At 68.8% G+C, this 57,242-nt stretch carries 50 protein-coding genes (1 of these 50 only partly in view); 22 read left to right on the plus strand and 28 right to left on the minus strand.

Annotated elements, in window-relative coordinates:
- Together ABEB03_RS21870 and cynR are read right to left on the minus strand one after the other, a co-directional pair.
- A protein-coding gene (locus ABEB03_RS21870; protein ID WP_345651790.1) for a cupin domain-containing protein crosses the window boundary here: on the minus strand, window positions 1-199 show its 5' end (the start). 242 nt of this gene lie to the left of the window's left edge; only the first 199 of its 441 coding nucleotides appear in the window; its start codon is at window positions 197-199; its stop codon lies off the left edge, out of view.
- Between the two features lie 266 nt (window positions 200-465).
- Entirely contained in the window at window positions 466-1,386 is a 921-nt protein-coding gene (gene cynR / locus ABEB03_RS21875) for a transcriptional regulator CynR (RefSeq protein ID WP_345651793.1), read from the minus strand.
- Between the two features lie 135 nt (window positions 1,387-1,521).
- Here cynR and ABEB03_RS21880 point away from each other — a divergent pair, with 135 nt between their 5' ends.
- Together ABEB03_RS21880 and cynS are read left to right on the plus strand one after the other, a co-directional pair.
- Entirely contained in the window at window positions 1,522-2,112 is a 591-nt protein-coding gene (locus tag ABEB03_RS21880) for a carbonic anhydrase (protein ID WP_345651796.1), read from the plus strand.
- A gap of 97 nt (window positions 2,113-2,209) precedes the next feature.
- Entirely contained in the window at window positions 2,210-2,680 is a 471-nt protein-coding gene (gene cynS, locus ABEB03_RS21885; RefSeq protein WP_345651800.1) for a cyanase, read from the plus strand.
- 103 nt (window positions 2,681-2,783) lie between these two features.
- On the opposite strand, the gene ABEB03_RS21890 is transcribed toward cynS, so the two are convergent.
- Complete coding sequence (locus ABEB03_RS21890) at window positions 2,784-3,800, minus strand: hypothetical protein (protein ID WP_345651802.1); 1,017 nt, start codon at window positions 3,798-3,800, stop codon at window positions 2,784-2,786.
- Window positions 3,801-4,037: 237 nt separating this feature from the next.
- Entirely contained in the window at window positions 4,038-4,574 is a 537-nt protein-coding gene (locus ABEB03_RS21895; RefSeq protein ID WP_345651804.1) for a hypothetical protein, read from the minus strand.
- Window positions 4,575-4,712: 138 nt separating this feature from the next.
- Here ABEB03_RS21895 and ABEB03_RS21900 point away from each other — a divergent pair, with 138 nt between their 5' ends.
- Window positions 4,713-5,312 carry a hypothetical protein gene (locus ABEB03_RS21900; protein ID WP_345651806.1) on the plus strand — a complete coding sequence of 200 codons (600 nt, stop codon included), beginning with the start codon at window positions 4,713-4,715 and terminating at the stop codon, window positions 5,310-5,312.
- 110 nt (window positions 5,313-5,422) lie between these two features.
- Here the strand turns inward: ABEB03_RS21900 and ABEB03_RS21905 are convergent, their stop codons facing one another.
- The 3 genes from ABEB03_RS21905 to ABEB03_RS21915 form a co-directional block, all read right to left on the minus strand.
- Entirely contained in the window at window positions 5,423-6,253 is an 831-nt protein-coding gene (locus ABEB03_RS21905) for a transferase (protein ID WP_345651808.1), read from the minus strand.
- On the minus strand, window positions 6,250-7,515 hold the full coding sequence (locus ABEB03_RS21910; protein WP_345651811.1) for a glycosyltransferase family 4 protein: 1,266 nt from the start codon (window positions 7,513-7,515) through the stop codon (window positions 6,250-6,252). The genes ABEB03_RS21905 and ABEB03_RS21910 overlap by 4 nt, the downstream gene beginning before the upstream one ends.
- A 216-nt stretch (window positions 7,516-7,731) precedes the next feature.
- Window positions 7,732-8,838: a hypothetical protein gene (locus tag ABEB03_RS21915; protein ID WP_345651815.1), complete on the minus strand. Its 1,107-nt coding sequence runs from the start codon at window positions 8,836-8,838 to the stop codon at window positions 7,732-7,734.
- A 1,502-nt stretch (window positions 8,839-10,340) separates the two neighbouring features.
- Between ABEB03_RS21915 and ABEB03_RS21920 the strand changes: the two genes are divergently transcribed.
- Together ABEB03_RS21920 and ABEB03_RS21930 are read left to right on the plus strand one after the other, a co-directional pair.
- Window positions 10,341-10,754: a hypothetical protein gene (locus tag ABEB03_RS21920; protein WP_345651817.1), complete on the plus strand. Its 414-nt coding sequence runs from the start codon at window positions 10,341-10,343 to the stop codon at window positions 10,752-10,754.
- 383 nt (window positions 10,755-11,137) lie between these two features.
- Window positions 11,138-11,896 (plus strand): DUF6928 family protein, encoded by a 759-nt coding sequence (locus ABEB03_RS21930; protein ID WP_345651819.1) that lies wholly within the window; start codon window positions 11,138-11,140, stop codon window positions 11,894-11,896.
- Window positions 11,897-12,052: 156 nt separating this feature from the next.
- Here ABEB03_RS21930 and ABEB03_RS21935 read toward each other — a convergent pair whose 3' ends face one another.
- Window positions 12,053-12,952, minus strand: coding sequence for a phosphotransferase family protein (locus ABEB03_RS21935; RefSeq protein WP_345651821.1), 900 nt, complete (start codon window positions 12,950-12,952; stop codon window positions 12,053-12,055).
- A gap of 358 nt (window positions 12,953-13,310) precedes the next feature.
- Between ABEB03_RS21935 and ABEB03_RS21940 the strand changes: the two genes are divergently transcribed.
- The gene (locus ABEB03_RS21940) at window positions 13,311-14,711 is read left to right on the plus strand and encodes a vanadium-dependent haloperoxidase (RefSeq protein WP_345651823.1); all 1,401 of its coding nucleotides are present in this window, start codon (window positions 13,311-13,313) and stop codon (window positions 14,709-14,711) included.
- A 122-nt stretch (window positions 14,712-14,833) separates the two neighbouring features.
- On the opposite strand, the gene tatB is transcribed toward ABEB03_RS21940, so the two are convergent.
- The 4 genes from tatB to ABEB03_RS21960 form a co-directional block, all read right to left on the minus strand.
- A complete protein-coding gene (tatB, locus tag ABEB03_RS21945) occupies window positions 14,834-15,220 on the minus strand; it encodes a Sec-independent protein translocase protein TatB (RefSeq protein WP_345651826.1) in 387 nt (128 codons plus the stop codon).
- 47 nt (window positions 15,221-15,267) lie between these two features.
- Window positions 15,268-16,104: a twin-arginine translocase subunit TatC gene (tatC, locus tag ABEB03_RS21950; RefSeq protein WP_345651830.1), complete on the minus strand. Its 837-nt coding sequence runs from the start codon at window positions 16,102-16,104 to the stop codon at window positions 15,268-15,270.
- Between the two features lie 38 nt (window positions 16,105-16,142).
- Window positions 16,143-16,406 carry a Sec-independent protein translocase subunit TatA gene (gene tatA, locus ABEB03_RS21955; protein WP_345651832.1) on the minus strand — a complete coding sequence of 88 codons (264 nt, stop codon included), beginning with the start codon at window positions 16,404-16,406 and terminating at the stop codon, window positions 16,143-16,145.
- 167 nt (window positions 16,407-16,573) lie between these two features.
- Window positions 16,574-17,671 carry an alpha/beta fold hydrolase gene (locus ABEB03_RS21960; protein ID WP_345651833.1) on the minus strand — a complete coding sequence of 366 codons (1,098 nt, stop codon included), beginning with the start codon at window positions 17,669-17,671 and terminating at the stop codon, window positions 16,574-16,576.
- 571 nt (window positions 17,672-18,242) lie between these two features.
- On the opposite strand from ABEB03_RS21960, the gene ABEB03_RS21965 reads away from it, so the two are divergent.
- Entirely contained in the window at window positions 18,243-19,646 is a 1,404-nt protein-coding gene (locus tag ABEB03_RS21965) for an MFS transporter (protein ID WP_345651836.1), read from the plus strand.
- A 1-nt stretch (window position 19,647) separates the two neighbouring features.
- Here ABEB03_RS21965 and ABEB03_RS21970 read toward each other — a convergent pair whose 3' ends face one another.
- Together ABEB03_RS21970 and ABEB03_RS21975 are read right to left on the minus strand one after the other, a co-directional pair.
- The gene (locus ABEB03_RS21970) at window positions 19,648-20,835 is read right to left on the minus strand and encodes a cytochrome P450 (protein WP_345651838.1); all 1,188 of its coding nucleotides are present in this window, start codon (window positions 20,833-20,835) and stop codon (window positions 19,648-19,650) included.
- Window positions 20,832-23,894, minus strand: a complete 3,063-nt coding sequence (locus ABEB03_RS21975; RefSeq protein WP_345651841.1) for an amino acid adenylation domain-containing protein — start codon at window positions 23,892-23,894, stop codon at window positions 20,832-20,834. The genes ABEB03_RS21970 and ABEB03_RS21975 overlap by 4 nt, the downstream gene beginning before the upstream one ends.
- Window positions 23,895-24,180: 286 nt before the next feature.
- On the opposite strand from ABEB03_RS21975, the gene ABEB03_RS21980 reads away from it, so the two are divergent.
- From ABEB03_RS21980 to ABEB03_RS22000, 5 genes are all read left to right on the plus strand, one after another.
- Window positions 24,181-27,141: a type I polyketide synthase gene (locus tag ABEB03_RS21980; protein ID WP_345652687.1), complete on the plus strand. Its 2,961-nt coding sequence runs from the start codon at window positions 24,181-24,183 to the stop codon at window positions 27,139-27,141.
- Window positions 27,142-27,536: 395 nt separating this feature from the next.
- Window positions 27,537-29,492 (plus strand): non-ribosomal peptide synthetase, encoded by a 1,956-nt coding sequence (locus ABEB03_RS21985; protein ID WP_345651844.1) that lies wholly within the window; start codon window positions 27,537-27,539, stop codon window positions 29,490-29,492.
- Window positions 29,489-30,220, plus strand: coding sequence for a thioesterase II family protein (locus tag ABEB03_RS21990; RefSeq protein WP_345651849.1), 732 nt, complete (start codon window positions 29,489-29,491; stop codon window positions 30,218-30,220). Before ABEB03_RS21985 ends, ABEB03_RS21990 begins: the two co-directional genes overlap by 4 nt.
- An 89-nt stretch (window positions 30,221-30,309) precedes the next feature.
- The gene (locus ABEB03_RS21995; RefSeq protein ID WP_345651852.1) at window positions 30,310-31,209 is read left to right on the plus strand and encodes a hypothetical protein; all 900 of its coding nucleotides are present in this window, start codon (window positions 30,310-30,312) and stop codon (window positions 31,207-31,209) included.
- 61 nt (window positions 31,210-31,270) lie between these two features.
- Window positions 31,271-31,726 (plus strand): VOC family protein, encoded by a 456-nt coding sequence (locus ABEB03_RS22000; RefSeq protein WP_345651855.1) that lies wholly within the window; start codon window positions 31,271-31,273, stop codon window positions 31,724-31,726.
- A gap of 173 nt (window positions 31,727-31,899) precedes the next feature.
- Here the strand turns inward: ABEB03_RS22000 and ABEB03_RS22005 are convergent, their stop codons facing one another.
- The 4 genes from ABEB03_RS22005 to ABEB03_RS22020 all read right to left on the minus strand — a co-directional run bounded on the left by ABEB03_RS22005 (window position 31,900) and on the right by ABEB03_RS22020 (window position 35,893).
- Window positions 31,900-33,546 (minus strand): thiamine pyrophosphate-binding protein, encoded by a 1,647-nt coding sequence (locus tag ABEB03_RS22005; RefSeq protein WP_345651860.1) that lies wholly within the window; start codon window positions 33,544-33,546, stop codon window positions 31,900-31,902.
- The gene (locus ABEB03_RS22010) at window positions 33,546-34,328 is read right to left on the minus strand and encodes a cyclase family protein (RefSeq protein ID WP_345651863.1); all 783 of its coding nucleotides are present in this window, start codon (window positions 34,326-34,328) and stop codon (window positions 33,546-33,548) included. Before ABEB03_RS22010 ends, ABEB03_RS22005 begins: the two co-directional genes overlap by 1 nt.
- A 217-nt stretch (window positions 34,329-34,545) precedes the next feature.
- Window positions 34,546-35,358: an enoyl-CoA hydratase-related protein gene (locus ABEB03_RS22015; RefSeq protein ID WP_345651866.1), complete on the minus strand. Its 813-nt coding sequence runs from the start codon at window positions 35,356-35,358 to the stop codon at window positions 34,546-34,548.
- 40 nt (window positions 35,359-35,398) lie between these two features.
- Window positions 35,399-35,893 carry a PaaI family thioesterase gene (locus ABEB03_RS22020; RefSeq protein WP_345651869.1) on the minus strand — a complete coding sequence of 165 codons (495 nt, stop codon included), beginning with the start codon at window positions 35,891-35,893 and terminating at the stop codon, window positions 35,399-35,401.
- Window positions 35,894-35,991: 98 nt separating this feature from the next.
- Here ABEB03_RS22020 and ABEB03_RS22025 point away from each other — a divergent pair, with 98 nt between their 5' ends.
- Window positions 35,992-36,459, plus strand: coding sequence for a winged helix-turn-helix transcriptional regulator (locus tag ABEB03_RS22025; protein ID WP_345651872.1), 468 nt, complete (start codon window positions 35,992-35,994; stop codon window positions 36,457-36,459).
- 287 nt (window positions 36,460-36,746) lie between these two features.
- On the opposite strand, the gene ABEB03_RS22030 is transcribed toward ABEB03_RS22025, so the two are convergent.
- Window positions 36,747-37,271, minus strand: a complete 525-nt coding sequence (locus ABEB03_RS22030) for a winged helix-turn-helix transcriptional regulator (RefSeq protein WP_345651874.1) — start codon at window positions 37,269-37,271, stop codon at window positions 36,747-36,749.
- A gap of 188 nt (window positions 37,272-37,459) precedes the next feature.
- On the opposite strand from ABEB03_RS22030, the gene ABEB03_RS22035 reads away from it, so the two are divergent.
- Window positions 37,460-37,840: a nuclear transport factor 2 family protein gene (locus ABEB03_RS22035; protein WP_345651876.1), complete on the plus strand. Its 381-nt coding sequence runs from the start codon at window positions 37,460-37,462 to the stop codon at window positions 37,838-37,840.
- A 618-nt stretch (window positions 37,841-38,458) separates the two neighbouring features.
- Here the strand turns inward: ABEB03_RS22035 and ABEB03_RS22040 are convergent.
- The 3 genes from ABEB03_RS22040 to ABEB03_RS22050 all read right to left on the minus strand — a co-directional run bounded on the left by ABEB03_RS22040 (window position 38,459) and on the right by ABEB03_RS22050 (window position 41,515).
- On the minus strand, window positions 38,459-38,926 hold the full coding sequence (locus tag ABEB03_RS22040; RefSeq protein WP_345651879.1) for a hypothetical protein: 468 nt from the start codon (window positions 38,924-38,926) through the stop codon (window positions 38,459-38,461).
- 384 nt (window positions 38,927-39,310) lie between these two features.
- A complete protein-coding gene (locus ABEB03_RS22045; RefSeq protein ID WP_345651882.1) occupies window positions 39,311-40,297 on the minus strand; it encodes a zinc-dependent alcohol dehydrogenase family protein in 987 nt (328 codons plus the stop codon).
- Between the two features lie 633 nt (window positions 40,298-40,930).
- The gene (locus ABEB03_RS22050; RefSeq protein WP_345651888.1) at window positions 40,931-41,515 is read right to left on the minus strand and encodes a TetR/AcrR family transcriptional regulator; all 585 of its coding nucleotides are present in this window, start codon (window positions 41,513-41,515) and stop codon (window positions 40,931-40,933) included.
- A gap of 1,186 nt (window positions 41,516-42,701) precedes the next feature.
- Here ABEB03_RS22050 and ABEB03_RS22055 point away from each other — a divergent pair.
- Entirely contained in the window at window positions 42,702-43,625 is a 924-nt protein-coding gene (locus ABEB03_RS22055) for an AraC family transcriptional regulator (RefSeq protein ID WP_345651891.1), read from the plus strand.
- A 147-nt stretch (window positions 43,626-43,772) separates the two neighbouring features.
- Here the strand turns inward: ABEB03_RS22055 and ABEB03_RS22060 are convergent, their stop codons facing one another.
- Window positions 43,773-44,879 (minus strand): Gfo/Idh/MocA family protein, encoded by a 1,107-nt coding sequence (locus ABEB03_RS22060; RefSeq protein WP_345651894.1) that lies wholly within the window; start codon window positions 44,877-44,879, stop codon window positions 43,773-43,775.
- Window positions 44,880-45,160: 281 nt separating this feature from the next.
- On the opposite strand from ABEB03_RS22060, the gene ABEB03_RS22065 reads away from it, so the two are divergent.
- The 3 genes from ABEB03_RS22065 (at window position 45,161) to ABEB03_RS22075 (ending at window position 47,917) form a co-directional block, all read left to right on the plus strand.
- Complete coding sequence (locus ABEB03_RS22065) at window positions 45,161-45,466, plus strand: winged helix-turn-helix transcriptional regulator (RefSeq protein WP_345652689.1); 306 nt, start codon at window positions 45,161-45,163, stop codon at window positions 45,464-45,466.
- A 345-nt stretch (window positions 45,467-45,811) separates the two neighbouring features.
- Window positions 45,812-46,870, plus strand: coding sequence for an NADPH:quinone oxidoreductase family protein (locus ABEB03_RS22070; protein WP_345651897.1), 1,059 nt, complete (start codon window positions 45,812-45,814; stop codon window positions 46,868-46,870).
- 354 nt (window positions 46,871-47,224) lie between these two features.
- A complete protein-coding gene (locus tag ABEB03_RS22075) occupies window positions 47,225-47,917 on the plus strand; it encodes an alpha/beta fold hydrolase (protein WP_345651900.1) in 693 nt (230 codons plus the stop codon).
- A 223-nt stretch (window positions 47,918-48,140) separates the two neighbouring features.
- On the opposite strand, the gene ABEB03_RS22080 is transcribed toward ABEB03_RS22075, so the two are convergent.
- Together ABEB03_RS22080 and ABEB03_RS22085 are read right to left on the minus strand one after the other, a co-directional pair.
- A complete protein-coding gene (locus tag ABEB03_RS22080; RefSeq protein ID WP_345651903.1) occupies window positions 48,141-48,422 on the minus strand; it encodes a hypothetical protein in 282 nt (93 codons plus the stop codon).
- A gap of 161 nt (window positions 48,423-48,583) precedes the next feature.
- A complete protein-coding gene (locus ABEB03_RS22085) occupies window positions 48,584-49,087 on the minus strand; it encodes an RICIN domain-containing protein (protein ID WP_345651906.1) in 504 nt (167 codons plus the stop codon).
- A 389-nt stretch (window positions 49,088-49,476) separates the two neighbouring features.
- Here ABEB03_RS22085 and ABEB03_RS22090 point away from each other — a divergent pair, with 389 nt between their 5' ends.
- Window positions 49,477-49,911 (plus strand): hypothetical protein, encoded by a 435-nt coding sequence (locus ABEB03_RS22090; protein WP_345651909.1) that lies wholly within the window; start codon window positions 49,477-49,479, stop codon window positions 49,909-49,911.
- Window positions 49,912-50,276: 365 nt separating this feature from the next.
- Here the strand turns inward: ABEB03_RS22090 and ABEB03_RS22095 are convergent, their stop codons facing one another.
- Window positions 50,277-51,707 carry a selenium-binding protein SBP56-related protein gene (locus ABEB03_RS22095; protein ID WP_345651912.1) on the minus strand — a complete coding sequence of 477 codons (1,431 nt, stop codon included), beginning with the start codon at window positions 51,705-51,707 and terminating at the stop codon, window positions 50,277-50,279.
- Between the two features lie 159 nt (window positions 51,708-51,866).
- Between ABEB03_RS22095 and ABEB03_RS22100 the strand changes: the two genes are divergently transcribed.
- Window positions 51,867-53,075: an RNA-guided endonuclease InsQ/TnpB family protein gene (locus ABEB03_RS22100; RefSeq protein WP_345651915.1), complete on the plus strand. Its 1,209-nt coding sequence runs from the start codon at window positions 51,867-51,869 to the stop codon at window positions 53,073-53,075.
- Between the two features lie 406 nt (window positions 53,076-53,481).
- On the opposite strand, the gene ABEB03_RS22105 is transcribed toward ABEB03_RS22100, so the two are convergent.
- Together ABEB03_RS22105 and ABEB03_RS22110 are read right to left on the minus strand one after the other, a co-directional pair.
- Window positions 53,482-54,384 carry a LysR family transcriptional regulator gene (locus ABEB03_RS22105; RefSeq protein ID WP_345651918.1) on the minus strand — a complete coding sequence of 301 codons (903 nt, stop codon included), beginning with the start codon at window positions 54,382-54,384 and terminating at the stop codon, window positions 53,482-53,484.
- A 173-nt stretch (window positions 54,385-54,557) separates the two neighbouring features.
- Window positions 54,558-55,415, minus strand: a complete 858-nt coding sequence (locus ABEB03_RS22110) for an NAD-dependent epimerase/dehydratase family protein (RefSeq protein WP_345651922.1) — start codon at window positions 55,413-55,415, stop codon at window positions 54,558-54,560.
- 382 nt (window positions 55,416-55,797) lie between these two features.
- Between ABEB03_RS22110 and ABEB03_RS22115 the strand changes: the two genes are divergently transcribed.
- Complete coding sequence (locus ABEB03_RS22115) at window positions 55,798-55,983, plus strand: hypothetical protein (protein WP_345651927.1); 186 nt, start codon at window positions 55,798-55,800, stop codon at window positions 55,981-55,983.
- Window positions 55,984-56,331: 348 nt separating this feature from the next.
- Window positions 56,332-57,006, plus strand: coding sequence for a hypothetical protein (locus ABEB03_RS22120; RefSeq protein WP_345651931.1), 675 nt, complete (start codon window positions 56,332-56,334; stop codon window positions 57,004-57,006).
- The last annotated feature ends 236 nt before the right edge of the window (window positions 57,007-57,242 follow it).

Consider the following 57,242-nt stretch of genomic DNA (forward strand, 5'->3'; position numbering starts at 1 on the left):
CCATCACGTAGCCGAAAGCGGGACCCGAGTGGCGATGCGGAGCAGCCCCGGGGTGACCGGGAGGCCACTCAACGAGGATGGTCATACCCGAGCCGCCTTCGGGAAAGAAGGGCGGAGTCACCTCCTGCAGTACCGTGATTTCGGGCGGCAAGCCCTGGTGCCCCTCGTGGGCGGTCTCGTGCACTGGGTTGTCTGACATGTGCCACACCTCCTAAGCCTGCATGGAACGGACGATCATGCGGCCACCGCCTTCCGAGCGGTGTTAACGGCCACCCGTTCGACAGCGATCGAGTTCGTCGGTTCCTGGCTCGCACAACGTGTCTCACGATGAAGACCGGACACAGCCCACATCTGTGACACGCCGAGCGTCTTCTGCCTCACGCACAGCCCCGACACCACCCTGCCCCCTGTGGGCGGCCGTCACAATCCGGGAGCCGGCCGGCATCGGGAGCGCGTCGCACCATGTCATGTGGTCCCCGGCGCCGGTGAGGCGTAGCCGCGGGCCTCGACAAGATGGTGCATGAGGTCGGCGAAAGCGTGGGCTGCGGCGCTCTGGTAGCCGCCCTGGCGTTGGAGAAGCACCACGGTGCGCTCGGGCAGGGGTGGGGTCAGGGTGACCGTGTCGAGCTGAGGGTGGTCGTCGGTGACAGCGTCGGGTAGCACGGTGGCCAGTGTCGTGCGTTGGACGATCTCGACGAGCGCCTGGATGGAGTTCGCCTCGATCGCGATGCGTGGGCTGACGCGGTGCCGTCCGAAGTAGGCGTCGATGTGGCTACGGGTGGCGAAGTCGGGGCTGAGGAGAGCCAGCTCCAGCGTGGCCAGATCTTGCACGGCCAGCGCCTCGGGTTCCCGGTCCCGGGCGTAGTCGGGGCCCACCACCAGGCTCAAGCTCTCGGTGAAGATGCGACGGGCGTTGATTCCCTGCTGATGGGGTGCGTCGAAGGCGATACCGAGGTCGATGTCGTCGGCGAGCAGCGCGGCTTCCATACGGTCCTGGGTCATCTCCTTGAGGGACAAGGAAATGCCCGGATGGCGGGTATGGAATTCGGCAGCCATCGGTCCGACGAGATAGCCGATGAACGTGGGCGTGACCGCCAGACGCAGTTCGCCGCGGGAAAGGTCCTGAACGTCGTGCACGGCACGCTGGGCAGCCGTCAGTGAACGCATGGCCTGCCGGGCATAGCGCTGGTACACCTCCCCGACGTCGGTCAGCCGCACCGTCCGACCGGAACGGTCCAGCAACTGAACCCCCAGACTGCGCTCCAGCTGCTTGATCTGCTGGGACAGCGTGGGCTGGGAGATATGCAGATCGTCGGCCGCCCGAGTGAAACTGCCGTGCTCCGCCACAGCCAGCAGGTAGCGCAGATGGCGCAGTTCCAGAGTCATGGACACACTATAGATGGCATCAATAGGTTTTATGGTTGATAGGTATTGGACGCTATAGGGGCAGGCAGGGCAAGGTGGCTTTCGGGCGGCCGAAGGGCCGACAGATTCGGTAGGACCAGTCGAAAGGCCCAGGCCATGCACGACCTCACCGGCGGAGTCACCCGATTCCAGCGAGACGTCTTCCCCGGAAAGGCGGACTTGTTTGCCCGCCTGACACATGTCCACGCCCCTCACACCCTGTTCATCGGCTGCTCCGACGCGCGCGTCGTGCCCGAGCTGATCACAGGCAGCGAGCCGGGGGAACTGTTCGTCATCCGCACCGCAGGCAACCTCGTGCCGGCGCACGGCCTCAGCGCCGACGGGGTCGCGGCGAGCATCGAGTACGCGGTGGACGTCCTCGGCGTCTCGGACGTCGTGGTGTGCGGACACTCGGGATGCGGCGCCATGACTGCCCTGGCCGAAGGGCAGGACCTGAGCACCACGCCGGCGATAGCCGCCTGGCTACGGCACGCCGACGCCGCCCGGGCCCGCTGCACCACTTCTGATGTCGCAGCGTTGGTGCACAGCAACGTGATCGCCCAGTTGGCGAACCTCTCCACCCACCCCTCGATCGCCCGCGCACTCACCCACGGCGAAGTGGCCCTGCACGGCTGGGTCTTCGACATCGCGACCGGACGCATTGATCAGCTCGACGCACCCGACACCCCCGCCGCACGGGCAGCCTGACAGGCCCGACCTGCCGCCTTCCGCGCACACAGCGCAATCCCCGACCCACCCCTGCCCGTTCTCGCGCAGGGCGATTCACCCGAAAGGAATGTCCGCCATGACATACGTTCAGTTCGACCCCGCCGCCCGTCAGACTCTGGCCAACGCTGCGGTCGAAGCCAAGGACCGCAAGAACGTCACCTGGCAGCAGATCGCCGACGCCGCCGGCCTGTCGGTGGCCTACGTCACCGCTGCCGTGCTCGGCCAGCACGCTCTGCCCAAGCAGTCCGCCGAAGCCGTCGCAGAGCTGCTGGACCTGGGCCAGGACGCGGCACGGCAGCTGCAGGCGATTCCAACACGCGGTTCCATTCCCGGAGGCATTCCCACCGACCCGACCATCTACCGCTTCTACGAGATGATCCAGGTGTACGGCACCACGCTGAAGGCCCTCGTCCACGAGCAGTTCGGCGACGGCATCATCAGCGCCATCAACTTCAAGCTGGACGTCAAGAAGGTCGCCGACCCCGAGGGCGGCGAGCGTGCCGTGATCACGCTGGACGGCAAGTACCTGCCGACCAAGCCCTTCTGACCCCGCCGCTCAGCGGGCGGGGCGCACCTCTGCCCCGCCCGCTCCTCTCCGCCGTGTCCTCTCTCCGCCGTGTCCTCGTGACGGGCTCATCCTGCAGACGCCGTCATCCCTCGGCCCAGTAGGCGGCTCGCACCTCGCCCTCCGCGAAGTCCTCGCGCGGCAGCCTCAGGCCGAGGGACTGTTCCAGGGCGTGGAAGTACAGTTCGAAGGTGTTGGTCACCTCGGGGTGGTCCAACTCGGCCCGGCGCACAGCACGGTTGAGGAAGTCCAGCTCGCCACCCCGTAGGTAGGGGGCATGGCCGCGCTCGTACCAGATCAGCTCCAGCACACCCCAGTCGTCGTCGACGCGGCGGCCGTCGCGCATGTAGTCGAAGGTGTAGATGGCCTTCGCGGAGGTGGCGGTCAGCCGGACGCTCTCCTTGATCCCGAGCGCCGCGTACGCCTCCTTGTCGGCAAAGGAGCCCGGCGGCGTGTCGTGGTACAGGAGATACGCCCACCCGCCCGCCTGCCCGAAACAGCAGCTCTCCCACTGGCGGTCCCAGTGGGCACGGCTGTCTGCCTGCAGGTCCTTCAGGCGGGTATCGGCCGCGACTTGCCCGGGATCGGCCCCGTAGAGCAGGGCGAGTCGCTCGGCGTCGACGGTTCGTCCGGGTGCCGCGCGGAAGAAGGCGAGCGTCGTGTACGGCTCCTGTTCACGCCAGGACCCGGCTATCCAGGCGAGCCCCTCCAACGGGTCGCGCCCGCACGTCTCGACGGTCCCCGTGTCGTCAAGGCCACCACTGCGGAACCGTCTGCCCCACGCCGGATCGACGCGGTCCAGTGCGTCGGCCACTTCCTCGACGCTGCCACCGTGGCGGCGTATCGCGGACTCGGCGATCAGGTACAGCGCCTGGTCGAGGTCGCGGGTGGCGAAGACCTCCCGGTAGGGACCGTGACGGCCGCGCAGCGTGCCGTCGTCGTCCAGGAGCAGGCACAGGCTGCCGTCCTCCGACCGCTCGGCCCTCTCCCTGATCTCGTCGTCCGAGAGCGCCACTGGTGGCAGTGCGACATCGTCGAGCAGAGGGAGTCGCGCGACCGTTCGCTGCCAGCCCTCGGCAAGTGTCTGCTTGGTGATCTCCATGGGGATCAGTATGGAAGGGGGCACTGACAACCGGGCGACCTCGCCTGTCGGTTGAGTATCGGGCTGTTCCGGACCTGTGGGCCGTTCCCGGACGACTTCCGTCCACCAGCGGGCAGCCGCTGGTCACGCAGGTCGCTGTCTGCAGGACGGCAGCTCCGTCCTGGCGTCGTACGCCTGCGTCCGGTGGGGCTGCTGTCCGGGCGGGCGCCGGGTGGCTCCGCGCACGGCGGGTCCGGTTCAATCGGTGATGTACCAGTCGTCCTTGAGGTACTCCAAGGTGTAACTGCCGAGGTCGTTCTCGGAGAAGGTCGCGGAGGACTTGACCGCGTCCACCGGCATCTCGATCTCGGCGGGTGTCCGCACGGAGACGCGCTGCGGGTCGACCGTCGCGGTCTTGAGGGCCGTCTTCTGCGCGGGCGAGATCATCTGGAACACGGCGGCGTACGTCGACGTGCACGGGCCGAGCCCCTGGCCCTGTGCCTTCTTGGCGGCGGGCCCGGCCACTTCGCAGACCGTGACGATGTCCTCACGGCCCAGCGCGTGGAGATACTTCTCGTACCGCTGGATCGCGCGCTGCTTCGTCCTGGGCGCGGGCTGGTCGCCGGTCGGTACGGCCGACGGCTTCTCGGTCGAAGCGGACACGGACGGCGTGGCCGACGGCTCTTCGGCCTCTGTGGACGCGGACGGCTGCGAGGGCTTCGCGTCCGTGTCGTCCTTCGATTTCTCAGGACCGCATGCGCAGGCCACGAGCACCACACAGGCCGACACTGTCACGCTCACCATCGTCCGCGCTCTCATCGGTTCCCCTCATCACCAGCTGACAACACGTCAAGAGGTCACGCAGCATCGGGAGGAACGGTTCCCGAACCGGCCCAGGAACACGTCGTCACGCGCGTAGGCGATGATCAGGGCATGTCGAATCGCCGCATGCTGTCCATCGTCGTGTTCGCGTCGGCCGTGCTCATGACGGCCTGTGGGGTGCGGACCGAACCTTCGGCGGACGACGACGGGTCGGGGTCGGCTGCCGCCGAGCCCTCGCCGTCGCTCGCACGTAGGCCCGAATGCGCCAAGGGAGTCGTCGACACTGCGCCCTCGGCATCACCGTCGCAGGCCGGGGCGACGAGTCCGGGCAGCAGCGCACTCCCGGAGAATCCGCACTACGACGAGAACCACGCGTACCGCATGTCCGGCGAGCTCGCCCCTGAGAACCGCGCGGCCGGGGAGGCCAGCGTTCGTCTGATCCGTCCTGCTCTTGAGGCGATGCGCAAGAACAAGCGGTTTGCCGAGAAGGACGTACGGGCCGTCATGGCCAAGTGGGGTTGCGGCGCCGACAACGGGCTCGCGATCAGTTCCGGGTGGCCTCAGTACGAGCGGGTGTGGTTCTCCTTCCACACCGGCAAGGCCTGCGTTTCTGCCGAGATCACGCCGAAGGGTGTGGCGACCGAGGTGTACGGGGCTTTCGCCGAACCCGACCCGGCCGGGCCCTGCGTGGAGAACCGCGGCGGGCACTGAGCAGGCCTCGGGTGCACCCGGCCCGAACCCGCTGCCTGTTCCCCGCACGTGCGGCGACGGGCCGTTGAGCACAGCCCCCGCTCAACGCGCCAGGGAGGAGCTCGATCGGCTCACGTACCACGTGCCGGGTCCGGTTGTGTCACCTCCAGGGACAAGTCGTTGTCCACCGTGTAGTAGGGGCGGACGAGCGCTGTGCCCACTGGGACGGCCGGGTAGACGAAGATTTCCTTGCGGTCCGCCACGTCATCGAGGAGGCGGCCGATCCGTGTGAGTGGGGCCCCGGCTGCCGGTCGGACGAAGACGTCCCAGACACCGCCGCCGTCACCTGCCTGGTCGGCGAGTTCTGCCCAGCCGGTCGTGAAGGAAAAGGTTCGCCGGTCGTTCTCGACCTGGGGATCGAGATCCCGGACGGTGCTGGTGCCACGAAGGCGCAGTCGTACAACTGGGCTGTCGCCGAAGGACGTTCCGTGCAGGCGGGCGGTGACGGTCACGGACCGGTTCGTCGTCTTGATGCGGTCGGCCTCGGCGTGGACCGTCCGCAGCCAGGCCCGTATGGCGAGGTGCCCGTCCTTGGTGACGTACGGAACCCTGACGGCGACCGGCGACGACCAGTCGCGGGCGTGTCCGTCCACGAGAGCCCGCAGGTCCCGGGGGCCGGGGCGCAGCTTGTGGCGTTCGCCGCCGGGCTCCTGGAGCAGAAACACGTCCCACCGTCCTTCGGTGAGAACCGGACGGGTGTGCAGGACGGCCGATCGACGGTCGTCGCCCGCGGGTTCCAGGTCGAGGAGGTGGCAAGTCGTCTCCGGCTGCCCCTTCTTAGGCCTCAGGCGCAGCAGCAGTTGGGGGCGTGCTGCCGGGGGCAGCCGTGCGAGGAACGTGATCCGGCCGTCCGCGGCTATTGTGCAGTCGGTCCACGGTTCAGAGCTGTTGATCGCGTTCATCGCTGCCCCCTCGGTATGACACGTACGGCTCTGCCGCCTGCCGCGTGGACGGCGTCGCGGACGGCGAAACCCCTGCCGACCAGGCTCCGGCGCACGCCGTTGCGGCCGGGCGCCACAGGCCGCCCGGCCTGTCGGGCAGCGTGCGCCTCGGTGAAGAGTCGCTCCGCTTGGTCCACCACGGGGCCGGGGGCGAAGCGACGCGCGTTGTCGATGGCTGAACGGCCCATGCGGCGCCGTCGCTCGTCGTCACGTACGAGTTCCAGCAGGGCAGCGCCCAGCTTGTCGCGGTCGCCGACCGGCACGAGCCGGCCGTCGACTCCGTTCTCGATGATCTCCCCGGGACCGTACGCGCAGTCCGTGCTCACCACGGGCAGCCCGCATCGCATGGCCTCGACGATGGTCATGCCGAACGGTTCGAAATTGGATGCCGCGGCGCCGATCGAGCCCTTCACCCATTCGGCTTCCATGCGCGCCGTCGCCCCCATCAGGTACACGTTGTCGCACAGGTCGAGGTCCGAGATGATCCGCCTCAGCCGGGCGTGCTCTTCCCCCTTGCCGTATATGCGCAGCTGCCAGTCGGGGCGCTCGGCGACCACCAGGGCGAACGCCTCGATGAGCAGGTCGTAGCGTTTCACCGGGACCAGCCTGCCTGCCGCGACCACCACCTTCGCGGTGCCGTCAGCGGCCGGGAGGTCAGGATCGGGGACACTGTTGGGCAGCGCCTCCACCCGGACTCCGGGCAACAGCATCTTGCGCCGGTAGGCCGCCGCGTCCGCCTGTGTGACCGTGGTGAGCGCGTCGAGCCGACGGTAGGCGCGACGGAGTGCGGTGCGCAGCCGCGGTGAGTGATTGTCGAGGGTGAGGTGCTCCTGGCCGATGCGGACGACCTGATCCGGCGCCTGGCGCGCCAAGTGCACGTTCAGCCCGGGCCGTGTGCCGACGACCACGTCGGCGTCGATGGTTGCCAGACACTCGCCGATGCGCCGGTCGGTCAGCTCGCTGTACTGCTGGTAGCGGTACTCGGCGGCAGGGAACACCCGCGCCGGCACGCGATGCAGGGGGTGCTCCTCCTCCTGCCTCAGGTCCACCAGCGGACGCAGGGACACGCGGGGGTCCAACACGAGATTCGGGCGCTCCCGGTGCCGGAACACCGAAATGATCTCCACGGTGTGCCGCTCGGCCAGCGCCTGGGCGAGGTTGAAGGTGGTGGTGATCGTGCCTCCGATTCCGTAGGCATTGTGAATCAGGAAAGAAATCTTCATGGCGTTGAAGACAACGCCGTTTCCCGCAAGGTTGTCCCGGGTTACGAGTTCGTGACCGAGGCGGCCATCCCCTCGCGGTCAGGTGGAGGTCCGTGTGACGGCATCGTCGTCACGTGAACGCACAGCGGATGCAGGCCACTTCAGAAGGCGTCGCTGCCCGGCGCTGTTCGATCGCGATGGTGGGTGAGATGGGGTGTGCCGTCTTCTGCCGGTGCGCTAGACGAGGCGGATGTGCATGTGGTGCGTGACGCTGTGGAGGGCTTCGCGGATCCACGGGCTGCGGACGGCGGGCAACCGGGCCAGGGTGTGTCTGAAGACTTGCATGTCGCCCTGGAACGCGTGGCGGGGACGCGGAGGGGGCGGGTCGTCCCGCAGCACGCCGTCGGCCATGGGACCTGACGTGGGAACGGGCAGGTGCGGCTCGGGGAAGACCAGCCGGAACCACACCCCGAACGGGAGCGGCACCGGATAGGCCGAGGTGGTCGGGTGGGCCGGGGCCCAGGTCTGCCCGGTCTGCGGATGGGACGGCACGAGGAGGATGTCTGCGTCCATGTCGGGCGCGGGCAGTCCCGGTCCGGCCAGGACGGCGCGCCGCGTCGGCGGGCCGGTCGGCAGCAGGCCGTCGAGAGTGGGTTGGAACACCTCCTGTGCCAGGCCGTTAGGGACGGTCACCGGCCGGCCCTCGGAGGCCACGACCAGGTGGGCGAGCGCGCTGCCTGCTGCCGCCACCCACTGGGGGCTCCAAGACCACGAAAGGTCCGACCCCGGTGGCGACCCCCACCTGGTGATCGGCTCGAACGGAGGCGTGCCCTTCGCCTGCGTCATCAGCTCCGCCCAGGTGAGCGGAACGGCGTCGCGGCCCGCGGCGGGCAGGCGGCACACGGCGTCCGGGGCGAGCCACATCGCCTGCCAGGACGAGCAGTCGTCGATCCGGCTGGCCACCGGAAGGCCGCACGCCTCGCACGCCATGTTGGGGCCGTCCGCCCCGGCGAGGCCGCAACAGGCACCGCCCCGCTTGTCCGGGATCAGGACGGTGCCACGGATGTCGCCGGGCGCGATGACGACCGCGCCGGGCGCGCCGTCGGACAGGACCTCTACCGGTGCGTAGATGCCACGGGCCGCCGCTTCGTCCGGATGGATCTCGTTCCACCTGCGCCACGGGGGTCCCCACGGCTCCGGCTCCACGGCGAACGTGCCCGACTCCATGAGCACCGGGAGCTGAAGCCCGTTCCCGAACCGCTGATGGGCATGGACCGGCAGCGCGACCCGGGACAACGAGGCGGTCAGCTCGGAGCCGCACCCCGCACACACGAAAACGAACAACTGCCCTCCGTCTGGAAACGGGGGCATCGTCGCAGCCCGGCAGCGGCTTGCCAACGTCTTTTCAGCCGCTCCGGGGCCGACGCACTGAATTGATGACGCCGTCCCATCTCTCAGGTCGCTCGCATACGGCGGGGCCGGACAGGTCCGATGATCTTCTCGCCTCACGCCGTCAGCCGGACGGGCCCCGGCGGTCGGCCGCTGTCCTGGCTCTCGGCGATCAGCGCCGGGTCCGCATGAGGATCGCGGCGAGGTGGAGTACCGCCTCGTAGGCGGTGGCGAGCTTGTCGGTTCGCAGGGCCGGCCACATGCAGTGGGCACGTCCCCTGGAGGCCTACTTCTTCAGCGGCTCTACAAACAGGTGTGACCTCAGAGGGACCCAGAGACGACCATCAACGAGATGCAGTGGCGGCCGTGGTCTTTCTCGCCGTTCGCCATCACGCGGTAATTCGGAACTTGGCGTGCGTGGTGATGCCTCAAGATTCTCGAGGCGAGATGCACCCTATTTTTCACACGCGACTCATCTGTCAAGTCACGTCATCCAGTGGCATGAAAAGGCGGCCTCGACGATGCGTAATTGACTCATGAGGTACTCCGGAAGAACGCGATCCGTACTGCCCGTGACCAAGTAGGCAAGCCGGAAGCGCGGCTTTGGCGCCGTGAACCCAAGGGTTGCCCGACCCCTTCATCAGTTTTCCCTTCGATCCAAAGGTGGCTCCCATGGTGAACGTCCGACACGACTATTCGAGCTGTGTGAATTGCGGCACGTTGATGGAAGAGGGATGGCTTGCGATGTGGAATCCACTCTTTCTTCTCAATTTTGTCAACTGGCAGCCGATCAAGCCTGGATATCGCAGATTCCGACGGCCGAAGGGTTCCGAGAAGGTCATTGTTCCCCGCGCCGGCGGCCGGGGGTGTCCCCGAGCCCGGATCTGCCGATCGTGCAGGACCGTCGTCTTCTCGTACGCCAAGGAGCAACTTGACTAGCCAGTGGGCGCCGCCTGAATTCCCCGCGGGGACGGTCACTCGGACGGGGTCGGATGCCTTCCGTCCTGGGGCCGGCCCGGTGGCCTAAGGGCCGGGCCTTCCGTATGCACTGCCAGGACCGCCCTGTCGGGTCCGTGAGGCGTCCTGTGCGGAGGTAGTCGCCGTGACCGCCCGTCGCCCTTCGCGAGGGGGGGAGCCCTTGCGCCACTCCCCATTAGGAGCATATGCTCCCAATGGCCGCGTGGGTTCATCGGGTCCCCTCTCCGCTCTTCCCGCGACACCAGGGGGGCACCGCCGGACACCCGCGCCCACCATTGCGGGGGGCAGATGCGTATGCAACCTTGCCCGGTCACAAAGAAGGGGAGCCAGGCCTACGCCTGCCAGTCACGTCGTCCTCGTCGCAGGCGCGGGCGGTGTAGGCCGTAACACCCTCGAGAAGCTGCGCACACGGGTGACGGCAGCCAACAGCGCCACCCCATACCCCCGACCCGCAGCCGGAACATCGAAGGAGACATGACATGACAAGCACGGAACACAGCGCGGCCGATCGCCAGGGCCTGACCTACTACCCGTGGTGGCTGGACAACCTGGCTGACGATGCCACCCTGGAGGGCGGCGCGATGAACGGCACGGCGCGGGGAGCAGAAGCGGTCCGGGCCATCGTGGTCAAGGCCCGCGAACTGTACGAGTTCCAGGACTTCAGCTACGCCGGCGACTTCGGCGACAACGGCTTCCTGGAGATCTACGACGCTTCGGTCCAGGGCGAGCCCCTGAAGGTCGTCGTCACGGTCACCCGCAACGCCGCGGGGCAGGCCCAGGACCTTGCGGTGCTGCACAGGCCGCGTAACTCGCTGCTGCTCTTCTCCCGGCTGATGCACAAGAGGTTCGCCGGCACCCCACTCGCCGACCACTTCCTCTCCGACGACTCCTGAGACAACGATCCCGGGGCGCAGGCCTGTGGCGGTTCGGGCGGATGCCGGGAATTCGCAGAGCGCATGAATTTCTGGACGCAGGTGTGGAGTCGGACGTCTCACCGCGAAGCAGCAGCGAGGCGTCTGCCCCCAGTTCCACCGCTTCGGCATCGACCTTCCTGAGGTGACCGGGAGTTGTCGTCCCAGGCCGGCACCGGTCGTGCCGACCGGCGGTGAGGGCCGGGGACCGCTCGACGACCAGGTACGCAACTCCGAGCCGCCGGCTGCGGCCATTGCTCCAGCTCTGGAACGGCGTGTAGCCCAGGGCTTCCAGGAGACCGTCCATTGTCAGTGCGGGCGGCTACGGTGCGCGTCATCAGGCGCACAACTCTGGGGGAGGGGCCATGGGAGCCAAGACGGGACTGCTCGTGTACGCCGACGGCGACGTGCCGAGCCTGCTGCGGCAGGTGGGGACGGCCGATCACGCGCGGACGTCCGCGATGATGCGGGGACTGTATCCGGGCTGGGAGATCGCACCGCGTGAGGGCAGGGAACTGTGGGAGGGTGTGTGCCCCCCGAAGGGCACGGCCTACGCGGCCAGTTGGCCGGACGTGGAGGTCATCGGCGACCAACGGGTGATGATCGACTTCCCGTCTCAACTCCCGGAGCACCTGGTTGCGGCGAGCGCCGGTCGGCGGCTGGTCCTGCACGCGATGCACAGCGTCGTCGACTGGCTCGCGTTCGCCGTCTGGGAGGACGGCCGCCTGGTGCGCTCGCTGAGTCTGTCCCCGGGCAGCGGGATCATGGAGAACATCGGAGAGCCGCTCTCCTTCGAGCAGTCCTACTGGGCCGGCGACCGGCCCGCCGAGGTCATCGCCTGGCCCGGCCGGGAGGACAAGCCGTACGCGCTTCCGTTCCATCCGCTGGAACTGGGCGAGGACGCGCTGCGTGGGCTGTGCGGGTTCGTCCTGGAGGGCCGCCCCGAGCCTGATGACGTCGAGGGAGACAGCATCGTCCTCCACGGCTTCCATGTACGGGACCCGCATGCGCCTGACACCGCACAACAGGAGGCAGCGCTGCGAAAGGCCAATGGGGCCACGAGCTCGCCACGCTTCTTCTCACTGGGACCGGGCGGCTCGCTGGTCGAACACGACGGCTTCTAGCTCACCTACGGCTGGGAACGCTCCGAGCGGCCTTGTCACGGCAATCGGGGGCGCCCTTGCACGCGGGGCTCACCCTGGCGCCCGGGGTGTCCACGAAGGGCAGTCCCCGGGGCGCCACGACAGCCATCCGCACGGTCGCGGATGTCAAAACCCAAGTCAGGTCGGAAACAGCCACTCCATCGCGGTCAGGCTATTGGCGACATACTTTTCTTGTTCCGTCTCGATGCCGTATGCCAGGTCCTCGAAGACGCTGCACCTGGCATAGAACACGGCGCGCTCGCTGAGCGCCGCGACGTTGTCGGCGTCGGTTCGATAGTTTCTGATTGCGGCGCGGGTGGCGGCGGGGCCGAGATCGCGGTGGAGGAGCCCGAAGTCGTAGGCCGGGTCGACGGCGGCGGCATCGCTCCAGTCGATGATGCCGGTCACCGTCCATGCGACCGGGTCGATGAGAACGTGCTCGATCCCCAGGTCGTTGTGGGAGAACACGGGGGTCCAACCGCCGTGCGGTGGCGGGGCGTTCAGGAATGCCTCAATGCCTTCGCGGTGTGCCTTCGGTACCTGCCCGGCCACCGTCGCATAGTACTCCGTGGCCTCACGTCGCCATTCGGTCAGCGGCTGATCGTCGGTCTGCGCCAGACCGGCCATCCGGTCGACCGGAACAGCATGCAGCGCGGTGAGCAGCTCGCCGAGTACGGCGGCGATCGACGTGCCGTGGGCCAGTCGCTGGTGCCGGGGCATGTCCAACAGCGGCGTGCCGGGGAGCTTGAAGTAGGCCAGACAACCCTGTTCCGCGAACGTGAACGTCGGTTCGGGGACGGGCAGGGACACCACGCCGGCGACGGCGGCGAGGACACGGGCCTCGTGGTCCAGCAGGGCCGCCCGCCGCGCCAGGTCGGGCTCCTTGCTGAAGCGCACGATCAGCTCGCCGTTGACCTCGTAGGCCAAGTTGTCCAGACCCTCGCCGAGCTGAACAACGGAGTCGACCTGGTAGTCGGGCATGTGCGCGACCACGACGCTGCGGACGTCCGCGACGCGGTCGCCGCTGCGACTGGTCATTCGCCGACCCTACCAATCGAAACACGAGGCCGACGGTGGTGAGCGCGTGGCGCTGTCGCCGGCCGGGCGGCTCGATGACCCACGGCCAAGCCCTGTACGGGTCGGCGCCACGCCCCTCCGCTGCTCAGCCGGTGTGCCCGTCCGCGGAGAGCGGCCACCGCCGGCGTCGGGGGTGCGTGACCAGGGTGGTGGCCATGAGGAGGCACACGAGGGCTGCCCCACAAATGGGCCAGACCGACCAAGGGCGACCGCGTCCGCGGCGAGCTGGAGCCCAGGCCTGCCCGGTTCGCGGCGAGTTGTCTTGCCCACCCAGTGGACCGTTGCTAAGCCTTGGGCACTCGACTCTAGGGAGCACGCAGTGCATCAAGAGCCCCCACTTCCCGTTCCTCCGCGTTCACGTGTCCGGGCATTCGTCTGCACCGTCGCGGCCACCGCCCTCGTGACGCTCACCGCCGCGACAAGTCCCGCCGACGCGGACACCCGGACCGCGGCGGACCCGGCAGCCGTGGTCCGCGAGTGGAACGCCATCGCCACCGACACGATCAAAACCAGCCTGGGCCCCCGTCCCTCCGGACAGGTGGCGATCTGGGAGGGGTTCGTCTCCGTCGCCGTGTACAACGCCGTGGTGGGGATCGAAGGCGGCTACACCCTGTACAAATGGCACGAGCGCGGTCCGGCCAAGGCATCCTCCGCGGCAGCCGCCGCCACTGCGGCCCACGACGTGCTGCTCACCTACTTCCCTGCGTTCAAGGACCAGCTCGACACCGCCTACGCGGACTCGCTCGCCGCTCTTCCGGCCGGTCACGCGAGAGACCAGGGCGTGGACTACGGAAAGCGCGCCGCCGCCCGCATCATCAAACTCCGGGAAGGGGACGGCCGGTTCGCGGACGTTCCGTTCACCGCTTCCCCGGCACCGGGGGTCTGGCGGCCCACTCCGCCCGCGTTCCAGCCCTTCATCGACACCTGGCTCGCCAGGCTCCGCCCGCTCGTGCTCGCCTCCCCGCAGCAGTTCCGCCCCGGCGCACCACCCGCGCTTTCCTCGACCGCTTACGCCGAGGATGTCCAAGAGCTGCAGACCATGGGCGCGAAGACCGGCTCGGGCAGGAGCGCCCAGCAGACCGAGACCGCCCTGTTCTTCAGCGGCAACCTGATCGCACAGGTCCAGACTGCCGTACGGGACCACGCCGCCCGGCACCGGCTCGGCATCGCCGAGACGGCCCGGCTGTTCGCCGCGGTGAACGCGTCGGCGACCGATGCCGTCGTCACCGCTTGGGACGCCAAGCTTCAGTACGGCACTTGGCGGCCGATCACCGCCATCCGCCTCGCCGACACCGACGGCAACCCCGCGACGACGCCGGACCCGGCCTGGGAGCCTCTGCTCCTCACCCCACCGCACCCGGACTACGTCGCCGGCCACACGACCGTCGCCGCTGCCGTGGCACGCGCCCTGACCGGTGTCCTCGGCACCTCGCACATCGACCTCTACGTCCCCTCCGAGGTCACCGGGACCACGCGGTTCTACGACTCCGCCGACGACCTCAACCGGGATGTCGTCGACGCCCGTGTGTGGGGCGGCGTCCACTCCCGTACGGCAGACGTGGTCGGCTGCCGGGCCGGTACCCAGGTGGCCGCCTGGGCGCTGGACCGCTACTTCCAGCCGGCCGCCAAGCACGGCACCCAGTCTTCCCCGTCGAAACGAACGGCTCGGCAGGACAGGCTCGCCGAGCCGAAGTGCGGAGACGACACCAAGTCGAATTGATCCGGCAGTAAAGGACCGGGCTCGGAGGCAGGGCGCCCCTGGAGGTGACGTGACCTCATACCCCCTGCGGGATTCCCTTGAGTTCTTCCAGGGAGATCGGGCCGAGATGTGTTCAGCCTCGGTCACGATCGTCCTGGCGAGGATGTGGTTCTGGTTCCTCGCGTGGCGCTGCTCTTTGCGGGCACGGGCCCTGAGTCGCCGCTTGGCGGGGCGAGGAGGCCGTTGAGGTCGACGGTCTTGGCAAGGTCGCCAAGACCGGGGGTTTTCAGTGTGTCGGAGACGGCCTTTCGCGCGAGGGCGCGGGGGTTCAGGTCTTGGAGGTCGAAGTCGGCGAACTCCGGGCCGAGTTCGTTGCGTATCTCCGTCTGGGCGCTCTGGGACAAGGAGCGGATCTTGCGGATGACGGCAGAGACTTCCTGGATGGCTCTGGGGAGCTTCTCGGGGCCGAGGACGACGACGGCGATCACGGCGATGGCGAGTACTTCGAGTGGGCCCATGTCGAAGAACATGCGGGGCCTCCTGAGGGATGGGGGTTCGCCGAGGGGCGGGGCGGTCATTAGCTGTACTCGTGGGGCTGGGGGAGCGGTGAGGGTTCGTCGGGTCCGAGGGCGTCGGGTGTTCTGCGGGCGGAGCGGCGGTCGTTGAGCCGGGCGACGGCGCACGCGAGGAGGTAGAGGGCGATGACGGGGACGGCGAGGGCGAGCATGGTGAGGGGGTCGCTACTGGGGGTGGCGATGGCGGCGAAGACGGTGACGCCGATGACCATGTGCCGCCACCAGCCGGCCATCCGGCGGGCGCTGACGACGCCGGCGAGGTTGAGCATGATGAGGACCAGGGGGAGTTCGAAGGCGAGCCCGAAGACGACGACGGCACGGGTGGCAAGGTCGAGGAAGTCGTCGACGGGCAGGATGTTGGTGGCCTGGTCGGGGGTGAAGGAGATGAGCACCCGCGCGGTTGTGGGGAGGGTGACGTAGGCGATTGTGGCGCCGACGAGGAAGAGCGGGATGCCGGCGCCGAGGAAGGCGAGGGTGTACTTCTTCTCGTTGCGGTGCAGGCCGGGGGCGAGGAAGGCCCACAGCTGGTAGAGCCACACGGGGCTGGCGCCGATGAGTCCCGCGGTGAGGGACACCTTCAGAGCGAGGGTGAAGGGGGAGAGCAGACCGTTGGTCGCGACGATTCCGCATCGCTGCGGTCCCGCGGCCCTACCGGTCGCGAGGTCGCAGCCGGGCAGGGGATCGATGACGAAGTCGATGAGCTGCTTGTAGAACAGCCCGGCGATGACGGTCGTCACGAGAAGGGCGCCGATCGCCTTGCAGAGGCGGATGCGCAGTTCATGCAAGTGTGCCGTGATGGTCATATGCCCTTGAGGGGCCTTGGCCGCGGTGGTGATCACGGATGGACCTCGGTTCGTCTCTCGCCCCCTGCCGGCGGTCAGTGTGAGCTGGAAACGATCTTGTGCGTGGCTGCTGTCGAGGCTGCGAGCGGCTTGCTCTCGACGATCTCGGGAGTGGACGCGGCGGTGGTCGTGGCGTCTTCTTCCGCATCACGGTCGCGCATGGCATCGGTCTCGCTCTTGAGGATCCGCAGCGACTGGCCGAGGGAGCGGGCCATGCCGGGTAGGCGCTTGGCGCCGAAGAGCATGATCAGGACGACGAGGATGAGCAGGATTTCGGGTGCGCCGAGTTTGCCGAACATGACGTGTGCCTTTCAGGGTGACGAGGGCGAGGGCGAGGGCGAGGGCGTGGGCGTGCGCGAGGGCGAAGGCGTGCGCTAGGTAGGGCGGCCGGACCGCGGCGTGTGGGTGCCGGGGCCCGGCCGCCCGGTGGCGGGGCTGCGGAGCGGTGCGGCCCCGCCAAGTGGGATCAGCGACCCCTGCGGTACGGGGCGAGGAAGGTGCCGAGTGCGTCGAGCATGGCTTCGGGGGCCTGCTCGGCGATCCAGTGGCCGGCGCCGGGAATGACCACGGTCTCGAGCGAGGTGGTGAGGGGCTTGAAGCCCTCACCGACGCCTGGCCCCCAGCTCTCGGCGCCGCCGACGGCCAGGACGGGCATCGGAAGCTTCGTCGCGGAGCGCGTCTTGTTCTGCGCGACGATGGTGTCCCAGGCGCGGTAGAGCCCGAACCCGGCGCGCAGCGCCTCGGGGTTGGAGAAGAGGCGGACGTAGTACTCGCGGGCGTAATCCGGCTGCTTCCTGCCGCCCTGGATGTCGAACTCGTAGCCGAAGAAGAGGTCCTCGCGCCCGCTGACCAGCTTCTCCGTGATCTCGTGGTTGACCCGGTTGAACGGGATGTGCCAGAGCTTGTTGTTGTACTTCTCCTCGATGAACAACTCCGGGGACGGGCCGGCGCCGGGCGGGCCGGGGACCTCGGCGACGGCGAGGCGGGCGACCCGTTCGGGGTGGTCGGCGGCCAGGGCGTAGCTGATGATGAGGCCGGTGTCGTGGCCGACGACGGCGAACCGCTCGTGGCCCAGCGCCCGCATCAGGGCGACGAGGTCGTCGGCCAGGGTCTTGGTGTCGTACCCGTCGGCCGGCTTCTCGGTCAGGCCGATGCCTCGCTGGTCGGGCACGATGACCGTGTACTTCTTGGCGAGTTCCGGCATGAGCAGACGCCAGGCGTACCAGTTCTGCGGCCAGCCGTGGACCAGCAGCAGCGGCGGACCGTCACCGCCGACCACGACGTGCTGACGGATCCCGTTCGCCCGGACGAAGCGGCTCTTGAACGTCTTCGTGAACCCGGCGGGCAGCCGCGGAGCCGTCGAGACGGACCCGAAGCCCTGCTCCGTCGTCCGCCGGACAGGATGGGCCGCTGCGGGGATCGCGGACGCCCCGACCAGCGACACGCCGGCGGCCGCGGCGGCCGCGCCACCGACGAACGCACGCCGAGAGAAACCGCGGCCGGCCTCCGCCGATTCGGTGCCGGCGGCGTTCTGATCGGCGGACTCCGTGGGAGAGGTGTTCACTTAATTTCCTTTCGCAAAACATCAGGTTTGACATGGGTGCGCACATCACGTGTCACCTGTCGAAGCGGTGACGCGGGAGGGGTGTCGCCCCTTCCGGCCCGTGTACGCGTCGACCGGGAGGTCCCTCCGTGGCCGACTCCCGCGGGTGCGGGTTCGCGTGCGCCAAGGTGAAGGTCGCCCGGCCCTCGGGGCTCTCGGCTTCTTCTCCCGAGGTGCGCAGGGGTCGGCGACTGGATGTCGCCGAACTGGGCGCCCGCGGTCGCGCGGCCCCTGGCGGGTACGCCCGGGGATCCCACCCCTGGTGCGGCGGTGTGGCCGCCCCTGCCTGTGCGCAGACATAAGGAGCATATGCTCCTACTTCTAAGTGTGCCGTAAGTCCGTTCTTCGGTGTTGCGTGACAGGGTGCGCGAGGTGATCTTCGTTACCATCCCGCAAACATGAGTATATGCTTGTAAATATGTGGAGGGGGAGTGATGCGTCCCCCTCGCCCGCCCATGCCCCCGCGCACGACCGCACAGGTATGCGCTCTCGCCCTGCTATGCGGCGGGCCGGCTGCGTACGGTGGCCCGGTGTGCGCGTGATCGGCCATTGCGGCCGCACCGGTTACAGGCCGCAGAGCCGGCATTGCGGTGCCGATGGGCGCAGTCGGGGCTGTCCGGCCAAGGCGACACTCTTGATATTGCAAGCAACGCACAACAAGCTTGCCAGGCACTCGATTCCCACCTGTGACGTGGAGTTTTGCATGCCCCGCCTGATTCCGGACACCGGACCGCAGCGCGTTCTTGCGACCGTCAACTTCGTCTACACCATTGGCTACGGCCTCTATCTGACGGCCGGGGTGCTGTACTTCACCCAGGCGGTGCACCTTTCGGCAGACAAGGTGGGACTCGGGCTCGGCATAGCCGGGATCGTCGCGCTGACTCTGGGGGTCACCGTCGGCCATCTGGCAGATCGGTACGGGGCGCGCGGCGTCTATACGGCGACCCTTGCCGTCCAGGCGCTGGCCACGGCAGGCTTCGTACTGGCGGACAGCTTTGGGCCGTTCGTGCTCGCGGTCTGCGCGGCTGCCGGGGCGAGGACGGCCGGAGTCGCCGCCCGTTCGCCGCTCATCCGGCACTACGGAGGGGACCGGCCGCAGGAGTTCCGGGCGTTTCTGCGTGCGGTGACCAACCTCGGCATCTCGCTCGGTGCCGTGCTGGCGGGCTGGGTGGTTCAGGTCGGCACGCTCACCGCCTATCAACTCATGGTCATCGGCAACGCGGTCGCCTTCGTGGTCGCCGCGGTGATCCTGCTCCTCCTCCCGCCGGTCGCACCGGTCCCCGCCGTCGCCGGCCCCCGCTGGACCGCCCTGCGCGATCGCCCTTACCTGCTGCTCACCGCCCTCGACGGCATGATGGCCGTCCAGTTCAAGGTGCTCACCGTGGGCATCCCGCTCTGGCTCGTCGGTGCCACCACCGCTCCGCACTGGCTCATCTCAGGCACGATCCTCACCAGCACCTTCATCGTCATCGCCTTCCAGGTGCGAGCGAGCCGCAGCATCGATTCCCCGGCGGCCGGCGGAAACGCCTACCGCCGGGCAGGCATGGCCTTTCTCCTCTCCTGCGCGCTGATCTCATCGGCCGCGGGCATACCGGGGTGGGCTGCGGCGGCGCTGCTCCTCACTGCCGCAGTGATCCACACGATCGGCGAACTGTGGTACTCCGCCGCGGGGTTCGAGGTGTCCTTCGCCCTTGCCCCGCGGCATGCCACCGGTCAGTACCTGGGCGTGTTCGGCCTGGGAGCAGGGCTGGCCGACGCCCTCGGACCGGCACTGCTCATCTCGCTCTGCATCACCTGGGGCCGCCCCGGGTGGTATGTCGTGGGAGCTCTGTTCGCGCTGACGGGCCTGGCGGCGCCCTTCGCCGTCCGGTGGGCGCAGAGCCGGCAGGACGCCGGGCAGACGCAGCCCGAGGCTGCGGAGAACGCGAAGGCCTGACTCAGCGGGGGACCAGGCGCACGGGGGCGTGGGCCGGTCCGTTCACCGTGATCGAATGCAGCGGCTCCACGTCTCCGTCCGGTTCGATGACGGCGACCAGCTCCGTGAGTGTCTCCAGGAGCATCCGCATCTGGTGGCGGGCCATGGTGCTCCCGATGCAGACGTGCTCGCCCGTCCCCAGGGCCAGATGGCGATTGGGCTGCCGACCGAGGTGGAACCGGTCGGGGTCCGTGAACACCGACTCGTCCCGGTTGGCCGAGGGGATCCACAGCACGACCCGGTCCCCGGCGGCGATGCGCCGACCTTGGACGACCGTGTCCGCCGTCACTGTTCGCATGCTGTGCGTGGCGCTGCTCGTCCACCGCAGCACCTCCTCCACCGCGGTCCTGACGAGTTCGCCGTCCCGCTCCCGCACCAGCTGTTGCCACTGCTGCGGATGCTCGGCGAGGGCGAGGATCCCCGCGGCCATGGACAGGCCCGCGTTCTCCGACGCTCCGACGAGGTTCTCGCAGCTCAGCAGGATCTCGGTCTCGGTCAGTAGTTCGTCCTGCACCTCGTTGTCCACGAACATGCCCATCACGTCGTCCGCGGGCGTCTCCATCCGCGCGTACATCATGTCGATGAAATAGCGCATCAACGCGACGTGGCTGGTGAGGGGTTTGCCGGACTCGAACGCCTCTGTGCTCCACGCCAGCAGCTGCTCGCGGTCCTTCGGCGGCACACCGAGCAGCCGGGAGATGTTGTAGCTGGAGAGCCGGGCCCCGATGTCGTGGACCACATCGCAGGTGCCCTCCTCGACGGCGCGCCTCACCACCGAGCGGATCTCGGTGCGCATCTCGTCCGCCAGGGAGCGGGCGCATCGTTCGGTGAACCGGTCGGCCACCTGCCCGCGCAGGGCGCGGTGCCGGGGCGGATCGGTCAGGGCCATGGTCCGACCGCTGCCGGGATCCACGCCCAGCTCCGTCGGCCGCAGCAGGACGCCCTGCGCCGAACTGAAGACGGCCGGGTTCTGGTACGCGTTCCGGACGTCCTCGTATCGGGTGAGGGACCAGAAGCCCGGCAGGTCACCTGGTTCGTGCCAGTGGACGGGGGTGTGCTGTCTCATCCAGCGCCACAGCCGGTGCACCTGCCCTGAGGCGTGCAGCTCCGGGTCGAGTACGTCGGCAGGGGTGTACGTGGATACGGTCACGATGCAGCTCCCGCGGCGATCAGGGCAAGACGGTCATGGAAACCCTTGAGCAGGTTCAGGGCAGTGGCCTCGGCGACGACGTCGCGCCGGAACGAGAGCACCGCGTCGAGCGCGCCCTCCGCGTCCGGCCACACTTCGAGGTGCAGTTCAAGGGGGAGGGCGGCGTACGGCTGGCGCAGGTGCGTGGAGACGACACCGGGCAGGTCGAGCCCGGGCGGAGGGTTGTCCTGGAGGGCGAAGAGGGACTGGAACACCGGCGGCCGCCCGGGCGTCGCCGGTCCGATGCCCTGCGCGATGTCCGTGAAGGGGACGTCGCTGCGGCTGAAGGCCTGGTGGACCAGTCGCCCGATCTCACGGATGCCGTCCTCGCCGCGGCCCGACGCGTCGCCGCGCAGGCGCACCGGCACCATGTTGATCAGACAGCCGATGGTCTGCTCCAGGCCCGGGACGGTGCGCTCGGCGACGGGCACGCCGACCGCGAAGTCCTGCTGCCCGCAGACCTCTGCCAAGGTGTCGGCCCATGCCGACAGAAGCACCACGAAGCGGCTCACTCCGAGCGCCGCGCCCTGCGCGTCGAGGCGAGCCGTTTCGGCCGCGGGGACGGTCACGTCGAGGTGTCCGGTTCCGGCTTCCCCAGCGCCGGGCTGCTCCGGCCAGTGGATCTGGGGTACGTCCTGGAGCTCCTCCCGTATGCGCTCCGTCCGCCCGGCCGCGTTCGTCACGGCGGTGGCCGCCGTCGTCAGCCGGGCCCGCTCGGCCAGGGTGGGCGGGGCGGCGCTCGGCTCACGTCCGGCGTAGGCGTCGGACAGATCACGTGCCAGGACGGATTCCGACCGGCCGTCGAAGGCGATGTGGTGGACCAGCAGTCCGAACAGCCAGCCGCGTGTCTCGGTCAGCGGTACCAGCGCGGTGCGCCACAGGTCGGCGTCCTGGGGTTCGAGGGGCTCGTCGAAGAGCTGCCGCAGTGCGTCGACCGCCTCGTCCACGGTCGGTCGGGCGTCCATGAGTTCCAGGGGCGGGGCGGGGATGTCGGTGACCTCTGCGTGCGGCCGGGGATCCACATGGAAGGCCGTACGCAGCACCTGGTGCCGTTCGTGGACGGTGGCGATGGCCGCCTCCAGGGCGTCCTGGTCGAGTCGGCCGTCCAGATGCCAGGTCATCAGGCAGTAGCCGGCACGGTCCTGAGGTGCTGTCAGATGGCGGGTGAGGAACGCGAGCTCCATGGAGGTCAGCGGGATGTCGCCGGTGGGCGGGGGTACTGCGTTCGCGCTCCGCGCCGACTTGAGCCACGCTCCCAGACTTTCGGCTGACGAGTGTTCGTACAACATCGGCAGTGGTACCGGCTGCCCCGCTCTCCTGCCGATGCGCGTGCAGGCGCGGGCGGCCTGCAGCGAGGAGCCACCCAGTCCGAAGAAGGGTATGTGCGGTGGCACGGCCCGGCCGCCCAGCACGGCGGCGAACTCCTCGGCCACCAGGCGGACGAGCGGGTCGTCGATGGGGCCGTGATGGTGCTCGGCGGGCGCCTCGGGCACGCCGGCCAGCAGGGCCCGGTCGTCCAGCTTGCCGGTGCCGGTCAGCGGGAAGGAGTCGACGAAGGCGACGGCGACGGGACGCTGGTACGCGGGCAGGTGCTCGGCAAGGATCGCCGGTACATCCGGCGGTGTGGCGCCGGTCCGGCTCGCAATGCAGAAGGCCACCAGCTCGAAGACGCTGCCGAGTTCGTTCCAGCGCGGGACCACTCGGCAGTCGGCGACGTAGGGCACCAGGTGCTCGATCTGGCGCTCCACCTCGGCCGGTTCGACGCGGTTGCCGCGGATCTTCACCTGCCGGTCGATCCGCCCGCGGAACTCGATGATCCCGTTCTCGTCCTGGGTGCCCAGGTCCCCGGTGCGGTACACCCGGACCTGCGCTCCATCGATGGCCACGTCCGTGAACTTCTCCGCGGTAAGGGCCGGTTCGCCGAGGTAGCCATGGGCCAGGCCGTCGCCCGCGACGCAGATCTCACCCAGCTCCCCGGTCGCGCAGGGGCGGCCGTCGTCCAGGACGAAGACGGAGGTGCCGGGCACCGGCCGGCCCAGCGGGATGCCGCCGCCCCGGGTGCAGTCCGCGGCGGTGATGCGGTGCGTGGTGGCGAACACCGTGCTCTCGACCGGTCCGTAGCCGTTGATCAGGGCCGTGTCGGGGAACCGGTCGAGGAAGCGGGCGACGTGTCGTCCCGACAGGCGCTCACCGCCGATCATGAGCTGGGACAGGCCGTTCAGTGCCGTCAGGTCCTCATCGACGATCAGGTTGAACAGACTGCTGGTCAGCCATGCCGTGTTCACTCCATGGCCGGCGACCATCGCGCGCAGGGCCTCGGCCGTCAGGAACGGTTCGTCGATCAGGACGCCGGTGCCGCCGTTGCACAGCGCGGCCCACAGCTCGAGGGAGAACGCGTCCCACGGCAGCGCCGCCGCGAGGGGGATGACCGTGTCCCGGCCGAAACGCGCGAAGGTGCCCTCCCGGAAGAGCCGCGCCGTCGCCCGGTGCGGGGTGACCACCCCTTTGGGCCGTCCTGTGGTGCCCGAGGTGAAGAACACGGAACATGCGTCGGACCCGCGTACCGCCACCGTGGGGCGGGCCGGGCTCTGACTCGTACCGCCCTCGGCCGCTGTCCACAGCGGCGCGGACAGCTCGCTCGCCACGCCCGGCCGGGCGACGACGAGTGGCGGCCGGAGCTGATCGACCACCGCCGCGAGACGAGTGGGCGGCCAGTCCGGATCGAGCAGCGCGTAGGCGGCGCCGAGCTTGAGAACGGCCAGCAGCGTGGCGATCAGGTCGACGGAGCGCGGCAGCAGAAGCGGCACCAGATGGCCCTGTCCGACACCGGCGGCGGCAAGCCGACGGGCCAATTCCTCGGCGCGGGCGTCCAATTCACCGTACGAGACCCGGGCGTCCGGAGCTATGAGAGCTATGCGCCGCGGCTGAGCGCGTGCATGTGCGGAGAAGACCTCATGCAGTCCTTCCCCTGATAATTCCCTGGTGCCAACTGCGGCCCGCGCGGCATTCGACTGCGGCACGTCGACTCCCTTCGGAATCCGAGACGATGACGGGTTTGGAGCCCAACATCAGGAGCGTATGACGGTGCCATGCTCTGACGCCTCCAGCCAGTCTCCCTGCCTGTAAAGGGTGTTGAGGCCACCTTTCGTCACGAATGTGACGGCCGACAACACCTCGTTCACGGAGGGCGGTCTGTGTCATGATCGCAGCGCGGTACGAGGAACCACCGACGACCGCTCAATTCACGTGCCATCAGCGCGACATCGGATGCAACATCCCGTTTCCAACAAGATGATGGGGGACGTTATGACGAGTCGAGACCGCTCCTTAGATATCGCGGTCACCGGCATGGCAGCGCGGCTCCCCGGCCCTCGTGACCTCGACGCCTGGTGGGATTCCCAGCTCCACGGAAGCGTGCACAGCAAGCGGTACACGCAGGAGGAGTTGCTCGCCGCCGGAGTGCCCGCCGCGTTGGCCGCCGACCCGGACTACGTGCCCGTACGCGGTCATCTCGACGACTGGGACCGCTTCGACCACGACTTCTTCCAGATCCGGGGGCGCGAGGCCGAACTGATGGACCCACAGCATCGCTGGATGCTGGAAGTGGCATGGAACGCGCTTGCTGACGCGGGAGTAGCGCCCCGCGACGACCTCGCGGTGACCAGCGTCTACGCGTCCATGACGGGCAGCGGCTATATGCGCGCGATGGTCCGCGCCGGACACACCGATCCGGGGCTCCTCGACGACCTGATCCACGGTACCGAGCCGGACTTCATGGCGAGCCGCGTCGCGTACAAACTCGGGCTGACCGGACCGGCGTTCGCCGTGCAGACAGCGTGCTCCTCCTCGCTGGTGGCCGTCCATCTGGCCGTGCAGGCCCTGCTCAGCGGCGACTGCGACCAGGCCCTCGTGGTGGGGGCCGGGTTCGGCTACCCCCAGGCGGGCCACCTGCACACACCGGGCGGTGTGCTGTCCGCCGCGGGCGCCTGCCGGGCCTTCGACCGGCACGCGGACGGGGTGATCGCCGGGTCCGGTGCGGGCGCCGTCGTACTGCGCCGGCTGTCGGACATCACCGAGGACGACCCCGAGCCGTACGGGGTCATCCTGGGCACCGCGATCAACAACGACGGGCAGACCAAGGCCGGTTACTACGCGCCGTCCTCCGCGGGACAGGAGCGAGTCATCGGCGCCGCGCTGAGCGCGGCCGACGTCGACGGCGGGACCATCGGCTATCTGGAAGCCCACGGCACCGGCACCCGGATCGGCGATCCGATCGAGTGGGCGGCAGCAGGCACCGCGCTGCGTCGGGCCGGAGCCCGGCCGGGCAGTGTGGCGGTCGGTGCCCTGAAGGCCAGCGTCGGCCATCTCGACGCTGCCGCGGGGGTCGCCGCGCTGATCAGAGCCCTGCTCGTGGTGCGCAGCGGCATGATCCCGCCCGTCGCGGGGTTCACCGAGCACAATCCGCTGCTCGAGACCGAGAACTGGCCGCTGTACATACCCGCCGAGGCCGTCCCGTGGACCGGGGAGCTGCCGCGGCGCGCCGGGGTGAGCGCGTTCGGGATCGGCGGCACCAACGCCCATGTCGTGATCGAGCAGGCGCCGCCGCGCGAACCGGCCGCCCAGGATGAGCAGGCCCCGCGCGAGCGCCTGGTCCTCCTGTCCGCGGCGGACCCTGAGGCGCTGGACCGCATGGCCGACGATCTGGCGGCCCACCTCAAGTCCCACGACCCCGATCTCGCCGACGTCTGCGGCACCCTGGCTCATGGCCGTCCGGCCCTGGGTGAACGTCTCGCGATCACCGGCCGGACGAGTGCCGAGGTCGCCGAGGGCCTCGCCGCCCGGTCCGGCGTGTCCCGGGGCACGGCGCCGGCGACCGGCTCCGCCCCGGTGGTCTTCCTCTTCCCCGGCGGGGGCGCCCAACGCCCGGGCATGGCCGAGCCGTTCACCGCGCTTCCCGGGTTCCGCCGGGCGCTCGACCAATGCCTCGCGGCCTTCGCCTCCCCGCCGGCGGAGCGTATCCGGCAGGCGCTGTACGACCCGGACTTCCCCGCGGACGAGCTGAACCGGCCCGCGCTGGCGCAGCCGGCCCTCTTCGCCATCGGCTACGCGGCGGCGACAGCACTCCAGGACCTGGGGGTCCGGCCCGCCGCGGTCTGCGGACACAGCTCCGGCGAGATCACCGCAGCCGCTGTCGCCGGAGTCTTCGGGCTTCAGGACGCGGCCGCCTTCATCGCGGCGCGCGGCCGGGCCATGCAGGACTGTCCGGAGGGCGCGATGCTGGCCATCGGTGCGGACGTGCAGCAGGCCCTGGCGCTCGCCGAGGAGTGGGGTCTCAAGCTCGATGTGGCCGCGGTCAACGGCCCGGACTCCTGCGTTCTCGGCGGGCCGGTCGAGGAGGTGGACGAATATCAGCGACGCCTCGGGGACACCTTCTTCGTGCGGCGCCTGCGCTACAGCCACGCAGGCCACTCCCGGCTGATCGAGCCCGCGCTGCCCGCGCTGACCGAGGCGATGGCCCGGATCGAACTCCGGCCGTCCACCCTGCCGATCGCACTCAACGTCTCCGGCGGGGTCGTCGTGGCCGGGACCGGACTTCCGCGCGACATGTTCGTCACGCAGGTCAGGCAGTCCGTGCTGTTCGGCGCCGCCCTCGACTCGCTGGCCGCGCACCTGCCGGGCGCTCTGGCCGTCGAGATCGGTCCCGGGCGTCCCCTCTCGCCCATGGCGGAGGCGGCCGGGATCCCCGCGGTCGCCCTGGACCAGGTCAAGGACGCGCCGGGGTCCTCGGCGCTCAGTGGCGTCGGCGCCCTGTGGACCTTGGGACAGCCGGTCGCGCCGGCCGGGGTGACCGGCATTGGCTGCAGGACCAGGCTGCCCGGCTACCCCTTCGCGGGCCCTTCCTCGGTGGCGCAGGAAGCGCTTGCCCCGCCCGCGAAGGATCTCAGCCGCTCCCCGGCCTCCGTGCCGCTGCCGGAGCAGTCGGAACAGTCCGAACCCGAGGGCCCGGCCCCGGTCGACTCGACGGAGACAGTGACCCGGATCTGGGCGGAACTGCTCGGTCACGAGGCTGTCCCGGCGGACGCCGACTTCTTCGCCCAGGGTGGCGACTCCCTGCTGATCACCCGGCTCATCCGCAGGGTGAACAGCGAGTTCGGGATCCGTGTCCCGGTGCGCGAGATGCTGGCCCGGCGGACGCTGAGCGGGCATATCGCCGTGGTCCGCCGGATCCGCGGCGAAGCGGACGCCGTGCCGACCCGCCTCTCTTGACGAGCAGAAACGCTTGCACGGTCCGCCTGCTCATCAGGAGTTCTTGTCGTTGAACCGAATACGAACCAAAAGAGGGCCCCGTGATGCTGATTCCGCAACTCCGCTTTCTGTAAGGCCGCATGACATGAAACCCCGACCGGCATCCAATCCGGACACCCAACTCGCCTCCTGTGCTGAACGGTTGCGTCGGCTAATCCGCCCTCCTGTGATCACCCCACCACGGCGTGGTCACTGGCGACAACAAGGACCGCACAATCCTTCTCGAACCCAAACCGAGCAATAAGCGAACTCATACCCATGAGTTCGTTGACGTAGTGGTGGTGAACCCGGCCGGCGCGCATGAACTGCGAACAGGCTCCAGGGATCCCGTTGACAGATTTGGGGAGTTCTTCTTCATGTCGGCCTTACAGCAGGTGAAATCCGCTCCGTCCAGGGCGAAGGGCAGCGAAGGAGCGATACCGGAGGCGACCGCCGCGGCAGTTGGCGAACCACTGCCAGAAGCCCCGTTCGTTCCCGCGCACGAAGCGGTGGCCCGGCTGGCCGGCGACCGCCCCGCGGCGGTCGCCGTGCGCTGCGGGGACATCGCTGTCACGTACGGCGAACTGATCTCCGGGGCCCGGCAGTTGTCCCACCGCCTTGCCGCAGCCGGGATCGGTGCCGGAGACCGGGTCGCTCTCCTCGCCGAGCCCTCCGCCGCCATGATCGGGGCCGTGCTCGGCATCCTCGGCGCGGGCGCCGCCTATGTGCCCATCGATCTGGCGCAGCCGGATGCCCGGCTCGCCACGATCCTCCACGACGCGCAGGTGAAGGCCGTCGTGGCGACGGCCCACACGCAGCCTCGGACGGCTGGTTCCCAGGTGCCCGTCGTGACGGTCCCGAGCGTCCCGGACGCCGCTCCGTCCGACTCCGACTCCTTCGCCGCCACCCCCGGTCCGGCGGATCCCGCCTACCTCATCTACACCTCGGGCAGTACCGGCGAGCCCAAGGGCGTCATCGTCGAGCACCGCAATCTCGCCGCGTCCACGCAGGCCCGCCTCATGGTCTATCCGGAGACCTCTACCTTCCTCCTGCTGTCCCCGCTGGCCTTCGACTCGTCGGTCGCCGGTGTATGGGGGACGCTCCAGGCGGGCGGCTGCCTGGTCGTCGCGACCGCGGACGAACTGCGCGACGCCGAACAGTTGGTCTCCCTCGTCAGCCGCCACCAGGTGGAGAGCACCCTGTGTGTGCCCACGCTGTACGGGCTGCTGCTCGACGCCGCCGAACGCGCCGGGACCACGCCACTGGCATCGCTGAGGCAGGTGATCGTCGCGGGCGAGGCCCTGCCGCAGACACTCGCCGACCGGCACTTCGCGGTGCACTCCTCCACAGTGGATCTCGTCAACGAGTACGGCCCCACCGAGGCGACCGTGTGGGCCGCCTTCCACCGCTGCACCGGACCCGAACCGGTCAGCATCGGCGGCCCGGTCCCCGGCGCCCGCCTCTACGTACTCGACGACGAACTCCAGCCCGTACTTCCTGGCACGGAAGGCGAGTTGTTCATCGGCGGGGCCGGAGTGACACGCGGCTACTTCGGCCGCCCCGAGGCCACGGCGGCCGTCTTCCTCGACGACCCCTTCGTCGCCGAGCCCGGCGCGCGCATGTACCGCACCGGTGACATCGTGCGCTGGAACGCGGAGCACCGGCTGGACTTCATCGGCCGTAAGGACGACCAGATCAAGGTCCGCGGCCACCGCGTGGAACTCGGCGCGGTCGAATCGACGCTGCGCCTGCTGGCAGACGTCCAGGAGGCGGTCGTCCTGCCCGACGCACAGGGAACGGGTCTGATCGGCTTCGTCGCCTCCCCGAAGGACGCAGACCCCGTCGCGCTGCGCCGTGCCCTCGCGGACAAGCTGCCGCCGGTGATGGTGCCCGGCGAACTGCGCGTGCTGCCGGAGTTGCCGCGCAACCTCAACGGCAAGCTCGACCGCGCGCTGCTGCGGACGCTCGCCATGGAGCCGCCCACCCCCCGGCCCGCGCCCGCCACCGGCGATCCGCTCACCGCCCAGGTGACGGCCGCGTGGTCGGAGGTGCTCGGCGTGGCCACGGTGCCGCTGGACGTCAACTTCTTCGATCTCGGCGGCCATTCGCTGTCCATGTTCAAGTTGCAGGACGCGCTGGAGCGGCTCTGCGGGCTGCGGCCGTCGATCGTCTCCCTCTTCCAGGAGACCACCGTGTCGGCACAGGCCACGCTCATCCGCACCGGCCGTGAGCAGGGAGAGGACACGGGTCCCTCCGGCACCGCCGAGGCCGCCCGCAGAGCCCGTACGGCCAGACTTCGCCAGCAGCGCGCACGCAAGGGAGCCGGCCAGTGACCACGTACTCTTCGCGCTGGCTCGTGTGCGACACCGCCCGGCCCGAGGCGCGTATCCGTCTGGTGTGCTTCCCGCACGCCGGCGGGTCGGCCGCCTTCTACCGCGCCTGGGGCCAGACGCTGACCGAGGTGGAGGTGCACGCCGTTCAGTACCCGGGGCGTGCCGACCGGTTCGACGAGGAGCCCCCGCACGACCTCGTCCGGCTCGCCTCGGACATCGCCGATGCGCTGGAACCGCTGGCGGATGTCCCGCTGGCGTTCTTCGGGCACAGCCTGGGAGCTCCCATCGCCCTGGAGACGGCACGCGCGCTGCAGAGCCGGGGCATCCACCTCGAGCACCTGTTTGCCTCGGGTTCCCGGGACGCCGCACTTCCCCACCTCGCCGGGCCCGAGGAAGACCCCGACCAACTGCTCGCGGACCTGGTCAGGATGGGCGGCACCGACGCGGAGATGGCGGCCGACCCGATCTTCCAGGAGGTGGTCATGCCGTACCTGATGGCCGACGGCCGCATGTTCCACAGGTACGACATGGCACCCGAGCCGCTGCTCAAGTGTCCCGTCACCACCATCGTCGGCGACCAGGACGACGATGCGGACCTCCGCCCGTGGAGCGCGCTGAGCGCGATGCCCGTCCGGGAGGTCGGCGTCACCGGGAACCACTTCTACCTCATCACCGACCCGCCGTACTCCCTTCTGCAGGAGGCCCTCGCCGTACCGCGACCCGAGTGAGTCGCATGACTGAGTGGCAGCACCGTCCGGTGCTGCCGCCACCCCTCCCGCACCTCCGGCTCCGCAGCACGCCGCTAAGCTTCTTCGCCATGCCCACATCAGCGCGCAGATCTGTCCTCGGTGCCACGGCACTCGCCGTCTTCCTGGCCGCCGGTACTGGCTGCTCGTCCGACTCCGGTCATGGCGACAGCAGTTCCGGGGTGCTGCAGGGGCTGGGCAGTCTGGCCGAGGACACCAGCGCGAACCAGGTGACCTACCTCGACGCCGAAAAGGTGCGTGAGCTGAGCAAGGGCGATGAGAAGCGGTTCGCCTCTGTCGGTCAACCGGGCAGCAGCCTGCTGAACGCGTACGAGCCCGGGCCGTGGGGGCAGCACCTGAAGGTCACTCAGATCGACACCGCTGTCGACACCAAGAACGCGGGCCACTGGGAGGGCTCGTTCGACGCGGCGGCCATCACCACCTCGCTGAAGTCGAACGGCTACAAGCAAAGCGAGGACGACGAGTCCTGGACGCGTCCCGGCCGTACGGGTGTCTCGTTCCAGGTCTCGAAGGACGAGATCTCCTACTCCTCTCAGGGCGACACACCTATGTCCGCCGTCAACCCGAAGGACGGCGCCTCGCTGGCCGACAAGAACGAGTATCAGCGCGCTGCCGAGTGCCTGGGTGACGCCTACCGGGCCGACTTCAATCCACTCACCCCCACCAGGCCGGTACGACTGTCCGCCCTCGGCCAGCAGGCTTCTGCCGCCGCCAAGAACACCGAGGTGCTGTGCCTGGTGGTCAAGGACGAGGCGACCGCCAACCGGGCCGCCACCGAGCTGCGTTCGGTCATCACCGCCAAGTCACCGAAGTTCGACGGCACGAAGGTGACCGTAGAGAAGGGGGACCGGCCCTTGGTACGGGCGGTTGTCCCGGACACGGCCGCACAGCGACCGGGCCGGCTGATGATCTCAGACGTGGACCTTTGGATGGCCATCACAGACCTTTAGGGGCTGGTCCCGACTCCGGGACTTTGGATCGTCTGTCAGACCTGCCTGGGATGCTCCGAGGATGGAGATGACAGTGCAGCTGACGATCGACTGCTCCGATCCGCAGAGAATGGTGACGTTCTGGGCCGAGGCCCTGGGCTACGTGCCTGAGCCTCCGCCGGGCGGGCACGCCACCTGGCGTGCCTACTGGGCGGCGATGGGGGTTCCCGAGGCAGAGTTGCCGGCCGGTGCCGGGGATGTTCCGGAGTCGATCATCGACCCCGCAGGACGTGGACCGAGGGTGTGGTTCCAGCAGGTTCCGGAGCCGAAGGCCGCCAAGAACCGGTGGCACTTCGACCTGAAGGTCGGTGGGGGCCGTGACGTCCTGCTGGACGTCCGCACGCAGAGGGTCAAGGCCACGGTGGAACGACTGGTCAAGGCCGGTGCCACCGTGCTGCGGATCAAGGATGAGCCGGACATGGGGTTCTACGCCACCGCCATGCAGGACCCCGAGGGCAACGAATTCGACGTCGTCTGAGGGTCGCTGCGACGGTGCTGGTCCCAGCCGCTCGTTCACGGCTGCGACCAGCACCGTCGCCTCATGGCGGACTTGAGCCGCCGGGAGGAGCGGCTCTGCAGGTCGTGGAAAGACCGGCACGGGGGCGGTGCTCGCGCCGTCCGCCGAGGCTGCCCCCGCCACCTCAACGAAGGTCAGTGGCCACGGAACGCCTCCTCCAACCACCATGCCCCATGGTCACTGACCACCTTGGCGTCGATGAGCAGAGGCACGGAGCGTGGTCCGTCGACCCAGTCCTCGACGGCCTTCAGGTCCGCGAGTGCACGTACGGTCACCGCCTCGAAGCCGTACCCTCGCGCCATGGCGGCGATGTCGGTGGGTGGGAACCTGACCGTGTCGAGCGGGTGCTCGTCCGGCCCGAAGTGGTGCACCTCCGCTCCGTACGCGTCGTCGTTGTACACCAGGACCACCATCGGAAGCCCGAGGCGGCGAACGGTGTCGAGTTCCACGGCGCTCATCAGCGCGCCTCCGTCGCCGAGTGCGGCCACCGGCAGCCGTTCCGGCTGGGCCAGCGCGGCGCCGATCGCGGTCGCCAGCCCCAGGCCGATCGACTGGAACGCCTGGGTGAAGCACAGGCCGTTGTGGTCCGGCACCGACAGGTACATGGCCGGGTAGCCCATGAAGTTGCCGGAGTCCACGCCGATCACGCGCTCGGCGGGGAGGATGTCGTCGAGCGCGATGCTCAGGGTCCGTGGGTCGATCCGCTCGCGGCCGCCTTCGTCGTCGTACGGCACGTCCCGCCACCGGATCCGTCCGCCGATGGCCGCCTCGACGTCGGCGGTCCGGTAGCCCTGCCGCGATGCGTCGCCCGCCGTGAGGTCGAGCGCGCGCCGCGCCGTGAGCTCCACATCGCCGACGACGCCGAGCTGCACGTTCCGGTGCGCGCCGAGCGCGTCCGCGTCGTCGTCGACCTGCACGACGGTGGCGTCCGGGGCGATCAGCCGACCGTGCCGCATCGTCCACATGTTCAGTGCGCAGCCCCAGCCCACGATCAGATCAGCCCCCCGGATCAACTCGGCCGCCACGGGTGACGAGAAGCCCCCGGACACGTCGAGCGACCACGGGCTGGCGTGGAAGAGTCCGCGAGCGACGGCCGAGGTCGCCAACAGTGCGCCGTAGCGCTCGGCGAGTGCCGCGAGGGCGTCCCGGCAGCCGGGCGCGCGGGAGCCCCGGCCGGCTACGAAGACGGGCTGCCGCGCCTGTCCGAGCGCCGCCACCAGCGCGGCCACGTCGGCAGCCGCCGGCTCGACCGCGGTCCGTCCGGGCGGTGGGGCGATCGAGGACAGTGCGTTGTCGGGGGCTTCCAGGGCCTGCACCGCCAGCGGAAGGTTCAGCACCACGGTGCGCCGCTCGTGCACGGCTCGTCGCACCGCGGCGGCGGCCTGCGCGACCGCGTCCTCCGCCGACGTCACGCGCGCCGTGACAGCGCCCACCGCCTGGGCGAGCGCCTCCTGGTCGACGTAGAAGTTGGATCTCGGTTCGGTCACCTCGGCGGCCAGCACGAGAAGTGGTGTACGGCTCTTGGCCGCCTCGGCGATGCCGGTCATGGCGTTCGTCAGGCCGGGGCCCTGGTGCACGCTCAGCGCGGCCACCGTGCCGCTCGTCCGCGCGTAGGCGTCGGCCATGGTCGCCGCACCGCACTCGTGGCGGGCGGCGACGAACCGACAGCCCGCCGCGACCATGGCATTGGTCAGATGGAAGTTGCCCGAACCGACCACACCGAACACGTGGTCGACCCCGGCCGCGGCCACCGCCCGGCCCACGGCTTCCGCGACCTTCATCAGCGCTCCACCAGAGCCAGCACCCGTGCGGGAGCCCCGGATCCCGTGACGATGGGCAGGGGGCCCGCGACGACGACAGCACCGGTCGGGGGCAGCGCCGCCAGGTTCTGCAACTGGGTCAGCCCGTACTTGTCACTGCCCATGAGGTACGAGTGGCAGGGGAAGGCCGGGTCGAAGGCGTGCGCGCGCCCGGCGTCGGTGCCCACCGTCTCGACGCCGAGACCGATCACCGGCGACTCCTGCGCCACCCACCGGGCACAATCGGGCGACAGACCGGGGGTGTGCGGGCCGTTCTCGTCGGCGTTGACGAACGCCTCCTGAGAGTGCGAGCGGGCGTCCCAACCGGTGCGGACCAACATCCAACCGCCGTCGGGCAGGGGCCCGTTGTCCGCCTCCCAGGCCTTGATGTGGTCGACCTCGACGAGGAAGTCGGGGTCCTTGGCGGCCGCGGCGGAGAAGTCCAGCACCGCCGCGGGTGCGATCAGCCGACGCGCCGGCACCGACGCGACGTCCGCACGATCCTTCCCGGTCACCCAGTGCACCGGCGCGTCGAAGTGTGTGCCGGTGTGCTCACCACTGCGGAAGTTGTTCCAGTACCAGGCCGGACCCCGGTCGTCGTACCTGCTGATCTCCTCCAGTTCGAACACCGCCGTCTGACCGAACTCGGGGGGCAGTTGGATCACCGGAGTGGACGACGACAAGGGGGAGGTGAGGTCGACGACTTCGATCGCACCACTGTGCAGACCGGCCGCCAGGGCGGCGAGGACGGAGGGCTGGGGCATGACGACCTCCTGAGACAGGACTGAACTGTCGTCGGCGCAGGACGCGTTGACGACGGCTGGACTCCCCAGAGTGTCAGCCCATGTCCAGGTCGCGCGCGGGTTCGACACGGTCATCAATAGAGACTTCCGCACGAGCCGTCACCGTGGGGGTCTTCCGCACCATCCGTTCAGCCGAACGTCGACGACGCTCGACCGCCTGTGCCCCAGGACCCGCCCCCTAGGGAGCAGGTGTCGGGCCGCCTGCGCGGGAGATGTTGCGCATGGACGAGTTCGTCGTGCTCAGGAGTCGGGCCGAGGTCGCGGTTTCGGCCGACATCCGCAGCAGCGGGTCATTCCCGGTGGGCCTGAGCAGTGCGCGCGTGGCATTGAGCGCCCCCTCGGGCGCGGCCAGCAGGGTCGCCACCTGCTCGGCGACGCGAGTGTCGAGGTGCTCGCGGCTTTCGAACACCTCGGAGACCAGGCCGAGTTGTGCGGCCTGCGCGGCGGAGACGCGTGCGCCCAGCAGCAGGAGCTGGGCGGCACGCTGGGGCCCGAGACGCTGCGGGAGCAGGAGGCTGGCGGCGGCGTCCGGTACGACGCCCTGGTCGACGAACGCGTACTGCAGATGGCTGCGACGGGTCGCGTAGACGAGGTCGAAGTGCAGCAGCGCGGTGGCGCCGCTTCCGACGGCGGCCCCGTCGACGGCCGCGACGAGAACGGTGTGGCTGTGCCGTATCGCCTTGTGGAACTCCAGGACTGGGGAGCTGAGGGTCAGGGCCGTTCCGGGGTGGGCGCGGAAGTCGTCGAGGTCGTTCCCGGCGCAGAAGTCCTGGCCCGTACCGGTGAGCACGATGGCCCGTACGCCCGGGTCGGCATCCGCCTCGGTGACGGCGTCGGCCAGAGCGCGGTACATGGCCAGGGTCAGGGCGTTGCCCTTGTCGGGCCTGTCGATGGTGAGGGTGACCAGCGCCCCCGCGCGCTCGACGCGGATCGTCCCGGCGGGATCGGAGGGGGACTGTCTGTCGAGCCGAATGGTGCGGTCGCGGGTCACGGCGTCTCCGTGTCGGGTGTGTGAGCTGGGGGAGTGCGGGTCAGGCGGTGGGCAGCGGGAACACCATGCACGTACTGGTGGCGTGCGCGAGGAGACGATCCGATCCGTCCAGCAGCTGGGCCTCGGCGAGCGCGGTACGTCGGCCGCTGCTCAGGACGCCGCCGACGGCGCGGACCTTGCCGGTGTCGACCGTGATGGGGCGCAGGAATTTCACCGTGAGGTCGAGCGACGTGTAGCCCATGCCCTGCGGCAGGGTGGACTGAACCGCGCAGCCCGCCGCCGAGTCGAGCATCGTCGCGTAGATCCCGCCGTGCACGCTGCCGATGGGGTTGTAGTGCTCCTCGCCGGGCACCAGGGAGAACACCGCTCGTCCGTGGTCCACCTCTTCGAGAGCGAAGCCCAGTGTCGAGGCGACCGGAGGCGGGGGCACACGTCCGGCGAGGATCTCCCGGAGGAAGTCCAGCCCCGAGCCCTGGCCGACGGCGGCCGCCGAGATCGTGGGGTCTTCCCAGTCGTATGTGCGAGACCGTTCCATGCGGCTGTGTTACCTCCTCTGACTTTGTTTTTCGAAGCTAGCTCGAAAGAATGCTGACTGTCAATGACAAAGCCAGGTGGCTTGCCTACGATGACGGCATGAAGTGGCTGGAGATCAGCACAGAGAACTGCACGGTCCAGCGCACCCTCGACCTGATCGGCGAGAAGTGGACGCTGCTGATCCTGCGTGACGCCTTCAACGGGGTCCGTCGCTTCGACGACTTCCGCCGCCATGTGGGGCTCTCGGAGGCGGTCCTGGCCGGCCGGCTCCGCAAGCTGGTCGAGGCCGGGATCCTGCGGACCGTTCCGTACCAGGAGCAGGGCAGCCGAACCCGGCACGAGTACCGCCTGACCCCCAAAGGCCGGGATCTGTGGCCCGTCCTCGTGGCGCTCCGACAGTGGGGCGAGACACACGTCGGGGATCCCGAGGGCCCGGTGCTCGACATCCAGCACAGCGAATGCGGCGCCCCGGTACGCGTCGTGGTCGAGTGCTCCGACGAGCACGCGGCGCTCTCCCCGACAGAGGTCACCGTCCTGCCGGGACCCGCGGCCCGACGCCGGAGCTGACACCACGGCGGCGGTCGCAGGCGCTTGAGGATCTGACCGCGCTTCCGTTCGTGCCCCTTCATACAGGACTGCAAAGCGCCTGGTCCGCGCCCGGCGAACGTCGTGGGTAGGCCTGACGAGAGAGTGTTCGCGGTGTGCGCCGGGGCAGTAGGCGTGCTGGGCGGGGACGCCGCAGCGCCGGCCTGCCGGCGGGGCTTGGTCGCGAAGCCAGGTATCTCCCTGTTCCGGCCGAGCCGCTCGATGGTGTGGGTCCCTTGCCGGGCCGGTCACAGGTGCACTGCCGGGATTCAGGTCTGTTGCTTCGCCGTCGGCCGGGGCCGGCTGCGTCCGAGCTCTGTGTAGCGGGCGCGCATCGCCGGGCTGGCCGCGCGCCCCGCGGTGAAGACGAATGCCTCGCTGTCGTCCAGTCGGCGACCGGTGTGCGCGTCGATGACGACCGGTTCGACCTCCTCGCCGGTTTCGGCGTCGACCAGGATCATCGACCGCTGCTCCGGCGTGAGGTTCTGGTTGCCCCAGGCCGCCAGGGCGACGATCACAGGGCGCAGCGAGCGTCCTCGCTCCGTGAGGACGTACTCGTGCCGCAGGGGGTTGGTCTGGTAGGGCCGCCGCTCCAGCAGGCCGTCGGCCACCAGTGTCTTCAGTCGCGCGGTCAGCATGCTCGTCGAGATGTTGAGGCTCTGCTGGAACTGGTCGAACCGTGTGTAGCCGTCGAAGGCGTCGTGCAGGATCAGCAGGGTCCACCACTCGCCGACGTGCTGCGCAGTTGTCGACAGCGGACACTCGTGGTCCTCAAGTCTGATCCGGCTCGCCATGGAATGACCCCCTCGGGTTACTGCTAAAGTGAAAGTGACTAGGTTCTATTTTAGCAGTGAGTAGGGGTGTGCCACAGGTGTACCCCGGAACGGACATGCGCCATGCCGCGTCGGCGATCGTCGGCGCTGAGCACGTGATCGACGGCGGTACGGTCCCCACCCTCTGAACCCTCCAACGCTGCGAACCCATGGAAAGCGAGGCAATCATGACCGACACCCTCTCCTCCGCGCCGGTGGACCGCGACGGCCTGCCCGAGGTGATCCGTCGCTATCTCACCGTGCACAACGCGGGCGATGCCTCGGCGTCGGCGGCACTCATGACGCCGAACGCCCAGGTCACCGACGACGGGAAGACGTATGACGGTCTGCCTGCCATAGAGCAGTGGCTCAACCGCGCTGCCTCGGAGTACACGTACACGACCACCTATGTGGGGGCTGCCGAGGTCGCACCGGACCGTTGGACCGTCACCCAGCGACTCGACGGCAATTTCCCCGGCAACACGATCGAACTCCGCTACGACTTCACCCTCGAGGACGGGCTGATCCGCCGACTGGTCATCGCTCCTTGAGGCTTTCGGGTTCCGGTAGCGCGCCACAGATCGCGGGCCTTGCCCCCGCCTGCCGGCCGCGGCCGGGTCCCCGGCGGAGCTGTCCCGCACTGCCGCGCCTGAGGACCTTGCCTGCTCCCGTCGCGCCTCGGTCCACCGGCGAGGAACTTACACGCTCCGTCATCACCGGCTGCGCTTGGGACCGTTGACGGTGTGCGGGTGCGGCGGGCCGACCGCGCAACATCCGCACGTCGTGGGGCCGGGCCCCATCCCGCCGGCTCGCACGGTCGAGCCGCCTTCGCGAGCTCCGGGCGGGTCGTCGTCGGGTGTCCTTGATTCGACTGGTACATGGCCTTCTCCCGGACTGATGGCTGCGCATCCCATCTCAAGGCGGGGCAGAGCGGTGGCGGGTTGAACCGAGAGTGACCTGACACCGCACGGAATCGGTGCCGCTTTCTCGAGGGCGGCATGGACGCGTAGGGCCGTGGGCCTCTCGCGGAATGTGAGTGAAAGGCCATGTTCTGGGCGCTTTCGTGGGTCTCGGTCAGATCCGAGTTCACTGCTCCTACGGGCAGTTGCGCGATCAGATCCAGCCTAGCGTTCTGGCCTCGATGCCGGCCTGGAACCGAGTTTCCGCGCTCAGACGTTCATGAGTACGGTCATACGTCGACTGGCGGTGCGAGAACTCCGGCCGAGACGTCGGGCGATGGTCTGGTCCTTGAAGCTTGCCTTCAGCATCTCCAGCAGCATGAGCTCCTCCTGAGTGGGTGCGTCCGACTCCGCGTGACTTGAAGAATCACGGCAGGGCTGCGCGCGCTCCCAGTAGGCCAGATAGAGCTCCAAGAGGGCATCGAGCAGCCCTGCGGGATGCGGGACTGCCACGGTGTCGTAGGCACCCCCGATCAGTCGCCCGGCGCGGCACTGGTCGGTCAAGTCCGACACTGCCGCGTGCACGCCGGCGAACCCCTTTCCGGCTTCCAGCCGTCGACGGCTCAACAGGTCGGCCCCAGCGGCCTCGGGCCTCATCGGCCGGTACTGGCCCAAGGGGCCATGCCGTGCCAGGTCGATGTCGGCCAGACGGTTCAGAGCACGCCGTACTCGCTCCACTTCCGTTCGATCCGGCGGCGTACGGAGACGTTCGCGCTACGCCGCACATCTGCCCTCGGCGCCGAGCCGATGAGGGCCTTCCCACTCTGCAGGAGAGCGACCATGCATCACCTTGCCTACAGCGCCATCAAGGCCGTCGCCGACCGGATCACCGCGTCCGTCCGTCCCGTGACGGTCTGACCCGTCGAAGCAGGGCCGTTCCGACCGCATCCCGCGGTCCGCTCGGCGAAGGGCAGGAGCGGGGGTGCGACGTCTGGCTGGCGTTGGAGTTCATGCAGCACACCGGGGTTTCAAGGCCTGCGGCGCGCAGAACTTCACCCAGCCCCACCGCGAGGCCGACACGCGGGCTTCTTGAGCAACCCGGTCGGCGCCTTCGATCCGAGCCTAGTGGTCGATGCTGACGACGATCTTGCCGGTGGCGCTTCCGTCCGCCACGGCCCTGTGCGCGTCCGTGATGTCGGCGAGGGAGAAGTGGCGGGGGTCCAACGTCGGCCTGAGCTTGTCCGTGTCCACCAGGCTGGCGATGTGGCGCAGGATCTCGCCGTGGTGCTCGCGGCCGCGGCCGGTCAGCATGGGGGCGAGTGTGAAGACGCCGGAGTAGGTCGCACCGCGGAAGGACAACGGGGCGATGCTGTGGGTTCCCCAGCCCAGAGAGCTCAGCACGTGGCCGGTGTAGGTCCGCGCGATGGCGAAGGAAGCGTCGAGGACTGGACCACCGACGGTGTCGTAGACGATGTCGAAGCCCTCACCGTCGGTGAGGCGGGCGACGTACTGGTCCGGTGTCTCGGTGGTGTAGTCGATGGCGGTCGCTCCTAGCGCTTCGACGACCTTGAGGCGGTGCGGTGCGTCGGTACCGAAGACCTCAGCGCCACGCGCGTGCGCTATCTGGATACCCACGTGCCCGACACCGCCCGCGCCGCCGTGGATCAGGACCTTCTGGCCGGCGCTGACCTGCGCCCTGTCGATGAGGCCCTCCCATGCCGTGATGGTCACCAGAGGAAGTGCGGCCGCCTGGCGCATGTCGACGGAGTTCGGCTTGTGCGCCAGCAGGCGGGCGTCGACCGCCGCGTACTGGGCCAGCGAGCCCTGTAGGTCGCCTACGCCGCCGGTCATTCCGTAGACCTCGTCGCCCGGGGCGAACTCGCTGACGCCCAGGCCGACCTCCTCCACCACGCCGGCCATGTCCAGACCGAGCACCGCAGGGGGGGTGCGCTTGGCGTGCGCGGCCTGGCCGGCAGCGATCTTGATGTCGAGAGGGTTGACGCCGCTTGCCTCGATTCGCACCAGCACCTGGCCGGGACCGGCCATGGGCTTCGCGATCTCCTTCAGCACCATGGGGGCGCCGAATTCTTCCAGGACTACTGCACGCATGGTGTCACCTTCAGATGTGCGTTGTTGAACCAGGTGTCGGCAGGTCCGGCATGGCCGCCGGCCCCCTTAATCGGACAGACTAGTTCGTTCGATTAGGGGAGGCAAGTGAGCTCTGGCCACGGCCCTCATCGGCCGGTGAATGACGTGGACGATGGCTGCGACATGCGCAGAGAGGGCTCGCCAGGTGCAGCTGTGGACCCGCGGGCCGTTCCGGGCAGGCGTTCGCGGTCCAGGGCGCTGCGGGGAACGGCCTCTTCGGAGGACCTGTGCTCGCGGGGCGGTCGAGGCGCGGCCGGGCGGAGCGAGGGGATCGGTCCGCGCCCACGGGCGGAGAGAGGCAATCGCCCCGCCCTCCTTGGAGGTCAGGCAGAGAGAAGCGATCGCCCCGCGCCCTTGTGTGAGGTCGGGCGCGCCTGGCGCCTTCGGTGCAACGCAACCGGGCTGTGGTGCACTGCGACCGTGCGGGCGGCGCTCGGGTGCCGGTTCGGCTCCCTGTCAAGGTGTCCGTGACGCGCGGCCGTTGGGCGGCCTGGTCTGGAACGTGTGCGCCCCCCCCTGACCAGGACCTTCGACCTGCAGTCCGAGCGAGGGCCGTCGGTCACCGCGATCGCGGGCCGAGCGGACGCGAAGTGATCAGACGGTTGCCGCGACGTGCGCGGCCACCAGCAGCTTCGCCGCCGTCTTGGCCTCGGCCACGACGGCTCGGTCCTGCAGCAGCCGACCCGATGTCAGAGCGCCATCGATGAGGAGGCCGATGTGCCGGGCCAGACTCGCGGCGTCTGCGGCTCCGGCGCGTGCCGCGAGCTCCGTCAGCCAGTCCTGCCGGTGCACCGAGTGCTCTTCGGTCACGGCATGCGCCTCCGAACCGGCTTCGGCCTCCACTGCCGCGCTCACGAACGGGCAACCGAAGAAGCCGTGGCGGTCGAAGGCGTCGGTGAGTGCGTCGAACAGACCCACCAGCTGCTCGCGCGGATCGTCTCCCGCACGTTCGGCCGCCGCGGACAGCTGTGCCAGCCATGAGGCGTCGGTCCTGCGGAGATACTCCGCCACCAGCTGTTCCTTGGTCCGGAAGTGCGCGTAGAGGGTGGACTTCGCGACCCCGGACACCTCGATGACCTGATCGATGCCCACACCGCGAAGGCCATGGGTGTAGAACAGGTCCGCCGCAGCCGCGAGGATCCTCTCCTCGGACTTCGTCTTGCGGATCTTGGTTGCCATGATCGGTCCTCCCTAATCAGACAGACTAGTCCGTCTCTGATCGAGGAGGCAATCACGGTCCGGTCGATGTGCGCGCAAGGCGTGGTCGGCGGGGAGCCGCCGCAGCCACCGCCTTGCGACGTGCCGGGCCCGGCATGGAGAACACCCCGCTCGGCGCCGTGTGCTCGAGCGGGGCGTGCATCCGTCCTCGGGGGGCAGTGTCAGCCCTCGAGGCCGATGCGGACGGCCGGTCCGGCGAGGATCACTCCGGTTACGCCGTCGATGTAACGGCACGCGCGGCGGTATCCCGCAGTGATCTTGGGTAGGGAGAAAACCCGGGCGAGTACGGCCGAGAACCAGGCCGCTGCCACGACCGACAGGGGACCGGTCACCTTGGCCGCGAAGGCGCGTTGCACAGCCTCGAGTTCCAGCTCGGCGAGCGGGCCGGTGGCTGCTATGGAGGCGGTGGACCAGGTGGTCGAAGGCGCCGGCTCGTTTGGAGAGTCCGGCGATCGAGTCCTCGTCGGTGATGTCCAACGGGACGACTTCCGGTGTCCCGGCCAGACACTCCGCCGTGCGCTCCACCTTCCGGGGGTCAGGACCGGCAAGGACCGATTCGGCGCCGGCCGTGGACGTCACCTCGGCTAGTTTCCGTCCGGTGTGGGAATCAGCTCCGATGATGACCAGGCGCTTTCCTTCGAGCCCTGTGAGAGCGGACGGGACGGACATGGCGGAGCTCCTTCGAAGGGATGCCGAAACCGTCACCGACACCAGCGGCGCCCAGCCACACCTTTGCATTCCACGCACTCGATCTTCATGACTCGCGGTGCCGGCGGAGGCCGTCAGGAAATCCCCACAGAACCACCAGTCCGTCCGCCGATGAGTCACTCGAGAGCCCTGGAAGACGCCAGTGAGGTCGTTGTGTGGCTTTCCATTCGGTGATCTAGGACGATGGCGCACGCATCGAGGAGCCCCGCGCATTGCGCGGATGAACACTCCTCGTAAGAATTCGAGCAGTATCCTTTTGGGCTGTGTTTTCTGTCGGCCCTTCGCGCCGACCGGGTCCCTTCGGTCGCGAGGCAGCCTGTTCACACATCCTGCCTCGGATCATCGGGACTCGCTACTGGCCTGTCCTGTTTCATCCTCACCGTTCACCCGGTTCGCAGTCTCGCCGACGAGGCGCTGCCGCACTCTGATAAGGGAGCCGATGGATCCCCTCAACGATGTTCTTGCCCTTCTGGACATGCGCAGCGCGAATTTCGCTCGACTGGAAGCAGCTGGCGCATGGGCGATTTCCTTCGCCGGATACCAGCACATCAAGCTGGGCGCCGTCCTCGAAGGTGAGTGCTGGGTGGAGACCGAAGGCGCCCCGCCCATCCGGGCTGTGGCGGGCGACTGCTATCTACTGGGCAACGGCCGCCCGTATCGGCTCTCCAGCGATCCCACGGTCCCCGCTCAGCCCAGCAGTGAGGTCTTCATGGGCTTCATCGAGGGTGACAGCGTCAGTGTCGGGACGTCAGGCAGCCCACCGGACGGGGTCGTTGTGGGCTGCGGGTTCCACCTCGACACCGCCAACGCGGCGGTCCTTCTCGACGTGCTGCCGCCACTCGTGCACGTTCCTGCGGACACGGGCGAGGCCGGTGCCATCCGTTCCGCACTGGACATGTTGCGCCAGGAGACAGCCAACCCAGGGATCGGCAGCGCCCTGATCGTCGAGCGGCTGGCGCACATCGTCCTTGTGCAGGTGCTCCGCAGCTATGTCGCCGCTCAGGGTTCGAGTGGCCGGGCATGGCTCACCGCTCTGGCCGATCCAGCAGTCGGCACAGCGCTTTCCCTCATACACGAGTATCCCGCCCATCTGTGGACGGTGGCCGAACTGGCCGCAAAATCAGGCATGTCTCGATCGCACTTCGCGGCACGCTTCAGCGAACTCGTCGGCACGCCTCCCCTCGAGTACCTCGCCAACTGGCGAATCCGGTCCGCGGCACGGGAACTCCGCACCGGAAACCGCACTCTCGCCTCACTCGCGACTCAATACGGGTACCGCTCGGAGAGCGCCTTCAGTCACGCGTTCAAGCGCGTGACCGGTGTGGCTCCCGGTCGGTACCGCAAGCAGGCCCGGTTGCCCTGAGCCGTTTCGCCGGCGGCCCGTTTCGGTCGTTGCCGGCTCCCGTGTGGAGTGTGAGACTTCCCCGGAATTCTTGACGGCGGCCCTCCGAGTGAGGGCCGACGAGTGGTGTGGGCCCTCACGATTTCTGTCGGTGACAGCGAGGCGCTGTCAGCCGAGGAACGACTGACTGGCGCGCGTCTTCGACGCCCGCTTGATGGTGTCGAGCAGACGGTGCTGCACCACGGCATGATCGAAGCCTGGCACGGTTGCCCTTCCCTCACGCAGATCGGTGGCGAGAGCAGCGTAGACGTGTGCGACGTTGTGGGCCGGTCCCGTCAGGTGGCGGGGCACTCCGTCGAAGTAGCGGTCCGGGATGTCGATCGGTGCGATCCCGGCATCGCTGCCGCGCCCGCCCTCCAGGACCAGGTCGATCACCTGCAGGTTTCCGTTGATGCCGGCGGCCGTCAGCACGAGATCGCCTTCAGTGCCGTTGATCTCCCAGCGCAGGTTGTCGCCGCGTGAATGGGCTCCCCGGTAGAAGACCGAGGCGGCGGCGCCGTTGCGCAGCGTGCCGGTGACGGACACCTGGTCGGGTGCGGTGACCGGAATCGTGATCCCCTCGTCCATGAGACGGACCTGTGTACGGCCACGGACCAGGTGCGCGGACACCTCGTCGAACTCCCCGACGGCGGAGGTCAGCGCGTCCAGGGCATGCATGACGGGCACCTCGAGAGTGGCCGCGCCGCTGGCGTCGTCGAAGATGTAGGCGTGCGAGCGGTCGGTCTCTGCGCCCCAGGCCACGCCCGAGCCGACAAGCGTCGTGCTCAGCACCTTGCCCACGTATCCGTCGGCGATCAGGTCGGCGGCGTGACGGACGGATGGAGCGAAACGCCCCTGCAGGCCGATGGCGGTACGGACCCCCGCGGCATGCGCCAGAGCCGCGAGGCCGACGGCCTCCTCACGGTCGGCGCCGAGCGGCCACTCGCTGTAGACGGCCTTGCCGGCCTCCAGAGCGGCCGACACCAGCGCGTGGTGGTGTCTGACCTTCACCGCGACGACCACCAGGTCCACGTCAGGGCGGGAGATCAGGTCGTGATGGTTGTCGTACGCTCCAGGGACGCCGAACTTCTTGGCTGCCGCCTCGGCGGACTCAGGCCGGGTCGTGCTGATCGCACGAAGTTCGTAGTCGGGCAAGGCATCAAGAGCGGGCACATGGCCCGTCGCCGCCCAGCTGTTGAGGCTGGCTCCGATGATGCCGACGCCGATCTCTGCCATGGTTCTCCTCGTGCAGTGGGGCAGTACGCCACGCGCCTCCGATGCTCGTGCAGAGCTCATACAGTGGGGGAGAGGCGCAAGTGATTCACCTGTCGTTCCGTGCAGGCAGCACCGAGCGTCACACGGGGGACGAAGTTGAACAAGAAGGCACTTTCGGGTGCCCAGGTACCCCGGAGGGAACTATGGCAGTGACCGCCGCAGGGGAGTCCCGTGTCCCCGGGGCTGGAACGCCCGACTGCCGAGAGGATTCCCGTCCCCTCATCCGGAGCGTCCTGGAACGGATCGGCGACAAGTGGAGCGTCTCCGTGGTGTGCCAGCTGGGTGAATCGACCTACCGCTTCAACGAGTTGCGGCGGCTGGTCAATCCCATCACCCAGAGGATGCTCAGTGTGACGCTTCGGGCACTGGAGCGTGACGGGCTGGTGAGCCGGACGGTGCACCCCACGATGCCGCCGCGGGTCGACTACGCACTGACCGGCCGCGGACTGTCGCTGCTGGATGTGCTCCGTGACCTTGCGGGGTGGGCCGATGCCCACGCAGAAGAGATCGGGTCCTCGCGCGCCGAGTTCGACGCGCAGGCCCAGTGATCTGCTGTCGCGTCTGCTCACGCTGACCGGCGCCGGCGGCGTCGGACAGCGCTCGACTGCCCCCCCCAAGGTGCGACGTCACGTCGGCCGACGGCGACCCCTTCGTACGGGCCTGCCTTTCGTACGAGTCCGCATAGTGAGCAGGGACCTGTATCGCGGTGTCACTTCGGTGATTGGTGTGAACTCGCCGTTCACTGTGACGAACGGAAATGTTGATTCCCGCAGGACCGAGACGCATGTCACCCGTGGAGAGAAAGCGGCGGAGTAAGTGGATCGCCCCGACATGCTCGGCACTCTGATCATCATGTCTGCGCGTCCAGATATTTGACTTCTTGGAAGCGATCGGTGAAGAAGGTACCGGCGTCATGTGATGCTGATGCAGGCGATAGGAATAAAGGGGATGATCGAGAAGTGTTTTCTGGTCGAGCCTGGCGTCTCGTGAAGTTCGGTGCACCGGCCGACTCCATCGAGCTCCAGCAGATGACGTGGCCCGAGCCCGTGCCGGGCCAGGTGTTGATTCGCGTGCGGACGGCGGGGGCGGGATACCCGGACGTAATGATGGCGGCAGGTCATTTCCCGCTGCTGGGAAATCCGCCCTTCGGTCTCGGTGAGGAGGCGGCGGGAGAAGTGGTCGCGGTACCGTCGGGATCACGTTTCTCCGTCGGCGATCAGGTGACCGGCATCACCGGTTTCCTCGACGGGTGGGGCGGATACGCCGAATACACGTACCTGCGCGAGGAATCCACGATCAAGATTCCGGCGCGGATGACTACCGAGCAGGCCAGCGGCTTCCCGATCGCCTTCCGCACTGCGTACGCCGGTCTCGTCGACCGCGCCCCCCTCGAAGCCGGCCAGGTGCTGCTCGTGCTCGGTGCCGCCGGCAGCAGCGGCGGAGCCGCCGTACAACTCGGCAAGGCGCTGGGGGCGACGGTGATCGCAGTCGCCGGGAGCCAGGAGAAGCTGGACTTCTGCAGACTCCATGGCGCCGACCACGGCGTGAACCATCGGACCGAGGATCTGCCCGCACGTGTCGGGGAGCTCACCGGAGGCCGCGGAGCGGATGTCATCTTCGACCCCGTCGGCGGGGCCACGGCACTCACCGCACTACAGGCGATCGCCCGCGACGGGAGGATGGTGCTCATCGGTCTTGCAAGCGGCGAGCCGGTGGCCCTGAACTCCATGGACATGCTGCTGCGCAATTACTCGGCCGTGGGTGTTCTTGCCACTCCCGGCAGTGCGGCGGAAGAGGCGTTGGTATGGGACCGCCTGGCCGACCTGGCGGACAGAGGCGCGATCAGTACACCGGTGGGTCACGTGTACGACTTCTTGGACGTGCCTGAAATGATCGCCAGGCAGCTGGCGCCGACGGCCGGCAAATCAGTCGTACGGATTACTGTGGAGTGAAATCACGCGGCGGGTTCGACGCCGGAAGCGCCGGCGTCGAATCGGCGGGGTCCTGCAGGCTCCTGGCTTTGTCGCTCGCGACGGAATTTCCACGGGTGTGACCTGAGCAACTTGATACTGGCGAAGCGCGCGACACGTCTCTAATGATCACAGGGTGGAACGTGCAAGCATAGATCTCGGATTCCTGAGCATGTCCTTCGCCGGTATGACCGTCTACTGTAAGATCCGCTGAAGGGGTGCTCCCATTGTGTCGGCGTGTCATCTGCTCCGTGACTCTTTCCGGACGACGACTGCCGCAGACCCCTTCGGGAATCCACGTATTCATCAGGAAATAATGACCCGAGGGGACGGCGCATGCCTGCTGACACGTACAGTCAGCCCACCATCCTGCTGGTTCATGGCGCCTGGCACGGTGCCTGGTGCTGGGAAAAGCTCGTCGCTGAGCTCGAGGTACGAGGATGGGACGCCGCCACGGTGGATCTTCCGAGTGCGTCGGCCGAGGCCGAGCACCCGGCAGGCATGTACGACGATGCCGAGGCGATCCGCGAGAAGCTCGCCGGGATCGACGGGCCAGTGGCAGTCGTCGCACACTCCTACGGCGGTATCCCCGCTACCGAGGCCGCCGCCAAGGCCGACAACGTTTCCCGGCTGATCTACCTGGCGGCATTCCAACTCGAGGAGGGCGACTCGCTGGCTGGCCAGTCGGGCGGAGCCCTTCCGGCCGGGGAGACCGGCGCGTTGCCCCCGAACCCCGAGCACCGTGAGTACTTCTACAACGGGGTGACGGACGAGGACGCCGTCTGGGCGGCGGAACGGCTGGTGCCGCAGAGCATCAAGTCCTTCAGCGAGCCGCTGACTGCCACGGCCTGGAAGGATGTGGAGTCGCGGTACATCGTCTGCGAGCTGGACAACGCGCTTCCACTGCAGTTTCAGCAAGGACTGGCGGCTCGCTCCGGCAAGTCCTACCAGCTTCCGTCGGGGCACTCGGCGTTCCTGTCGATGCCGGCCGAGCTGGCCGAGGTGATCGCCGTCGCGGTCCTGGACTGAGCCGGGTCCTCGCGGCTGACCCTCCGGCCCGGCGCAGCCCGCACGCGACTGATCCGATGCGCCGCGGTGGCCCGAGCTTCGCCGGATTTCTGCACGGACAGGTCAGGCCCCGGTTCTCGAACCGGGGCCCTTCCGCGAACTGTTTCCAAGTGGCCTGAGCCGGTCGGGCGTGAGGACGGCGTCCTGCCCCAGCTGCCGATGAGCGTGCCAACCGCCTCAGGTCTCAGGCGATCCTTGTGATGCGCAGTGCGGCCGGGGCCCGGCCGGAGACATGAATGTCGATGTCCACCGACAGGTCTCCCTTGGCGGCCGGATATACCACGACCGACTCCCCGTGACGTACCGGTGACGACAGCCGGGGTGTCCTGCCGCCGGAGGGTGGTCCGCTGAACGACTCCACGACCACCATGTCGCGCCCCACGTTCTTGGTGGCGGGGCAGCGGCCCAGGTGCCCGGAGGGGCAGTTGTACCGTACGTCGTCGATGCCCAGGTACTCGCAGGACACTTCCGTGCCGAAGGTGACGGTCGAGCGACGCGTCCGGTATCGGTCCCGGACCCGCACGAAGGCTGAGGGATGTCCCGCGGCTCATCGGCCGCGGTGCCGTCTTCCGCCTCCGCGCCCCGGAGGCCACCATACCGTCGCTCTCGCGGTGAGGTATCGGTCGTTCAACCGATGGTCCACCGCTGGGTGCGCGCGTTGCGGTCACATACCGTCGTCCTGTAGAGGCCGCCGGAGGTCTCGTAGAGGCAGAGGCGGGTCGCTGTGTTGCGGAGCATGACGGCACTCGTCGGCGCGGGTTGGATGACCTGCCAGAGCTGGTTGTTCCCGCCGTTACACCCGTTGGCGTAGACGTCCCCTGCCGAGTTGCTGTCGAGGCAGTGGTCCCATGCGTAGTTCTGGAGTGTCGAGGACGTGTTGGTGGTGCCGGTCCACCGCCAGTACAGGTCCGAGTAGCCGATCCCGCAGTCCTGGGACCACAAGTTGTAGAAGGAGTTCTCCTCGATGCACCGCTTGTACTCGTAGTTCGCGAACCGGTCGAGGCTGGTCGCTGCTGCGGTCTCAGCGGCGGTCGCCGTGCCCGGCATCGCGAGGGTCAGCGGCGTGGCGAGCAGCACGGCCGACCCGATGGCCGACATGGCGCGCCTGATTCCTGTGCCGAGAGTCGACATGATCGATTCCTCTCAACTGTCGTCTGGCTTCCCTGAGTTGGCACCGGCACATGGTGGCAGACGATCGCAGTGATCGGGACCGGGACTGTCCATTCCGATGCAAGCGGGCCCGCTCCTCCCGGCGTGGGCGGACAGGGCCGTGGTCCGTGGTCCGTGGAAACAGTGGGGGCGAGTATGCGGGTCTCGGAGGCCGCGGTCGCGGCAGTCGAGGTTCGGGCGGCGAAGTCGTCGTGCTGCTGAGCGGTACTGTTCCGGATCCGGCCAGGGCGTCGACCTCTCGCGGGGTTGACCCCGGCGGCCGGGCCGCCCGGGCGTGCCGCCGATATCCTGGGACGGAGATCGGGGGCTTTCCTCATCCGGAAGGCAGCACGATGCGGCATCGACACCTCATGCTCCTCGCAGCCCCGCTCCTCGCCTCCTCGGTGGCCCTCGCCCCCGCCCACGGGGCGCAGGCCGGAACCGCCGGGACGAGCGGGGGCAAGCAGGCGGTGAAGGTCACCAAGGTCGAAGTGGTCACCCTGCTGAAGTCGGGGGAGACCGTCAAGTGCAACGGCACTCCCGTGGCCATGGCCTTCGACGGAAAGATCACGGCGAGCGGGCCGGGCAAGGTCCCCTTCTACTGGACCGTGAACACCAGCCGAGCCCGGGTCTCCCCGGGATCGTTCACCTTCGGCATGGGCACCTCCACGAAGGTCGTCCTTCAGGTCGTGGACGTGCCGGCTCCCAAGAACGCGAAGGCGGTGACCGGGTACGTCACGCTCCACCTGCCGGACCAGAAGAAGAGCGTCCGCAGCGCGCAGGTGACCTTCCCCTGCAAGAAGTGAGCCCTGCTCCTTCTTGCGCTTGAGTGACAGCTTCGGCAGGCCCGCCGGAGCACGGCGGCGGGTGACGACAGTCTGCGGGCACTTGCTCTGACCGTCCGGGGACGGCAGCGTCGCCTCCGTCACGGGTCCACGGGCATGTCCAGCACGCCGCCGGGGCTCGTCAGAAGTGTCCCCGGACAGGCGAATCGGCCGGCCAGCTCCTCGGCCGCTCCCGCGGTGGACTCACCACGTTCTGGTGCGTGAAGCAGATTTCTGCCGGACCGGCTAAGCGAGTCGACGCTCTCAGGCGCGCAGAGGGCGTGCAGCAGCGGGAGTTCAGGGATTCCTGCCGAGCCGGTCAGCCGGTGGCGACAGGGCGCAGGTGGTCAGCGGCGGTAGCAGTACGAATCCGAGGAGGCGTCGCCGCCTTGCAGGCGCGTTTGGTGTACGCGCAAGCCCAGGAAATCGGGGGTGTTGGGGAAGAACCGGCTGTCGACGCCGAGTCCGCCGTTCACGGTGTCGGCGTCGAGTTTGACCATCCACGGGTCGATGCCCGCGGGATAGATCTGTGCGTCCCAGGCGGCGTACAGGGAGTTCGTCAGGTACACGCGCTGCCCGTCGCGGCTCAGCTCGACCATCTGTGCTCCGCCGGTCAATGGAGTGTCCGGCCGGGCGGGATGCGGTTGTCCGCCGACGACCCCACCCAGACGCACGGAGGCGGTCTGCCGTGGGTGGAACGGATCGCTCACGTCGTACTGGAGCAGATCGCCGGTGCCCCACGCGGATACGTACAGCCACTGGTCGTCCACCGACAGGTCGATGTCGGTGATCAACGGGGGCACGGCGCCGAACGGCTGCAGCGCCGGGGGCAGGTCCTGCGCCGGTGCGGGTTCGGCGGGGATGGTGACCACCTTGCGGACCACGAAGTCCTCGCCCTCACGGTTCCACAGCCACACCGACGCCGAGAGGTCCTCCACGCTGACCACGGTGCCTGTGAAGCCCCACGTCGCCTCGGGGTCGTGCGCGGGACGCAGTTCCAGCACCATTTGGTTCTCGTCCCCCAGATCGACACGCTGCAGGTGCCGGCCGGAGTCCAGCTCCCAGAAGTGCAGCGAGTGGCCGTACTTGCGCCCCAGCAGCAGTTCGGGAACGAGGCCGTCCTCGACCATCGAGGGGGTCCCCCACTCGCTGGTCACGGCGATGTTCTGGCGCAGATGCCACCAGACGTCGTAGGCGAGCCGCTGCGGTCCGCGGTCGCTCTCCCAGGCGCGGAGCACGTCGAAGGTTTCGTGGTCCAGCAGCGCGACCCCGCCGGGCCCGTCGGCACCGTCCGCGCCGCCCAGGCAGGACATGAAGACCCCGTCGGGGCCGCAGTGGATGGTGTGGGGACGCGAATATCCGGCCTTGGCCGCCAGCTCCTCGGGCTCTATGACCTTGACGAGGCGGGGGTGGGCGGGGTCGGGGGTGGTGTCGAGGACGTGCAGCCGGGAGGAGCGAAGTCCCGGGACGATGAGGTAGCGCCGCGTAGCGTATTGATGACCGGCATGCGCCAGCGCGCTCGAGCAGGCGTTCCAGCCGAAGTGGTGCAGCTCGTTGCCCAGGCCGGGCAGCTCGGCGTGGGAGATCACGCGGCCGTACTCGGGGGATTCCGGGTCGGCGCCGACGGTGAACAACGCGTCCGCGCGCTGTGCGGTCGGGTCGAAACCGACGACGTAGGCGAGTTTCTCCGGGGGCGCGGAGACGGCGTCCGCCGGAGTGCGGTACAAGGTGGGGTCACTCTGGTCGTTGCGGTCGTGAGCGTGCTCGGTCGTCGTCATCGGGATTTCCTCCGTGGATACCCCGGCCTCCAGGCCGGCTGGGAAACGGACTCCTGAGGAGCAGGGCAGGGAGAGCCACGTCGCCGGCAGGATGATTCGACGTTCGCGGGCAGCCAACCAACACCCGTTGCTCACACAGAAATTGATAGATTGGGGTGCGTGGCGCAGCAGGTGAAGCGGGCGTTCAAGTACCGCTTCTATCCGACGGACGGGCAGGCGGCGGAGCTGTCGCGGACGTTCGGCTGTGTCCGTCTGGTCTACAACCGGGCGCTGGAGGAACGCAGCCGCGCCTGGAACGTCGAGCAGCGTCGCGTTTCCTACGTGCAGTCTTCCGCCGCGCTGACGGAGTGGAAAAAAAGCGAGGAACTTGCCTTCCTGAACGAGGTGTCCTGCGTCCCGTTGCAACAGGCGTTGCGCCACCTTCAGACGGCGTTCGGGAACTTCTTCGCCAAGCGGGCCCAGTACCCGCGGTTCAAGACGAGGAAAAAGTCCCGGGCGAGCGCGGAGTACACCCGCTCCGCCTTCAAGTGGCGTGACGGGCGCCTGACGTTGGCGAAGATGACTACGCCACTCGACATCCGCTGGTCGCGCCCGCTCCCAGTGGGGGCGGAGCCGTCCACGGTGACTGTCTCCCGCGATGCGGCGGGGCGCTGGTTCGTGTCCCTGCTCTGCGAGGACACCATGGCTCCCGCGCCAGCCACGGATGCGGCGGTCGGTGTCGACGCCGGGATCACGTCGCTTTTGACCCTGTCCACCGGGGAGAAGATCACCAACCCCCGGCACGAGCGCCGCGACCGGAGCCGGCTCGCGAAGGCTCAGCGGGAGTTGTCCCGCAAGGCCAAGGGCTCGAACAATCGGGACAAGGCCCGCCGGAAGGTCGCCAAGGTTCACGCTCGGATCGCCGACCGCCGTCGGGACTTCCTGCACCAACTCACCACTCGTCTCGTCCGTGAGAATCAAACGGTCGTGATTGAGGACCTCGCCGTCCGTAACCTGCTGAAGAACCGCACCCTGGCGCGCGCCGTATCGGACGCTTCGTGGACGGAACTGCGCTCCATGTTGGAGTACAAGTGCGCCTGGTACGGCCGCGAACTCGTGGTGATCGACCGCTGGTTCCCGTCCAGCAAGATGTGCGGGGCCTGCGGCACGGTCCGCGAGAAGCTGCCTCTGAACGTCCGCGAGTGGACGTGTGACTGCGGCACCGTGCATGACCGCGATGTGAACGCGGCACGCAACATCCTGGCCGCCGGGCTGGCGGCGACTGCCTGTGGAGACGGTGTAAGACCTCAACGGGACTCCTCCCGGACGGGGCAGTCGTCGGCGAAGCAGGAACCCCAGCGGGCGACCGCTGGAATCCCCCTCCTTTAGGCGGGGGAGGAAGCCAAGGCTGTTCCTTGCTCTCGCTCCGCCCTCGCTCGCCCGGCGCCGCGCGCCCTCCCGCCGTCCAGACCGAACGAACGCCGAACGGGAGCGTGGATCCGCGCGGCTCCCGACAGTCAGCCGGGCTCACTCGTTCGTGATCGATGTGTAGACGCGGACGGATGTGCCACTAAAGCAAGCGTTTCACGGCTCCGGTGACCTGCCAAGGCGGCAGGGCGGGCAGCGGACTGCACAGCGTGCGGCTCGTCTGCGGCACACCCGAGAGTGCGGGCGCCCAGCGGACACCGGGCCTTGGAGACCGTAGCCCCGCGTGCACGGGCGTGATCTGCCGCTCCCGCCTGGCAGACGGGGCATTCCGAGGCGTGGGAGGTCTCCAGGTCCTGCAGCAGGTACCTCAGTAGTGCGTCGACGGTTGCTGTTCCTCGGTGTGGGGCCGGGCGAGGGTGTCCGCTGCTGCCTGGGCGAAATCGTGGACGAGGCGGGAGCGACGTGCTGCCGCCCACGCCAGGGCCACTTCGTTGGGGCCGATGTCATCGACGCGCAGCGCGATGACGTCCGGCCGGGTGTAGAAGGTGGCGGTGGACAGTGGAAGTACGCAGATGCCGGCCCCGGCGGCCACCAGCTCGAGTTTCTCCTCCACCTGGTGGATCACCGGAACGGCGAGGCGCCGCCCGTCCTGCAGTTCCAGGGCCACGTCGCGCCATTCAGGAACGGCGTTCGGGTCCTGCAGCAGATGTTCCGCGGCGAGCTCCTTGACGGCCACCGACGTCCTGTCGGCCAAGCGATGTCCCATGGGCACCATGACGACCCGGGGTTCGCGGAAGAGCGGGCGCAACTTGAGACCCTGCCGGTCGATGGGCAGACGCACGATGCCGATGTCGGCTCTGCCGTCCAGCAGCACAGCCACCTGGTCGTCCCAAGAGGTGCGCAGCAGACGCACATCCACGCCGGGATGGTGCGCGGTGAAGGCGACCATGGCCGGAGTGAGCGTGATGCCGGGCATGAAGCCGATGGTCAGCGACTGTGTGCCTTGCGCTGCAGATTTCACTCGACCGACAAGGGCCTGGGCCGAGGCGAGCAGGGGGACGGCGTCCTCCAGCAACTGCTCTCCCGCTGGAGTGAGGAGCGTGCCGCGGCGGCCGCGGTCGAACACTTCCGCTCCGAGGTCGTCCTCCAGACTGCGGATCTGCCGGGACAACACCGGCTGGGCGATGTGCAGTCGCTCCGCCGCCCGTCCGAAATGAAACTCCTCCGCCACTGCCACGAAATACCGGAGCTTCCGCAGATCAAGATCCACCCGGACTCACCGCTCACTTTGTCGCCACGGCATTCCTGGTCAGTCAGCCGTTCCGGAGAGCGACTGTCCTGGCCGTCCTCACAGGGGCGGCCACGCCAGCCGATCACAAACTTACCGCTCCAGCACGACAGGCCGGCAGACGGTGTGGACGGCCTGTGTGCAGACGGACTCGCTCAGCGACAGGCGAGGACGGCAAGCGGGTCGGTGTGGGTGGGGCTCCAGCCCAGTTCGGCCTGGGCGCGGGCCGGCGTGAACTGCTGATCCAGAGCGAAGGCGTCGGCGACCGGCCCCATCTGCTCGCGCGCCTGCTCCAGACTGATCGATGCGACCTTGCCCTGGATGCCCGCGGCCCGGCTGAGGGCCAGCGCGCAGTCCTTGGCCGTGGGGTTCACACCGCCCACCCCTACATACACCGCACCCGGCTTGGCCTTCAGCGCTGCGACGTACAGCTCCGCGAGGTCGTCGATGTGCACCAGGGCCCAGCGGTTCTGACCATCACCGATGTAGGGGATGGCGCCTGCCTCCTTGCCGGGGTTGGTGTAGAAGAGGTCGATGAGGCGGTTCTCGCCGCCGTACAGCAGGCCGGGCTGCACGAGGACAGGTCGGCCGGCCTGTTGCGCCCGCTGCAGAACGGCATCCTCGACCCGCTCGCGCCAGGCGACCAGGGAGGGCGGGTTCCAGGGGGCGCTCTCGTCGACCACACCTTGGGTGTCGCCATAGACCCAGGTGCCGCCCGTGTGTATGTAGGTGCCGCTCCCGATGCCGTCCTGCATGGCGGTCGCGGCCGCCAGGTCCTCGTCGCCGGTTGTGGCCTGCGCCAGGTGCACGACCGCCTCCGCGCGGGCCGCCGCGGCGTTCAGCACGCCGAGGTCTCCCAGCCCGCCGGGCACCGGCGTCCCTCCGAGAGCGCTGACGGACTCAGCAGCCCGATCGGTGCGGGCCAGGGTTTCTACGGTGTGCCCGTGCCGGACCAGCGCGCTGACGGTCGCCTTGCCGATGTATCCGGATCCGCCGGTGAGGAACACCCTCATGATCTTGGCTCCTGCCTGTCTTGCGGTGGCTTGCTCTCGCAGTGTCCGCCCGCACTCGGGGCTCCGTCCAAGACCTCATTTGTCGCCTGTGATACCCGATGGGCATCACACGTGCACCGGTACCCGCGCGACCACGTGCTCATCCACCAGGCATGGGCGGCGACGAAAAGGATCTTGAAGCTATCCGCTTTGCGGCCGTCTGCTACGAGCCCCAAGGGCAGTCGCTCGTCCTGTCTCGAGGCAAGGACGTCCGCTGCGCTGGGCGAACGGTGGAGGCGATCTTCCGGATGCGGCCCGGGAGTGTGAAACTGCTGGATCGAACGGACCGTGAACCGGTCGGTGTGCGCCCGCACGTACCGGTGGTGCCGGAGAGGATGGCTGCATGACGAGCACGAAACGACGCTACAGCCTGACGTGGACCGACCCGGACGGTGCCGCACAGGCCTCCGCCGGCCGCTACGACAGGCGCTCCGCCACACGGCGGCGGCGTGCGCTGGAAGCGGTCGGCTGCACCCGTGTCGAGATCGTCGTGGTCAAGCCCGGAGAGCTTCCCGAACTGGCGCTCTGACCTACCCCGGCCCACGCCGGCCGAGCAGTGAAGCCGAGGGGGGAACCCCGCCTTCGGGCCCGTGACCGACGTCGTTGTGCAGCGGACCGACGGGGCCGCTGCACCTCGCCCGTCGCACCGGTACGGCAACCGCATGTGACGACGCGAGCAGTGTTGTGGAATTTGCGTCGGCAAAGGAACTGAGTCGGTGCACCGGACTCAGTTGGGTGGCGTGGTCCCCCGGTGCCCCGTGTGGGGGACGCATCTCGATCGATGGTCTCCTCCACGGCCGGCACTTCGTCGAACTTGCCGCCGACATCACCGGCGGGCCCTTCCGGAGTCGTGGACGGCCGAGGTCACACTCGGGGGATGAGAGAGCTCAAGGGTGTCGATGCCGGGACGCCGCATGCACAGTTTCTGGCCGCCGAGCACTGGAGTCTGCTGGCGACGCGGAGCATGACGTGGCAGGAGATCTTCAGCCGGACCGGGACGTATCTCACGGTGCTGTCGGCCGCGGTGGTGGCGCTCTCGCTGGTGGCCAACGCCACCGGGTTCGGGTCCGGGTTCACGACGTTTGCGCTGCTGGTTCTGCCGGTCGTCCTGCTCGTCGGATTCGGGACGTACTTCCGGCTGATCGAGGCGGACATCGAGGACACCTGGCTGATCATCGGCATGAACCGGCTACGACACGCGTACGTCGAGCTCGCGCCGGAGCTCGAGCCCTACTTCATCGCGAGCCATCACGACGACCCGCCGGGAATCTGGACGACCTACAGCTTCCGCCGCCGGATCGGGGTAACGCACTGGCTGTCCGGCTCACCTGTTGTCGTCGGCGTCATCAACTCCGTGGTCACCGGCGTGCTGACCGCGGTGGTCTGCGAGGCCGCCGGCGCGGGGGACGTCCTGCGGACCGTGGTCGCCTGCGCCGCGGCCGTCCTGACCGCGGTCGTCCTCGGTTTCCTCGGACTGCGCAAGGTGCACGAGGTCTCCCGTAGTTATCAGCCGCGCTTCCCCAGCGACGAAGCGCGACGGGCGGGCAGTTGACGCGCCCTGCGTGACCCGGACGCGCCGAGCTGGACGAGGGGTGACGACGGAGGCCGGGTCCGGCCGTCGGGAGCCGGTCAGGGAGTGATCGGTCGGCGCGCCTGCGCTGTGCCGCGGCCTGAGCAACCTGCCTCCGGAGACGGGGCCGAAGCTCAGCCTGCCCGTGATCCTGGGCACGGACCTGTCAGGGTGAGTGCTGTTGCTGGGCACGCCCGATCGGTGCCACTGCGGCGCGA

The organism is Streptomyces siamensis, assembly GCF_039543605.1.
In the GTDB taxonomy this organism is placed as follows: domain Bacteria; phylum Actinomycetota; class Actinomycetes; order Streptomycetales; family Streptomycetaceae; genus Streptomyces; species Streptomyces siamensis.

Coding starts and splice junctions, on each gene's coding strand:
- cynR (WP_345651793.1), bottom strand. CDS start 1,386: ATGACTCTGGAACTGCGCCATCTGCGCTACCTGCTGGCTGTGGCGGAG.
- ABEB03_RS21880 (WP_345651796.1), top strand. CDS start 1,522: ATGCACGACCTCACCGGCGGAGTCACCCGATTCCAGCGAGACGTCTTC.
- cynS (WP_345651800.1), top strand. CDS start 2,210: ATGACATACGTTCAGTTCGACCCCGCCGCCCGTCAGACTCTGGCCAAC.
- ABEB03_RS21890 (WP_345651802.1), bottom strand. CDS start 3,800: ATGGAGATCACCAAGCAGACACTTGCCGAGGGCTGGCAGCGAACGGTC.
- ABEB03_RS21900 (WP_345651806.1), top strand. CDS start 4,713: ATGTCGAATCGCCGCATGCTGTCCATCGTCGTGTTCGCGTCGGCCGTG.
- ABEB03_RS21905 (WP_345651808.1), bottom strand. CDS start 6,253: ATGAACGCGATCAACAGCTCTGAACCGTGGACCGACTGCACAATAGCC.
- ABEB03_RS21910 (WP_345651811.1), bottom strand. CDS start 7,515: ATGAAGATTTCTTTCCTGATTCACAATGCCTACGGAATCGGAGGCACG.
- ABEB03_RS21920 (WP_345651817.1), top strand. CDS start 10,341: ATGACAAGCACGGAACACAGCGCGGCCGATCGCCAGGGCCTGACCTAC.
- ABEB03_RS21930 (WP_345651819.1), top strand. CDS start 11,138: ATGGGAGCCAAGACGGGACTGCTCGTGTACGCCGACGGCGACGTGCCG.
- ABEB03_RS21935 (WP_345651821.1), bottom strand. CDS start 12,952: ATGACCAGTCGCAGCGGCGACCGCGTCGCGGACGTCCGCAGCGTCGTG.
- tatB (WP_345651826.1), bottom strand. CDS start 15,220: ATGTTCTTCGACATGGGCCCACTCGAAGTACTCGCCATCGCCGTGATC.
- tatA (WP_345651832.1), bottom strand. CDS start 16,406: ATGTTCGGCAAACTCGGCGCACCCGAAATCCTGCTCATCCTCGTCGTC.
- ABEB03_RS21980 (WP_345652687.1), top strand. CDS start 24,181: ATGACGAGTCGAGACCGCTCCTTAGATATCGCGGTCACCGGCATGGCA.
- ABEB03_RS21985 (WP_345651844.1), top strand. CDS start 27,537: ATGTCGGCCTTACAGCAGGTGAAATCCGCTCCGTCCAGGGCGAAGGGC.
- ABEB03_RS21995 (WP_345651852.1), top strand. CDS start 30,310: ATGCCCACATCAGCGCGCAGATCTGTCCTCGGTGCCACGGCACTCGCC.
- ABEB03_RS22000 (WP_345651855.1), top strand. CDS start 31,271: ATGGAGATGACAGTGCAGCTGACGATCGACTGCTCCGATCCGCAGAGA.
- ABEB03_RS22005 (WP_345651860.1), bottom strand. CDS start 33,546: ATGAAGGTCGCGGAAGCCGTGGGCCGGGCGGTGGCCGCGGCCGGGGTC.
- ABEB03_RS22010 (WP_345651863.1), bottom strand. CDS start 34,328: ATGCCCCAGCCCTCCGTCCTCGCCGCCCTGGCGGCCGGTCTGCACAGT.
- ABEB03_RS22020 (WP_345651869.1), bottom strand. CDS start 35,893: ATGGAACGGTCTCGCACATACGACTGGGAAGACCCCACGATCTCGGCG.
- ABEB03_RS22025 (WP_345651872.1), top strand. CDS start 35,992: ATGAAGTGGCTGGAGATCAGCACAGAGAACTGCACGGTCCAGCGCACC.
- ABEB03_RS22030 (WP_345651874.1), bottom strand. CDS start 37,271: ATGGCGAGCCGGATCAGACTTGAGGACCACGAGTGTCCGCTGTCGACA.
- ABEB03_RS22035 (WP_345651876.1), top strand. CDS start 37,460: ATGGAAAGCGAGGCAATCATGACCGACACCCTCTCCTCCGCGCCGGTG.
- ABEB03_RS22045 (WP_345651882.1), bottom strand. CDS start 40,297: ATGCGTGCAGTAGTCCTGGAAGAATTCGGCGCCCCCATGGTGCTGAAG.
- ABEB03_RS22050 (WP_345651888.1), bottom strand. CDS start 41,515: ATGGCAACCAAGATCCGCAAGACGAAGTCCGAGGAGAGGATCCTCGCG.
- ABEB03_RS22055 (WP_345651891.1), top strand. CDS start 42,702: ATGGATCCCCTCAACGATGTTCTTGCCCTTCTGGACATGCGCAGCGCG.
- ABEB03_RS22060 (WP_345651894.1), bottom strand. CDS start 44,879: ATGGCAGAGATCGGCGTCGGCATCATCGGAGCCAGCCTCAACAGCTGG.
- ABEB03_RS22075 (WP_345651900.1), top strand. CDS start 47,225: ATGCCTGCTGACACGTACAGTCAGCCCACCATCCTGCTGGTTCATGGC.
- ABEB03_RS22085 (WP_345651906.1), bottom strand. CDS start 49,087: ATGTCGACTCTCGGCACAGGAATCAGGCGCGCCATGTCGGCCATCGGG.
- ABEB03_RS22090 (WP_345651909.1), top strand. CDS start 49,477: ATGCTCCTCGCAGCCCCGCTCCTCGCCTCCTCGGTGGCCCTCGCCCCC.
- ABEB03_RS22095 (WP_345651912.1), bottom strand. CDS start 51,707: ATGACGACGACCGAGCACGCTCACGACCGCAACGACCAGAGTGACCCC.
- ABEB03_RS22110 (WP_345651922.1), bottom strand. CDS start 55,415: ATGAGGGTGTTCCTCACCGGCGGATCCGGATACATCGGCAAGGCGACC.
- ABEB03_RS22115 (WP_345651927.1), top strand. CDS start 55,798: ATGACGAGCACGAAACGACGCTACAGCCTGACGTGGACCGACCCGGAC.
- ABEB03_RS22120 (WP_345651931.1), top strand. CDS start 56,332: ATGAGAGAGCTCAAGGGTGTCGATGCCGGGACGCCGCATGCACAGTTT.